Raw genomic sequence first — 57044 nt, forward strand, 5'->3', positions numbered from 1 at the left:
ACGCTGGGCTCGTTCGTGCTCGGCCTGTCGACGCTGCCGTTCATCTACAACGTGTGGAAGTCGTACAAGGTCGGTCAGCTCGTCACGGTCGACGACCCGTGGGGCCACGGCAACTCGCTCGAGTGGGCGACGTCGTCCCCGCCGCCGCTGCGCAACTTCGACAAGATGCCGCGCATCCGCTCCGAGCGCCCGGCCTTCGACGCGAAGTTCCCCGAACTGGCCGCCGGCGAGCAGTCCATCGCCGGTCCGCCGGAGGGCGGCGCCCGCCCGCTGACCCGAGAGTCCGACGGCGGGGCGACCTACTCGGAAGACACCGGCACGAACCGCTCCTGACCGCTTGACGAAAACGGCCCGTTCTCCCTCCCGGAGAGCGGGCCGTTACCGTTCCCGAAGAACTCGCTCCTTGGGCCCGGCCTTCGCATCACAGCTTCAGCCAACCGGCGCGGTCAATCCTTTGAGACCCATTCCCGCGGCCCGCCTTTGCGCCCGTCTTGCCTGTCCCGGCCCGCCCCGCTCGTCTTGCCTGCCCGGCCGCCCGGCCTGCCCGGCTCGTCCCCGTCCCGGCTCTGCCCGGCCCGGCTCGTCCCCGTCCCGGCTCTGCCCGGCCCGTCCCGGCTCTGCCCGGCCCGGCCCGTCCCGGCTCTGCCCGGCCCGGCCCGGCCCGGCCCTGCCCGGCCCGTTCCTTCCGCCACCGCCCGTTCGCCCCGCGCCGCCTCGCTCGTCCGTTCAATCCGCCCCCGCGGCGGCCCGCTGTTCCAACCAGGCCCTCCAGCGGCGGTGAGTGTGGTTTGGCGCGTTGAGAGGATCTTGGGTGGGTCAGGGGATCAGGGGGCGGTCAGGCGGCGGATCGTTGCGGTCAGGGCCTCCACGTCGACCTCGTGGCCGGTGATCAAGGCCTGGAGCGTCACGCCGTCGAAGAAGGCGACCAGGTCGCGGGTGGCGGCCGGGCCGAGGCGCGGCTCGAGCAGGTCGCGCATGCCGTCGAGCCAAGCCATTGCCAGCGGCCGTAAGGCCTTGTCGCGGCCGGCGGCTACGTAGAGTTCGCATTCGAGCTGGGCGCGCTGACGGTCGGTGAGGTATTCGGCGATAAGGGCGGCCACGACGGCCGGGACGTCCGAGGGTGCGCGGAGACGGTCGGCCCAGGCTTCGAAATCGGACCGGAGATCGGCCGCCGCCAACCGCAAGCCGGCCGTGATCAGATCATCGAGCGTGGGGAAGTAATAGGTGGTTGCCCCCAGCGGCAGCCCCGCCCGCGCGGCCACAGCCCGGTGGGTGGTCCGGCTGATCCCGACCTCCGAGATCACCTCCAGCGCGGCCGTGGCCAATGCACGGCGACGCGCCTCGGGATCACGACTCCGTTGAGGCCGCCGCCCCGCCGAGGCGCCGGCGTGGGCCGGACCGCTCAATGGGCACCACCCAGGTTCACGGTCACCACTCCGGCGATGATCAGGCTGACGCCGACGACCTTGGCTGTGGTGAGCGGCTCGCCGAGGAAGACCGCGCCGATGGCGACGATCGCGGCCGTCCCGAGAGCGGACCAGACGGCATAGACGACGCCGACCGGCAAGTCCCGCACGCAGACCGCGAGCGCGGCGAACGACACGACATATCCGGCCAGGCACGCGACAGTCGGCCAGAGCCGCGAAAACCCGTCGGTCGATTTCAGCAGACTCGTCGCCAGAACCTCCGCGGCGATGGCAACCAGCAAGAACACGTAGGCCACGGCCGTCCTCCCCAGGACTTGTACGGACGTACAAGTACGAACGTACAAGTCGCGCCGAACAGGGGAGCCGGTGACGTTGGTCACGCGTTGCTGGGATTCGGCTGGGAGCGGGCTGGGGCCAGGGCTAGGGGCCACCGGCAGGAGTCAGAACCAGAGCCAGAACCAGAGGCAGGGGCAGAAGGCAGGGGCTGGGGAGAAGGCAAGGGCAGAGACAGAGGCTCAGGGGCGGCCTGCGGGGAGAGGGCCACTGTCTGTAGTGGGGGTAGAGCCGGGGGCTTTTGAGTGGCCGCTGGGGTTGGGCTGGTGGGGGACAGCGGCTCGGTCTGTTGTGGTCAGCTCGGTCGTTGTTGACGCTGCGATGGCGGCGGCGGGGAGGGAGGGCTCGCCGACGGTGGGTTCGGGGGTGGGCAGGGCTTCTGTGCCGAAGGCGGTGGTGGTGAGGGTGGAGAGGGCCGCTGTGCCGGGGTTGGTAGCGGTGGCTTCTGCGCCGATCGAGGTGGAGGCGGCCGCTGTGCCGAGGTGGGTGGGGGCAGGCTCCGCGTCGATGGGGGTGCGGGCGGCGGCGCGGCGGCGGCGTAGCTCGGTGGGGAGGACCAGGAGGGCGATGAGGATGCCGGCGCCGCCGACGGTGACGAAGCCCCACGGCGGGGAGAACTGGTCGGCGGCGAAGCCGGCCAGCGGGCCGCCGAGGGCCACGCCGACCGTGAGGGCCGAGTTGTGCAGGCCCATCGCCTCGCCGCGGGCGGCGGCCGGGATCATGCGGCTGATCGCGTCGGCGGTGGCGGTGATCAGCGGGGCGCAGAGGGCGCCCGCCGGGATCAGCAGCAGCGCCAGCAGCCACCAGTGAGCACCGCCCAGGCTGACCAGCATCGTGGCGCCGGCCAGCGGGATGAGCAGGACGACCGGCGGCAGCCTGCGGTGGGCCGAGCCGTAGGCGAACCCGCCGAGCAGCGAGTAGAACGCCCACAGCGTCATCACCAGGCCGGCCCAGCCGAGCTCGCCGTTCTCGCGCAGGACGGCCACGACCGTGACATCGGTGCCGGAGAGGACCAGGGTGGCGGCTGTCGTCACGAGCAGCACGGCGACGAAGCGCGGACTGAGCCAGCTGCGCCGGGGCACGCGCTCGCCCGCGGTGATGGGCGCCTCGTGGGCGGCCCGCACGGGCGGGTTGAGCCGCCACAGGCCCACGCCGGAGACGAGGATGCCGGCGCCGATCGCGAGCATCGCCCAGCGGCCGCCGGCCGTCGTGGCGATCAGGACGCCGAGCGCGGGGCCGGCCATGAACGAGATCTCGGTGGAGATCGAGTCGAGGGCGAACGCGGGCAGGCGCTGGGCCTCGGGGGTCAGGGCGCTGATCGATTGACGGGCCACCGAGAACGCCGGCAGGGCCAGGAAACCGCCGAGCAGGGCCATGGCGAGCAGCACCGGGAACGACACGGCCTGCGCCGCCGTCCAGAAGATCACCTCGGCGACGGTGGTGAGGACGAGCACCAGGCGAAGCCCGCGCCGGTCGATCAGGCGGCCCATCACCGGAGCGCCGACCGAACCGCCGATCGTGAACGCCGCGCCGATCAGGCCGGCGGCGCCGTAGCCGCGGCCCAGGTCGTTGACGACGTGCAGGGTGAGCACGACGGCACCACCCGCGATCGGGATGCGGGCCAGCGTCGCCACCAGCAGCAGCGAGGTGATGCCGGGCAGCGCTAGGGTCTCGCGGTAAGGCTTGAGCAGCATGTCGTTCCTGACCTCCGGGGCCCATCCTGCCCTGGGGGTCCGACAAAAACTACGTCGAGACGACCGGCTCTCCTGTGGTCTCGATCGCTGCCGACGCAAGTTCTTCGAGCGCGGCGGCCGTCGTCGCGGCGGACACGCCCGCCGTGAGCTCGAGCAGCACGGTGGTGGCGAAGCCTTCGGCCTTCGCGTCCAGCGCGGTGGCCCGTACGCAATGGTCTGTCGCGATGCCGACCAGCTCGACCTCGGTCACGTCGCGGGCGCGAAGCCAGGCGGCCAGGGTCTCACCGTCGTCGGTGTGGCCCTCGAAACCCGAGTATGCCGCCTTGTGCTCGCCCTTGTGGAAGACCGCCTCGATGCGTGCGGTGGCCAGCTCGGGGTGGAAGTCGGCGCCGGTCGAGCCGACGACGCAGTGGGCCGGCCAGCTGTCGCGGTAGTCGGGGTGGTCGCTGAAGTGGGCACCCGGATCGATGTGCCAGTCCTTGGTGGCGACGACGTGGTCCCACCGGGCGCCGGCCTTGTCGAGCACCAGCGAGATGCCCGCGGCGACGGCGGCGCCCCCGGTGACCGCCAGGGAACCGCCCTCGCAGAAGTCGTTCTGTACGTCGACGATGATCAGCGCTCTGGTCACGCAACAACACCCACGATCGTGACGGGGATGGCCGGGTCGCCGGCCGACAGCTTGAGACCCTCCCAGGGTATCGAGATCAGGCACTGGCGCAGGTGTTCCCGCGACTCCTGCAGCGTCGGCGTGTCGACGGGCTTGCCGCCGACGATGAACGACCGCTGGAGCAGACGGTCGTTGGCGGCGTGATCGGGCACGCCCTGGGAGACGATGATCTCTTCGGTCGCCGTGCCCGTGGGCTTGTGACGGCGTACGGCCGTCTTGCGCCCGCCGACTGTCGCCTTGTTCTCCGAGCGCTTGACGACCGGGCGCCCCTCGACTTCGACGAGCTTGTAGACCAGGCCCGCCGTCGGCGCGCCCGAGCCGGTGACCACGGCTGTGCCCGCGCCGTACATGTCGACCGGCTCGGCGGCGAGGGTGGCGATCGCGTACTCGTCCATGTCGCCGGAGACGACGATCTTGGTCTCGGTGGCGCCGAGCGAGTCGAGCAGCTCGCGCGAGTGTTGCGCCAGCACCGACAGGTCGCCCGAGTCGATGCGGACGGCGCGCAGGTCGGGCCCGGCCACCGCGATCGCGTTGCGGATGCCCTGGCCGATGTCGTAGGTGTCGACCAGCAGCGTCGTGTTCTTGCCCAGCGCGGCCACCTGGGAGGCGAACGCGGCCGGTTCGTCGTCGTGCAGCAGCGTGAACGCGTGCGCCGAGGTGCCGGTCGTCGGGATGCCGTAGCGGGCGCCCGCCGCGAGGTTCGAGGTGGACGCGAAGCCGGCGAGGTAGGCGGCCCGGGCGGCGGCGATCGCGGAGTCCTCATGGGTGCGCCGCGAGCCCATCTCGATGATCGGCCGGCCGCGGGCCGCGGTGACCATGCGGGCCGCGCCCGCCGCCACCGCGCAGTCGTGGTTGAGCACCGAGAGGATCAGTGTCTCGAGCACGACGCACTCGGCGAAGGTGCCGCTGACCGTCATGATCGGGGAGCCCGGGAAGAAGAGCTCACCCTCGGCGTACCCGTCGATGTCGCCGGTGAACCGGTAATCGGCCAGCCAGGAGGCGGTCGTCTCGTCGACGATGCCCGCGTCACGCAGGAATTTGATCTCGGCTTCGCCGAAGCGGAAGTCGCGGATCAGGTCGATCAGACGGCCCGGCCCGGCCACCACGCCGTAGCGCCGGCCGCCGGGCAGACGCCGGGCGAAGACCTCGAAAACGCAGCGCCGGTCGGCCGTGCCGTCCCGCAGGGCGGCGCTGACCATCGTCAGCTCGTACTGATCGGTCATCAGCGCGGGGGCGAAGGTGTGCACGCAACCACCCTATTGCGCCGGGCGGCCCCTTACGAACCGCGTCCTGACCTGCGGATCGGCGTTCCGGTTCACCGATGCGGCAAAACCGGTGGCAACATGGGGGGCATGGCGCTGCCACAGGTCGCTCCCTACGAGAGCCCACAAATCGAGGAGGCCCCCGCTGACGACCGGCCGTGGGTGACGATCGTCTGGGATGATCCGGTCAACCTCATGTCGTACGTGACCTGGGTCTTTCAGAAGATTTTCGGATTTTCGAAGGAGAAGGCCGAGGCGCTGATGCTCGATGTGCACAACAAGGGCAAGGCGGTGGTGAGCTCCGGCGCGCGCGAGCGTATGGAGATGGACGCCAACCAGCTGCACGGATACGGTCTCTGGGCGACCGTGGACCGGGACTGAAGAACACCGGTGGGAGAGGGCAGATGTTCCGACGCAACGGCAGCCAGTGCGTGGCCATGTTCGCGGTCGACGAGGTGCGCGTGCTGCGCAAGGTCGCCGGCGAGGTGGTCGGCCTGCTGACCGATGGCATGGATCACACTGATCCGGTCGTCAGCCGCCTCTTCCCCGACATCTATCCCGATCGGCCCGACGACTCGGCCGAGTTCCGCCTCTACACCGAGGGGGAGCTGAAAACCGGCAAGATCGATCAAGCCGGCGCGATCCTGGCGGCGCTGCCCGACGAGGGTGAGGGCGAGGTGCGGCTCGACGGCGAGGCGGCCGAGGCCTGGCTGCGCGCCATCAACGACGCGCGGCTCGCGATGGGCACCCGGCTTGACATCGAGGCCGACACCGACCTGAGCGCCGAGCTCGACGCGGCCGTGCTGCACGATCCCGGCTCGAGCCGGGTCTTCCAGCTCAGCGTGTACGCCTACCTGGGGTATCTGCAGGAATCCCTGCTCAACGCGCTGCCCGATATCGAGTGAGAGCGGCCACACGCGGACGCGGCGGATTCTCACGGTAATGTGAACGACGTGCTGACCATCGACAGCGCGATCGTCGACGCGATCGTCGCCCACGCCCGCCGGGACCACCCCGACGAGGCCTGTGGCGTCGTCGCGGGCCCGATCGGCAGTGACCTGCCGGCCCGGCTCATCCCGATGGACAACGCGGCCCGTTCGATGACGTTCTACGAGTTCGACTCCATGGAGCAGCTGCGGGTGTGGCGCGAGATGGACGACAACGACGAAGAGCCGGTGGTCATTTACCACTCGCACACGGCCACCGAGGCTTACCCGTCGCGCACCGACATCTCGTTCGCGGGGGAGCCCGGGGCCCACTATCTGCTCGTGTCCACGCGCGAGAGCGACTCGGAAGAGATTCGATCGTTCCGCATAGTGGACGGCGTAGTGACCGAGGAAGAGATCAACATCGTGGATGCGACGGTGGACGCGTGATGGCGAGCGCTGTGCAGTCGTACATGTTCGGGCAGAGCCCCGTGTCGGTCTTCTACGAGTGTCGCTGAGGACATTCAAAAAAGACCCTGCCCTCAGTTCGACCTTCCTTCTTTGGAGCATTCACCGCCATGGCTATCGAAGTTCGCATCCCCACCATCCTGCGCAGCTACACCGGCGGCGCCAAGATCGTCGAGGGTGCCGGCGACTCGCTGAGCGCGCTGATCGACGACCTGGACGCCAAGCACAATGGCCTCAAGGGGCGGCTGATCACCCCCGAGGGCGGCCTGCATCGGTTCGTCAACATCTACGTCAACGACGAGGACGTCCGCTTCCTCGGCGCGCTCGACGCCAAGCTCAGCGACGGTGACTCGATCACCATCCTGCCGGCTGTGGCCGGCGGTGCCCTGGGCTTCGCGGCGGCCGCCGCGCTACTCGGGCGTCACCCGTCCAACCGCCTCGCCACCGCCTCCAACTCGACTGAGGGCTAGCCATATGGCTCGCTTCGAGAGCCTTCTGGATGCCTGCGGGGGCACGCCGCTCGTCGGTCTGCCCCGGCTCTCGCCGACGGTGCCCGAAGGGGCACCGCCGGTGCGGCTCTGGGCGAAACTGGAAGACCGCAACCCGACCGGCAGCATCAAGGACCGCGCCGCGCTCTTCATGGTGCGCGAGGCCGAGGAGTCGGGCCACCTGCGCGCGGGTGACACGATCCTCGAGCCGACCAGCGGCAACACCGGCATCGCCCTGGCCATGGTGGCCAAGCTGCGCGGTTACCGCCTGGTCTGCGTGATGCCCGAGAACGTGTCGGCCGAGCGGGTTCAGATGCTGCGCATGTACGGCGCCGAGATCCTCTTCTCGCCGGCCGCGGGCGGGTCCAATCAGGCCGTCGCCACGGCCAAGCAGATCGCCGCCGAGCACCCCGACTGGAAGATGCTCTACCAGTACGGCAACCCGGCGAACGCCCGCGCGCACTATGAGACCACCGGTCCTGAGCTGCTGCACGACCTGCCCACGATCACCCATTTCGTGGCCGGCCTGGGCACCACCGGCACGCTGATGGGCACCGGCCGCTTCCTCAAGGAGAAGGTCGAGGGCATCCGCATCATCGCGGCCGAGCCGCGCTACGGCGAGATCGTCTACGGCCTGCGCAACATCGACGAGGGCTATGTGCCCGAGCTGTACGACGCGTCGGTGCTCGACCGGCGTTTCTCGGTGGGCACCCGCGACGCCGTGCTGCGCACCCGCCAGCTGGTCGAGGTCGAGGGCATTTTCGCGGGCTTCTCCAGCGGCGCGATCCTGCACGCCGCGCTCGCCGTGGCGCACGAGGCGGTCAAGGCCGGTCAACCAGCCGATGTCGCCTTCGTGATCGCCGACGGCGGCTGGAAATACCTTTCGACGGGCGCCTACGGCGGCACCCTGAACGATGCCGAGGAAGCCCTCGAGGGTCAGCTCTGGGCCTAATAAGTGGCCGCTATCAGAATGTCGACTGTGAGCGGCCCGAGTGCGCAGACAAGCAGCAGCCACGGTAGAACCGGGCGGTGGATCGACAGGAACGCGCCGACCGTAAGAACGACGCTCAGCAATCCGAATAGAGCGAGCGCCGGCACGTACCAGAAGGGCGCTCCGCCGACCACGGTGACGAACGCGCGCAGGCCCACGCCGACCGCGCCGAAACCCAGCAGTGCCGCGCCGCCGGCCATCGTGAGCAGGCGCGCGGTGCTCGGGGCGGGATCATCGGGGGCCGGGAAACGGAAGAGCGTCTCGTGGTCGTCGAGCCCGTTCCGCGCCGGTGTACTCTCCCAGCCACCGAACGGCATGATCTCCGCCGCCTCGGTGTGCGTGGTGCGGGTCCTCTCGACCGTGGTCACGCTGCCTCCGTCTGTTCCGTCCTCAGAAGTCCTCACTTTGTGCAACGCAAACGACTCACCGGACGTAACGGGAATTGCGCTAATGGCCGAGGTCACGAGCGGTGTGATGTACGTTGTCGATTTGGCGACAAATCGATCAGACGTTTACATCGCGCGCAGGTCCCGGCGTACGCTTCGCTCCGTGATTGACTGGTCTGCAGACTTCAGCACGGACCGGTCGGGCGGGGCGTGTTCGACCCAGCGTGAGCCAGAGGGACCCGCATGCGACTGACCGTTCTCGGCTGCGCCGGCAGTTTTCCCGGCCCCGAGTCGGCTTGTTCCGCCTATCTCGTCGAGGCTGAGGGCTTCCGGCTGCTGATCGACTTCGGCTCGGGTTCGCTGTCCGCGTTGCAGCGCTACTCCGACATGAACAAGATCGACGCCATCATCCTGACCCATCTGCACTGCGACCACATGCTGGACGCCTGCACCTACATCGTGGTTCGTCGATACGACCCGTCCGGCCCGCTCGCCCCGGTGCCGGTCTACGCGCCGCTCGGGGCGGCCGAGCGCATTTCCTCGGCCTACAGCCAGGACAGCGAGACCATCGACGACGTCTACTCGTTCTACGGCCTGCAGCCGGGCACGTTCCCGATCGGTCCCTTCTCGATCACCGTCGATCGGGTCAACCATCCGATCGAGACCTATGGCGTACGCATTGAGCACGCTGGGCGAGTGATCGCCTACTCCTCGGACACGGCGCCGTGCGAACCGCTGTTGCGGCTGGCCGCCGGAGCCGACCTGTTCCTGTGTGAGGCTAGTTACCTCGATGGCGCCGACAACCCGCCTGGCCTGCACCTTACCGGCGGCGAAGCGGGCGAGGCAGCGACCAAGGCCGATGTCGGGAAGCTCTTGCTGACCCATCTCGTGCCCGCGTGGGTCTCGGAGGCCTCTATTGTGGATGCCGCCGTGGCCGCGTTTGCGGGACCGGTTGAGGTCGTGCGCCCGGGTGCCCGTTACGATCTCTAGGCCCGGGGCCGGGGCGATGAGTTCGGCCCGAGCGCGAGAGCACCAGCGGATCGTGATCTTGGAGTTGTTGCATGCGCATCGTTCGCCTGGCCAACTTTGTGACGACCCATACGGGTGGCCTGCGGACCGCGCTCCGGAACCTCGGCGAGGGCTATCAGCGCGCCGGCCACGAAGCGGTGCTGATCGTTCCCGGGCGTGAGCGCTCCGACAAGAGGACCTCGCAGGGCCGCGTCATCACCCTGCCGGCCGCCCAGTTGCCGCGCACCGGTGGTTATCGCGTCATGGCTGGTCGCCGCGAACTCACCAAGCTCCTCGACGACCTGGAGCCCGACCGCCTCGAGGTCTCCGACCGCACCACCCTGCGCTGGACCGGCAACTGGGCCCGCCAGCGTGGCGTCGGCTCGGTGATGGTCTCGCACGAGAGCCTGGCCGGCCTGCTCGGTGTCTGGGGCATGCCCAAGCGCGACTCGCTGGCCGACAAGTTCAACCTGCGCACGGCCGAGTATTTCGACCAGATCATCTGCACCACCTCCTTCGCCGCCGCCGAGTTCCGCCGGCTGGGCGTGCCCAACCTGACCGAGGTGCCGCTCGGCGTCGACCTCGACGCGTTCCACCCCCGCCACGCCGACCCGGGGGTGCGCAACCGCTATGCCCGGCCCGGCGAACTGCTCGTCGTGTTCTGCAGCAGGCTTTCCGGCGTGAAGCGCCCTGAGCTCGCCGTGGACACGATAGCGGCGCTGCGCAACGACAAGGTGCCCGCCGTTCTCGCCGTGGCCGGAGACGGCGTACGGCGGGCCGCGCTGGCCTATCGCGCAGCCCGGCTGCCCGTCCGCTTCGCCGGGCACATCTCCGACCGTGCCGCCGTGGCCGCCCTGCTCGCCAGCGCTGACGTGGTGCTCGCCCCCGGCCCGGTCGAGACATTCGGCCTGGCCGCCCTCGAAGCGCTCGCCTGCGGAACCCCGGTCGTCGTCAACGAGTCGAGCGCCCTGCCCGAGGTGGTGGGCGACGCCGGCGTGGCCGTCCGCGGCGTCCCCGAGGCCTTCGCCGCCGGCGTTCGAGACCTGATGGAGCGTCCCGAGGTCGAGCGCCGCGAGGCCGCGCGGGCCCGTGCCGAGCATTTCGGCTGGCCGCAGGCGGTCGACGGATTCCTGCGAGCGCACGGCGCACTGCCCGAGGCCGCGCTGGCCGCCCGGCAGCAGCGATCCGCTCCCGCGGCCAAGCTGCGCCCGGCCGTTCCGCGCCCGGCGCTGCCGTCGGACGCCCCGACCGGCTGGTTCGGCTGAGACCAACCACGCGGCGGGGGTGTCCGCGGCGCGGTTATCCACAGAGCGCGGTCATCCCGGAAGCGCGGTTATCCACAGGTGGTGGGGCCTGCGCGGCGGTTCCGCCCGGCGCCTAATAAGGTTCAGGCATGGCACGCCCCGACGGCCGCTCGGCCGACCAGTTGCGACCGGTCACCCTCACCCGCCACTGGAGCATCCACCCCGAAGGGTCGGTGCTCGTCGAGTTCGGCAACACGCGAGTGCTCTGCACTGCAAGCGTGACCGAGGGCGTGCCCCGCTGGCGCAAGGGCTCCGGCCTCGGCTGGGTCACCGCCGAATACGCCATGCTCCCGCGGGCCACCAACACCCGGGGCGACCGTGAGAGCGTCAAGGGCAAGGTCGGCGGCCGCACCCAGGAGATCTCCCGCCTGATCGGCCGCAGCCTGCGCGCCTGCATCGACCTCAAGGCCCTCGGTGAGAACTCGGTCGTTCTCGACTGCGACGTGCTGCAGGCCGACGGTGGCACCCGCACGGCCGCGATCACCGGCGCCTACGTGGCGCTGCACGACGCGGTGGGCTGGCTGGCCGAGCGCAAGTCCCTGGCCGGCAAGGTCGACAAGGTCATGCACCGGTCGATCCAGGCGGTCAGCGTCGGCATCATCGAGGGCGAGCCCCGCCTCGACCTCAACTACGTCGAAGACGTCGCCGCCGAGGTCGACATGAACGTGGTGTGCACCGGCGAGGGTGACTTCGTCGAGGTGCAGGGCACGGGTGAGAACGGCGTCTTCCGCCGCGACCAGATGGATTCCCTGCTCGACCTGGCTCTGGCCGGGTGCGCCGACCTCGCCGCCGCCCAGGCGAAGGCGCTGGCCGCGTGAGCGCGAGGCTGCTGCTCGCCACTGCGAACAAGAAGAAGCTGGTCGAGCTCCAGCGCATTCTCGACGTGTCGCTCGGGGCCAACCGCATCGCGCTGGTCGGCCTGGCCGAGTTCGAGGGCTACCCCGACGTGCCCGAGACGGGCCTGACCTTCGGCGAAAACGCGCTGATCAAGGCCCGCGAGGGTGCCAAGCGCACGGGCCTGCCGACCGTGGCCGACGACTCGGGCCTCGCCGTCGACGCGCTCAACGGCATGCCGGGCGTGTTCAGCGCGCGCTGGTCCGGCGCTCACGGCAACGACGACGCCAACCTCGACCTGGTGCTGGCCCAGATCTCCGACGTGGCCGACGGACAGCGCGGCGGTGCGTTCGTCTGTGCCGCGGCGCTCGTGCTGCCCAACGGTCGCGAGCACCTGGTCGAGGGCCGGCAGGCGGGCCGCATCCTGCGCGCGCGGCGAGGCGACGGGGGCTTCGGCTACGACCCGATCTTCCTCGGCGACGGTCAGTCCCGCACCAACGCCGAGCTGTCCCCGGCCGAGAAAGACGCGATCAGTCACCGGGGCAAGGCCTTCCGTGAGCTCTCGAAGGTCATCGCGCGCGAGGTGACCGGTTAGGCTTGAACAGTCGACATGGGGGTATGGCACACCGAAATCGTCTGGGGGAACTCTCATGCAGCTTCGGTTCGCCGCGCTTCTCGCGGCCACAGTGCTGGTCGGGCTGTCCGTGGTCTTCGCGAGCGGGCCGGTGACCTCCGGCAGCGCCGTCCCTGACACCGCGACGTACGTCGTTCTTCAAGCCCCGGCCGACGACTGCCCCTGGGCGTCGAGCTCCGCCGCCTGATCCCGCTGATCCGAAGCCGGCCCCGTCGTGACCGACGGGGCCTTTTTCATATCCGCGCGACCCTGCCTTGGCATTATTTGCCGCACGGACTACCGTCTGATGAAACTTAGTACCGTGTTGGACGGAGGACGACGATGTCCGCAACCGCGATACAGCCGCCACGAGCGGACGCCCGGCGTCGCGCGATCGTGGCCGGGTCGGTCGGCAACTTCATCGAGTGGTACGAGTTCGGGGTTTACGGCTTCTTCGCCACGATCATCGCCGCCCGGTTCTTCAGCACCGGTGACCAGTCGTCGTTCGAGTCGCTGATCGCCACGTACGCGTCGTTCGCCATCGGTTTCTTCTTCCGCCCGGTCGGCGCCTGGCTCTTCGGCCGTCTCGGCGACCGCATCGGACGCAAGCCCGTCCTGGTCGCCGTGCTCGCCACCATGTCCGGCGCGACGGCTCTGATCGGCCTGCTCCCGACGTACGCCTCGATCGGGCTGGCCGCGCCGATCATCCTGACCCTGGTCCGCATCGTGCAAGGCCTGTCCGCCGGTGGCGAGTTCGGCGGGGCGGTGTCCGTGATGACCGAGTTCGCCCCGCCTGGCCGTCGCGGGCTCTACGGCGCGTGGCAGTCGTTCACCGTCGCCGTCGGCCTGCTCGCCGGGGCCGGCACCTCCGCGATCCTCGCCTCTCTGATGAGCGAGAGCGCGCTCGAGTCGTGGGGCTGGCGGATCGCCTTCCTGCTCGCGGCGCCGCTCGGCGTGATCGCCCTGATCCTGCGCTCGCGGCTCGAGGAGACCCCGGCGTTCCAAGCCGCCGCGCCCGCCGAGGTCGCCAAGGCGAGCGTGGGCGAGACGGCCCGGGCCATCGCGCTGGGCGTCGCGCGGCTGATGGGCTGGTCGGCCGCCGGTTACACGTTCCTGGTCGTCATCCCGTCCTACCTGCAGAGCAGCCTGCACGCGACGTTCCACCAGGCGCTGGTCGCGACCGTCGTCGCCAACGCCGGCTTCGCCCTGGCGATCCTGCCCGCCGGGTGGCTCTCCGACCGCGTCGGCCGCCGCTGGGTGATGCTCTCCGGCGTCGTGCTCATCACGATCCTGGCGCTGCCCCTGCTCAACGTGCTGCAGGACGAGTCGGCCGGGCTCGGGGCCAAGTCGGCCGCCGTCTTCGCCGCGGGCTTCGTGGTGGGGCTCATCGCCGGTCCCGGTCCCGCGATGCTGGCCGAGATGTTCCCGACGAACGTGCGCTACACCGGGCTGGGCCTGGCCTATTCGCTGTCGAACGCGGTCTTCTCCGGCTCGGCGGGCCTGATCATCACGTCGCTGATCAAGAGCACCGGCAACATCGACGTCCCGGCCTACTACGTCATGGCCACCTGCGTCGTCAGCGCCGTGGCGATCGCGACGCTGCGCACCGACAACCGCGGCAAGGAGCTGTCATGACCACGATCGTCGGCCTCATGTCCGGCACCTCGCACGACGCGATCGACGCCGCCGCCGTCGAGGCGACCGCGAACGGCGACGAACTGGTGCTCCGCTTCCTCGGGATGGTCAGCACCTCGTACCCGAAGGAACTGGATGATCTGCTCGTCGGTGCGCTGCCGCCCGCGAGTACGACCTTCGCCGACGTGTGCCGCCTCGACACCGGGATCGGCCAGGCCTTCGCCGGAGCGGCCGCCCGCGCGATCGACGAGCTCTGCGGCGGGCACGCCGACCTGATCGTCTCGCACGGCCAGACCGTCTATCACTGGGTCGAGGGCAACATCGTGCGGGGCACGCTCCAGATCGGTCAGCCCGCCTGGATCGCCGAACATACCGGCACCACCGTCGTCGCCGATCTGCGCTCTCGTGACGTGGCCGCCGGGGGCCAGGGCGCGCCGCTGGTCAGCGCGTTCGACGTGATGTGGCTGCGCGGTCTGGGCGCCTCACGGGCGGCGGCGGTCAACCTCGGCGGCATCGCCAACGCCACGATCGTCACCCCCGATCGCGACCCGATCGCCTTCGACACCGGACCGGCCAACGCACTGATCGACGCGTTCGTCACCGCGCGCACGGACGGCCGGTCCACGTTCGACACCAACGGCACCCGCGCCCTGCTCGGTCACGAGAACGAGGCGCTGCTCGCCCGCCTGCTCGACGAGCCGTACTATCGCCTGCCCGCTCCCAAGACCACGGGCAAAGAGCTTTTCCACGGCGAGTACGTCGACAAGCAACTCGCCGGTTTCGAAGAGCTCTCGACCGAGGACGTCGTCGCCACACTCACCCGCCTGACCGCCCGCACGGTCGCCGAGGCGATCGGCGACCGCGCCACCGACGTCATCCTCTCCGGCGGCGGCACCCGCAACCCCGCCCTGGTCGCGATGATCGCCGAGGAGCTGCCCGCCGCCCGCGTCCGCGTCTCCGACGAGCTGGGCCTGCCCTCCGCGGCCAAGGAATCCATCGCGTTCGCGGTGCTCGGGCTGCTGACCGTCGAGGGCTACCCCGGCTCGGTGCCGTCGTGCACCGGCGCCCGCGGCCCGCGCGTGCTCGGCACGGTCGTCCCGGGACTGGCTCCGGTGCCGTCTACGCTGCCCGCAGCCCCTGCCCGGCTGCGAATCGAGGCATCGTGACCACCCCGCACGACCTGCGCGCCCGCCTCCGTGCGGTGCTGCCGACGCTGAGCCCGGCCGGCCGGCAGATCGTCGCCGAGCTCGAACGCGACCCGGCCGCGGCGGCCCAGCTCACCGTCCACCAGCTCGCCGGCCGCGTCGACACAAGCCCATCCAGCGTCGTACGGGTGGCACGCGCGCTCGGCTATGAGGGCTACCCGCAACTGCGGCTCGCGCTGGCCGCTCTGCCCGTGGAACCTTCGCTGTGGGTCGACGCCGATGTCGACATGACCGACGACGCGGGGACCGTCATCCGCAAGCTGGCCGACTTCGAGGCCCGCCAGCTTCAGGAGACCGCCGAGCTGCTCGACGCCGGCCAGCTCGAGGCCGCGGCCCGCGCGATCACCGCGGCCCGCCGCGTGGTCGTCTACGGCGTCGGTGGTTCGGGCATCGCCGCTCGCGACCTGGCCGGCAAGCTCGGCCGCCTCGGTGTGCTCGCCCAGAGCCACCACGACATCGACACGGCCCTGCCCGACGCCGCCCTCGCCCGCCCCGACGACGTGGCCATCGGCATCTCACACGGTGGCGAGAGCGCGGGCACGCTGGCCCCGCTGCGCCTGGCCGCCGAGCGGGGCGCGGTGACCGTCGCCGTCACCGGCATGCCGCGCTCCCCGCTGGCCGAGACGTCGACCCACGTTCTGCTCACGGCCGGGCGCGAGTTCGGTTTCCGGCCCGCCGCGATGGCCAGCCGCACCGGGCAACTCCTCGCCGGGGACGCCCTGTTCGCCCGGGTCGCCCAACTTCTGCCGGGCGCCCGCGACGCGCTCCGGCGCACGTACGACAGCCTGCGCGAAGGACGCTGACATGCTCGAGAACCTCGGCACCCTGACGACCGAGGCCCGCAACCCGCGGACCCTCGACCTGGACACGCTCCCGGCCCTGCGGATCGTCGAGGTCATGAACGACGAGGACGCCAAGGTCGCCTCGGCCGTCCGCGAAGCGCTGCCGCGGATCGCCGCGGCCGTCGAGCTGATCACCGCGGCGCGCCGGGCCGGTGGCCGGCTCGTCTACCTGGGAGCAGGCACCAGCGGGCGGCTCGGGCTGCTCGACGCGGTGGAGATCCCGCCGACCTTCGGCACCGAGCCGGGCGAGGTGCTGGGGTTGATCGCCGGCGGAGAACGTGCCTTTACGCGGGCGGTCGAAGGCGCGGAGGACGACCCCGAGCTGGCCGTCCGGGAACTCGCGGCGGCCGGGATCGGGGAGCGTGACGTGGTGGTCGGGCTGGCCGCGAGCGGGCGGACCCCGTACGTGATGGGGGGTCTGCGCCATGCCCGGCTCGTCGGTGCGGCGACCGTCGCGGTCTCCTGCAACCGGGACGCGGCGATCAGCGCCCTGGCCGACGTGGCGATCGAGGTCGTGACCGGCCCCGAGGTGCTGACCGGCTCGACGCGGCTCAAGGCCGGCACGGCGACGAAGCTGGTCTGCAACATGCTGACCACGGCGAGCATGGTGCGCACGGGCAAGGTCTATTCGAACCTGATGGTCGACGTACGCCCCACCAACGCCAAGCTGGTCAACCGGGCCCAGCGCATCGTCGCCGAGGCCGCCGACGTCGACCTCGACACGGCCGCGCGGGCGCTCACCGAGGCCAACGGCAACGCGAAGACCGCCATCGTCTCCCTGCTGCTCGACACCTCCGCCGCCGGCGCCCGAGACCTGCTGGAAGCCACGAACGGAAATGTTCGCGCCGCCGTCTCCCACTGAAGCCTGGTATAGTCGCGTGCATAGACAGGGGCTCCCGCCAACATCGTTGGCCGGGGCCCCTTTGCTATCTGGGTTTCGATCGTCACCGACGCGGTTCCAGAAGATCGACAACGGTCAGGCCGGTTTCGCCTCCGACCAATGCCAGGGACACCTCCGCGCGTGCCGCGAGGTCGAGGGGAGTAAGCCCTTCGTTCAGCATGGCATGAGTCATCCGGTCGAACCCGGCGCCGATCAGGGGAGCGGCGATGCGTAGGGCGGCGTTCAACGCGACACCCTGGGTCGAGCCGCCGTGCAGGACGATATTGCGCGTTCGGTAGAGCCTCCGCATGGCGATCCGGAAGGCGGTGACCGCGGCGCCAAGTTCGTTTCGAGGGTTGGAGACCAAGCTCCGCATCCGGTGCACCGCTGCCATGTCAGCGTTGCGCCAAAACCCGTCGATCGGTTCCACCATTTCTCCGGCGGCTAGTGCCGCTGCCACCGCGGCCGCACGATGCTGGTTCGAGGTGCATGATTCCAACACGGTGGCGAGGGCGTCGGGGACCGCAGGTCGATGGCGGTGGGCGAGCTTGGTCAGTTCCGCACGGGGCCACGAGCAGGCGACGATGCCGGCCAGACGGTCGGCGGCGACAGCCTTGCCCGAACGCTCCGTCTCGGCGGGGTCGTCCGGATGGGACAGGAGCGACTCGACGGCAGCCCATGCGCCCGCGACCGCCGGGGCAACCGAACCACGATTCACCGGTGCGGCCAACTCCAAGGCGTCGTCAAACAGGGTGCTCCGCCCGTCGAACTCATAGAGATGTCCGCCATTCACCAGCGACAACACGTCGGCGCTTCGGGCCGGAGTTACGAACGGAATCGGGTCGGGATGCCCATCCACCCAGAGGTGAGACCCAGGCCGAATCCCGATCTGGTTTCCGGACATGAAGGAGGACCGGGCGACCATGCGTTCGACGAGTTCGCGGACCTGGCCGGCGGCATGGAAGGGATCTCGCGCGGTCACTTTGAGAAGAAACCCATCGTTAGCGCGTATGCCGATGACCGAGTGGTTCCGTTGCCTGAGCCAACTCACGATTTCGCGACCCGAGACCCAGGCCTGATGCCTTTGCGCCTCCTCCTGCCGGGGTGCGACGTCCAGGGTCGCGAGAACGGTGAATTCCCGGGGGTCGGTCGAGTCGAGCGTCAAGGCGCCCTCGAGGACGTCTCGGGCGCTCGCCTGGTTGCGGTTGAGTCGTCCGATCCATTTCGCTAGATGGCTCGGGTCGTAGCCCAGGTCGAGCAGGTGCGCCGCGACCACGCGGGCGAGCCGTTCCGGTTTCGGACGCTGATCCTGCGGAAGGTCGGCCGCAGCCATCCAGCGCTTCAGGTAGCCGCCTCGGGCATGCTCGATCACCTCCCGCAGTCGACGGTGTGCTGGGCTGGGATCGGGTAGCGGCTTGCTGAGCAGCGAGGTCAACTCGGCACGGAGGTCCCTGCTGCCGAGCCCGACATCGGGACCGATGATCTTCATCAACTGGTGTCGTTGCCAGTCGACGGCGGCTTGAGACAGCACGCGGTGCCGAGCCCACGAACTAGCCTCCAGCAGCTCCTCCAGGCCGAGCAGGGATCCGATGTCCCACAACCGTCGTGGCCAGGAGATTCCACCAAGAGTGAAGAAGTCGATCATTCGAGCGCGAACGTGGCTGTCATAGGCATTTGATGCGCTGAGGGGGTTCACCCGTGCACAGTAGACAAGGGTCAAGCCCCGTTGCCAGTGACAAAGTGTGCCATTCGTGGAGGCTCTAGCGCGCTGAAAGATTTCATGCATAGTCTGATCGCGTGAATGACAGAGTGGTCAGGGTGGGCGATCGGGTGCTGGACCTGTTCGCCGGGGCGCGGCTGACGCCGACCCAGCGCCGGATCGCTCACTGTCTGGTCGAGCACGCCCAGAAAGCCGCCTACCTGTCGGCGGCCGAGGTCGCCGACCTGGCCGGGGTCAGCCAGCCGTCGGTCACGCGGTTCGCGATCGCGCTGGGGTACGAGGGCTATCCCGCGCTGCGGCGGGTGTTGCGGGAGCTGACCGCCGCCGGCGACGGCACCCACGTGGGCGATCACAACGCGATGCAGCTCGCCGTGGCGGCCGAGGCCGAGCATCTCGGGCGGCTCCGGGATCAGCTGACGCGGCTCGACGACGTCTGCCGGGCCGCCGATCTGCTCGTCAACAGCCGGCCGCTGCCGGTGCTCGGGCTGCGGTCGGCCGCCCCGCTGGCCGGATATTTCGGATACTTCGCAGGGAAGATCCACCCCGATGTCCGGGTGCTCGACGCGGGCGGCACCAACCTGCTCGACCGGCTCGATCAGGCGCGCACGGCCGGGGCCGGTGCGATGCTGGCGATGGTGCTGCCGCGCTATCCGCGGGAGTCGCTCGAAGCCTTGCGAGAGGCCAAGGCCCTCGGGTACGCGGTGGTCGCCATCACCGATTCGGCGGTCAGCCCGGTCGCCGAGCTGGCCGACGTCGTGCTGCCCGCCGCGGTCGGCACCCGGCTGGTGTTCGACCTGCACACCGGCCCGATGGCGATGGCCATGGTGCTGCTGCAGGCGATGTGCGACGCCGACCCCGAACCGGTGCAGCGCCGGTTGGAGGAGTTCGAGGCCACGGCCTCCCGCCGGCACATTTTTCAGCTGTGAGACTGTGAGGAAGGGCGACGATGTCGGAGATCCGGGCGCCACGCGGCGCGGCGTACACCGCTAAGGGCTGGCCGCAGGAGGCCGCCAAGCGGATGTTGATGAACAACCTCGACCCGGACGTGGCCGAGCGCCCCGAAGACCTGGTGGTCTACGGCGGCACCGGGCGGGCCGCACGCGACTGGCCGTCGTTCCACGCGATCGTGCGCGAGCTCGACGAGCTGGCCGGCGACGAGACCCTGCTGGTGCAGTCGGGGCGGCCGGTCGGGGTCTTCCGTACGCATGAGTGGGCTCCCCGGGTGCTGATCGCGAACTCGAACCTGGTCGGCGACTGGGCGACCTGGCCCGAGTTCCGCCGCCTCGAGAACCTCGGCCTGACCATGTACGGCCAGATGACCGCCGGTTCGTGGATCTACATCGGCACGCAGGGCATCCTCCAGGGCACGTACGAGACGTTCGCCGCGGTCGCCGCCAAGCGGTTCAACGGCACCCTCGCCGGCACGCTGACCCTCACCGGTGGCTGCGGCGGCATGGGTGGCGCCCAGCCGCTGGCCGTGACCATGAACGGCGGCGTCTGCCTGATCGTCGACGTCGACCCGAGCCGTCTGCGCCGCCGTGTCGAGACCCGCTACCTCGACGAGATCGCCGATGACCTCGACGACGCGCTGGCCCGGGCCGAGCAGGCCAAGAGGGAGAAGCGGGCCGTCTCGATCGGGGTCGTCGGCAACGCCGCCCTGGTCTTCGGCGAGATCCTCACCCGCGGCGTCGAGGTCGACATCGTCACCGACCAGACCAGCGCCCACGATCCGCTGTCGTACGTGCCGGTCGGCGTCGAGCTCGAGGACGCCGCCGAATATGCCCGCACCAAGCCCGAGGAGTTCACCGACCGGGCCCGCGGCAGCATGGCCAAGCAGGTCGCCGCGATGGTCGGCTTCCAGGACGCGGGCGCCGAGGTGTTCGACTACGGCAACTCGATCCGCGGCGAGGCGAAACTGGCGGGCTACGAGCGCGCCTTCGCGTTCCCCGGCTTCGTCCCGGCGTACATCAGGCCTCTGTTCGCCGAGGGCAAGGGTCCGTTCCGGTGGGCCGCGCTCTCGGGCGACCCGGCCGACATCGCCGCGACCGACAAGGCGGTGCTCGACCTTTTCCCCGAGAACGAGTCGCTGGCCCGCTGGATCAAGATGGCCGAGGAGCGCGTCGCGTTCCAGGGGCTGCCCGCGCGCATCTGCTGGCTGGGCTACGGCGAGCGCGACAAGGCCGGCGTACGGTTCAACGACATGGTCGCGAGTGGCGAGCTGAAGGCGCCGCTGGTGATCGGCCGTGACCATCTCGACTCCGGTTCGGTGGCCTCGCCCTATCGCGAGACCGAGTCGATGCTCGACGGCTCCGACGCGATTGCCGACTGGCCGCTGCTGAACGCGCTGCTCAACACGGCCAGCGGGGCGAGCTGGGTGTCGATCCACCACGGCGGCGGGGTGGGCATCGGCCGCTCGATCCACGCGGGCCAGGTCTGCGTCGCCGACGGCACTCCCCTCGCGGGGCAGAAGATCGAGCGGGTGTTGACCAACGACCCGGGTACGGGCGTCATCCGCCATGTCGATGCGGGCTACGAGTCCGAGGCGGCGGCGGGTGTGCACATTCCGATGAAGCGGGAGAACCAGTGAGCGCCACCTTCTCGGAGCTGTGGTCCGCGATCGCACCGATCGGTCGCGTGGCCAACGGCTACATCCGGTACTCGTTCGAGGAACCGGAGCTGGTGCTGCGCGACTGGTTCCGCAACCAGGCCGCGCGCCGTGACATGGCGGTCACCGACGACGGCAACGGCAACCTGTTCGCCTGGTGGGGCGACCAGTGGGGCCAGGACGCGGTGCTCACCGGCTCGCACTTCGACTCGGTGCCGCACGGCGGCGGCTACGACGGGCCGCTCGGCATCGTCAGTGGCTTCCTCGCCGTCGACGAGCTGCGCCGACGCGGTCACGTGCCGCGCCGTCCGATCGCGGTCGTCGCCTTCGTCGAGGAGGAGGGCGGTCGATTCGGCGTACCGTGCCTGGGGTCTCGTCTTTTGTCCGGGGCCATCGAGCCGGAGCAGGCCGCAGCGCTCAAGGACCGTGAGGGCATCACGTACGGCGAGGCCCTCGGGGGTACGCCGGCCGGCCGGCTGCCCGGTCTGACCAGCCGCATCGGCGCACTCGTCGAACTGCACATCGAACAGGGACGCGTGCTGGACGTGCCCGTCGGGGTGGCCAGCGCGATCTGGCCGCACGGCCGCTGGCGGTTCGACTTCACCGGGCACGGCGACCACGCGGGGACGACCCGCATGGACGACCGGCGCGACCCGATGCTGACGTTCGCCTACACCGTGCTGGCCGCGAACAAGGAGGCCCGGCTGTCGGGGGCGCACGCGACGATGGCTCGGGTCGAGGTCGAGCCGAACGCCACGAACGCGATCCCGTCGCTGGTGCGGGGCTGGCTCGACGCGCGGGCGGCCGAGACGTCCACGTTGGACAACCTGGTCGAAGCCGTGGTGAAGCGGGCCCACGACCGGGCCGGTCGCGACGGCGTCGAGGTGGCGGTGACGTCCGAGTCGTTCAGCGCCGAGGTGACGTTCGAGAAGTCCCTGGCCGAGCGCATCGCCGACCTGCTCGGTGGCGTTCCGGTGCTGCCGACCGGCGCCGGGCACGACGCGGGCGTCCTGTCGACCCACGTGCCGACGGCGATGCTTTTCGTGCGTAACCCGACCGGCGTCTCGCACTCCCCGGCCGAGCACGCCGACGAGGCCGACTGCGTGGCCGGCATCGCCGCCCTGGCCAGGGTCCTGGTCGACCTCACATGACGTCCTATCTCGCCGAGTACGCCTGGACGAGCGGCCACCTCGCCCGAAACGTCCGTATCGACGTGGCCGACGGCGTGATCACCGCGGTCGAAGTCGATCACCGACGACATGATTCGCTGAATAAGTTGGAATTGTCCGGCGGGACGCCGGCCGGAACGACGATCCTGCCCGGCCTGGTGCTGCCCGGGTTCGCCAACGCGCACTCGCACGCGTTCCACCGCGCGCTGCGGGGGCGCACCCACGACGGTGGCGGCAGTTTCTGGACGTGGCGTGACCTGATGTACGACGTCGCCGGGCGCCTCGACCCCGACAGCTACCGGGAGCTGGCGCGGGCGGTCTTCGCCGAGATGGCCCTGGCCGGGATCACCGCGGTCGGCGAGTTCCACTACCTGCACCACGGCCCCGACGGCGTGCCCTACGCCGATCCGAACGCGATGGGTCACGCGCTCATCGAGGCCGCCGCCGAGGCCGGCATCCGGATCACGCTGCTCGACACGCTCTACCTGACGTCCACCGTGGACGGCAAGCCGCTCGAGGGGGTGCAGCGCCGCTTCGGCGACGGCGACCTCGACGGCTGGTCCGACCGGGTGGCCGGGCTGCGCTCGCGGGCGCACACGAAGATCGGGGCGGCGCTGCACTCGGTACGCGCGGTCCCGGCCGGGGCGATGACCACGTTCGCCGACCGCACGGCCGGCCTGCCGGTGCACGTCCACCTCTCCGAGCAGCGGGCCGAGAACGAGCAGACCCTTCAGGCGTACGGCTGCACGCCCGCGGAACTCCTGGAACGGCACGGCGTGTGGCGGGAGAACACCGCCGCCGTGCATGCCACCCACCTCACCGACCGCGACATCGAGATCCTCGGCGGTCACCACGTGTGCTTCTGCCCGACCACGGAACGCGACCTGGCCGACGGCATCGGACCGGCGCGACGACTGGCCGACGCGGGCGCGATCCTCAGCCTGGGCAGCGACAGCCACGCCGTGATCGACCCCCTCGAAGAACTGCGCGGCCTCGAGATGAACGACCGGCTGGCCAGTGAGCAGCGCGGCCGGTTCAGTCCGGCCCGGTTGATCGCGGCGGCCACGAACCACAGCGCGATCGGCTGGTTCGACGCCGGCGAGATCGCGGTCGGCCAGCGGGCCGACCTGGTCTGCGTCAGGCTCGACAGCGTCCGCACGGCGGGAGCTGACCCGGCCCAGGCGGTCCTCGCGGCCACCGCGGCCGACGTCACCCACGTGATCGCCGACGGCCGCCTGATCGTCGAGGACGGGCGGCACACGACGATCGACGTACCCCGGGCCCTCACCGAGTCGATCGCGGCGGTGACCGCATGAGCACGGTGATCGACAACATCGGCGAGCTCGTCACCAACGACGACGGCGACGGCCTGCTCGGGCTGCGCCACGACGTCGCCCTGGTGATCGAGGGCGACCACATCGCCTGGATCGGGCCGAACGCGCAGGCACCGGCGGCCGACACCAGGATCGACGCGCGGGGCGGAGCCGTGCTGCCGGGCTTCGTCGACAGCCACGCGCATCTGATCTTCGCCGGGGACCGGGCGCCCGAGTTCGCGGCGCGGATGGCCGGGGAGCCGTACACGGGTGGTGGCATCCGCACGACGGTCGCGAAAACCCGGGCGGCGAGCGACGACAACCTGCGCCGCAACGCCCGGCGCCTGGTCGACGAGGCCCGCCGCCAGGGCACGACCACGATCGAGATCAAGAGCGGGTACGGGCTGAGCGTCGACGACGAGGCCCGGTCGCTGCGGATCGCCCGCGAGCTCAGCGGCGAGACGACGTTCCTCGGCGCGCACGTGGTCCCGGCCGGGCACGACCCCGACGACTACGTCGATCTGGTTCGCGGCCCGATGCTGGACGCCTGTGCCCCGTACGCGAAATGGGTCGACGTCTTCTGCGACCGCGGCGCGTTCGACGAGGAGCAGACGCGCGCGATCCTGAAAGCCGGTAAAGCGAAGGGCCTTGACCTGCGGGTGCACGCGAACCAGCTCGTCGAGGGGCCCGGCGTGCGGCTCGCGGTAGAGCTCGACGCGGCCAGCGCCGACCACTGCACCCACCTCAGCGACGCCGACGTCACGGCCCTGGCCGGCTCGCGGACGGTCGCGACGCTGCTGCCCGGCGCCGAGTTCTCGACCCGCTCGCCCTATCCGGACGCGCGCCGCCTGATCGACGCCGGTGTCACGGTCGCCCTGGCCACCGACTGCAACCCCGGGTCGTCGTACACGTCCTCGATGCCTTTCTGTATCGCGCTTGCCGTCCGTGACATGCGGATGACCCCGGCCGAGGCCGTGCACGCCGCGACCGCCGGCGGTGCGAAGGCCCTGCGCCGCGACGACATCGGCGTGCTGCGCCCCGGCGCCCGCGCCGACCTGACGGTGCTCGACGCGCCGTCCCACATTCACCTGGCCTACCGGCCCGGCGTTCCCCTGATCAATACCGTCATAAGCGGAGAACCACGATGATCGTCACAGTTCAGCCCACCGGCGTCACCCCCGCCGAGGTGATCGCGGTCGCGCGCGGTAACGCCCGCGTCGAGATCGCCCCCGACACCGTCACCGCCATGGCCACGAGCCGGGCGATCGTCGACAACATCGAAGCTTCCGGCAAGCCCGTGTACGGGGTGTCGACCGGCTTCGGTGCCCTGGCCAACACGTCCATCGCCCCCGAACGCCGCGCCGAGCTGCAGCACGCGCTGATCCGCTCGCACGCGGCCGGGATCGGCGCGCCCATGCCGCGCGAGGTCGTGCGGGCCATGATGCTGCTGCGGCTGCGCTCGCTCGCGCTGGGCCGCTCCGGCGTGCGCCCGGTCCTCGCGCAGGGCCTGGCCGACCTGCTCAACCACGACATCACGCCGTGGGTGCCCGAGCACGGCTCGCTGGGCGCCTCGGGCGACCTGGCCCCGCTGGCCCACTGCGCGATGGTGCTGCTCGGCGAGGGCTGGGTGATCGGCAAGGACGGCGCCCGGCACTCCGCCGCCGAGGCCCTGCACAACGCCGGGCTGCAGCCGCTCGAGCTGGCCGCCAAGGAGGGCCTGGCCCTGATCAACGGCACCGACGGCATGCTCGGCATGCTGCTGCTGGCGATCGACGACGCCGCCCACCTGTTCGCGATGGCCGACGTGACCGCCGCTCTGGCGATCGAGGCGATGCTCGGCTCGGAGCGGCCGTTCCTGCCCGAGCTGCACGAGATCCGCCCGCACCCGGGCCAGTCGGCGTCGGCCGCCAACATCCTGCGGCTGCTGCAGGATTCCGAGGTCATGGACTCGCACCGCGACGACCTGGCCCACGCCGTGCAGGACGCCTATTCGATGCGCTGCGCCCCGCAGGTGGCCGGCGCGGCCCGCGACACGCTCGACTTCGTGCGGGTCACCGCCGGCCGCGAACTGGTGTCCGTCGTGGACAACCCGGTCGTGCTGCCCGACGGCCGGGTCGAGTCGACCGGCAATTTCCACGGCGCGCCGCTCGGCTTCGCCGCCGACTTCCTCGCCATCGCGGCCGCCGAGGTGGGCGCGATCGCCGAACGCCGGGTCGACCGGCTGCTCGACGTCACGCGAAGCCGCGAGCTGCCGCCGTTCCTGTCGCCGGACGCGGGCGTCAACTCGGGCCTGATGATCGCCCAGTACACGGCGGCCGGCATCGTCGCCGAGAACCGCCGCCTGGCCGCCCCGGCCTCGGTCGACTCGCTGCCCACCAGCGGCATGCAGGAGGACCACGTCTCGATGGGCTGGGCCGCCACCAAGAAGCTGCGTACGGTCCTGGACAACCTGACCAGCCTGCTCGCCGTCGAACTGCTCTCGGCCGTCCGCGGCCTGCAGTTGCGTGCGCCACTGACCCCGTCACCGGCCGGCCGCGCGGCCATCGCCGCCGTGGAACCGTCCGCCGGCCGCCCCGGACCCGACCTGTTCCTCGCCCCGGTGCTCGAGGACGTGCGGGCCGTCGTCGCGGGCCGCGAGCTGCGGACGGCCATCGAGCGGGAAATCGGGCAGCTTCAATGAGCGTCGCCGATTAGGGTCGCGCCCATGAGCGACTTCGAGGCACTGCAACGCAGATGGCAGCCGGTCTGGGAGTCGCTCGACCTTTTCGCGGCCGGCCGCCGGGGCGGGGAACGCCGCACAGTCGTCGACATGTTCGCGTACCCCTCGGGTGATCTGCACATGGGTCACGCCGAGGCGTACGCGTTCGGCGACGCGATCGCCCGCTACTGGCGGCATCGAGGCTACGACGTGCTGCATCCGATCGGGTGGGACTCGTTCGGGCTGCCGGCCGAGAACGCGGCGATCAAACGCGGTCTCCACCCGGCCGAGTGGACCTTGATGAACATCGAGACGCAGGCCGAGTCGTTCCGGCGGTTCGCGACGTCGGTCGACTGGCGGGCCCGGCTGCACACCAGCGATCCGTCCTACTACCGCTGGACGCAATGGCTGTTCCTGCGTCTGCTGTCGGCCGGGCTGGCCGAGCGCCGGCTCGCCCCGGTCAACTGGTGTCCCGCCGACCAGACGGTGCTCGCGAACGAGCAGGTCGTCGGCGGCCGATGCGAGCGCTGCGGCAGCGAGGTCGTCCAGCGTCACCTGACCCAGTGGTTCATCAAGATCACCGCGTACGCCGACCGGCTGCTGGACGACATGAACGAGCTTGAGGGTCACTGGCCGTCCTCGGTCCTCACGATGCAGCGCAACTGGATCGGCCGATCGGAGGGGGACGAGGGTCGCGGCGTCACCTACCGGCTGCGCGACTGGCTGGTCTCGCGGCAACGGTATTGGGGCTGCCCGATCCCGATCGCGCACGGTGGAGAGTGCGGCGTCGTTCCGGTTCCCGACGATCAGTTGCCCGTGACCCTGCCCGACCTGCGCGGCGCCGACCTGGCCCCGAAAGGCGTCTCGCCGCTGGCCGCCGCCCGGGACTGGGTCGAGGTCGCCTGCCCCCGCTGCGGGCGCCCGGCCCGACGGGACACCGACACCCTCGACACGTTCGTCGATTCCTCCTGGTACTTCCTCCGATACTGCTCACCCTCGTACGAGGAAGGGCCGTTTGATCCTGAGGAGGTGCGGCGATGGATGCCGGTCGACCAATACATCGGCGGCTCCGAACACGCCGTGCTGCACCTGCTCTATGCCCGGTTCTTCACGAAGGCGCTGCGTGACCTGGGGCTGATCGACTTCGGCGAGCCGTTCCGGCGGCTGCTGACGCAGGGTCAGGTCGTGCTGAACGGCGCCGCGATGAGCAAGTCCAAGGGCAATATGGTGCATCTCGGTGAACAGATCGACACGTACGGTGTCGATGCCGTGCGGCTGAGCATCGTGTTCGCCGGTCCGCCGTCCGACGACATCGACTGGGCCGACATGTCGCCGGCCGGTTCGGTGCGTTTCCTGAGCCGCGCCCTGCGCCTGGCCGACCTGCCCCCGCCCGCCGGCGATCCGGACCCTGAGCTGCGGCGTACGACCAGTCGCCTGCTCGGCCAGATCACCGACCTCATGGAGCGCCGTCGCCTCAACGTGGTGGTGGCCCGCGCGATGGAGCTGGCCAACGCGGCCCGCAAAGCCGTCGCCGACGGACGGGCCGCCGACCCCGCCACCCGCGAGGCCGTCGAGGCGCTGGCCGTGGTGCTGTCGCTGTTCACGCCCTACACGGCCGAGGAGATGTGGGAACGGCTCGGCCATGAACCGGGCATCGCCGACGCCGGCTGGCCCGCGACCGATTCGCCGTGAGCGTCGTCACAGTTCGGGATGTGGCAATCTTCGGGGAGCCGGACAGGTAGGGGTTATGAACCAGATGAACGGGCCGCCGGAAGAACGGTTCCGTGCCTTGCACAGAGCCACATTCGCCGACCTGCTGCGCTTCGTCGAACGCCGGGTCCCGCCGCACGAGGCCGAGGACATCGTCTCCACGGTCTATCTCACGGCCTGGCGGCGCTTCACCGACCTGCCTTCAGATGCTCGCCCGTGGCTGTTCGCCGTGGCCCGCAGGACGATGGCTAATCAGACCCGCGGCTGGCTGCGGCGACAGGCCCTCGACGTACGCCTGGCCGCCGTCGAGACACCCCAGGCGTCCGACGACCCGGCCGCCCGCGTCGACCTGCAGCGCGCCTGGCAGACCCTCTCCGCGGCCGACCGTGAGGTGCTGGCCCTGGTCGCCTTCGACGGTCTCACCGCCGAGCAGGCCGCGACCGTCCTCGGCTGCCGCCGCTCGACCTTCGCCATGCGCCTCACCCGCGCCCGCCAGCGGTTGCAGGCCGCCCTCGAACCCCTTTCACCGCCGGTTCTCAGGCTTCAGGAGCAGTCGTGAACGACATCATGAACGACCTCGCCCGCCTCGACCCCGCCCGTAACACCGAGCCGACTGCCGCGCAGTGGGCCCGATCCGAGAACTTCGTGGAGCGCACCATGGCCGGATCCGTCGCCACCAGCACCGCCCCCCGCCGTCGCTGGATGACCGTCGGTCTCGCCACGGTCGCGGCCGGCGTGGTCGGCGCCGTCGCCATCCCCGCGCTCGTGCCCGGCGCGGCCGAGAAGGCGGTCGCCTCGTGGACCGCCGCGCCGTCGGCCCGCACCGGCGACCAGGTAATGCCCCAGGCCAACGTGTGCGGCGCGGGCGACGTGATGGGCGGCGCCTCGACGAAAGTGAGCCCCTCCGACGTGATCCTCGCCGAGCAGCGTGGCGAAGCCACCATGATGATCCTGCGCAAGGCCAACGGGAACCTCGTCGAATGCCTGCTCGTCGGCAAGGAGATGTTCGCCTCGATGGGCCTGACCGACGGCACCCCGGTCAAGCTGCCGGCCGCCGGCGTGAACCTCGAGACGTCGAGCTCCTCGGGTGACGGCGACGACATGTGGTCCAACGTCGTCGGGCTGGCCGCCCCCGACGTGACCGCCGTCGAGGTGCGCACCGACAAGGGCCGCACCTTCCAGGCCAGCGTCCGCGGCGGCTGGTGGGGCGCCTGGTGGCCCGGCTCCGAGGGCGGCGACGCCACCGACAACTACACGGTGATCGTGCACACGGCCCAGGGCACGACCACCCACAAGCCTTCCGAGCTGCCGTAACGCTTCTCCACCGGGACGGGGCGCTTCGGCGCCCCGTCAGCCTCGGGCCGGGTTCTCGCCCTTCACCGCGTCGTAGCAGCTCGAACTGACGATGACGTCGAGATGGTCCTGTTCGGCGCCGCCGATCACCGAGGCGTTGCCGGAACCGAACCCCGCCTGCAGATGACCGGTCTCGCCATCGGGCAGCGAGCCGTCGGGGGCGATGCGCCGGTCGCCGAACTCGCGGTTCTCCCGATCCCACTGGTCACGCACAGCACGCAGCGCGGCCGCCTGCTGATCACGGGGCACGGAGAGCTTCCCCCGGACGATCATCGCCCACAGCCGCCCCGGCGACGCGATGTCACAGGCCGGCGTCTCGACCCGCAGGTCCGTCAGGGTGCTCCCGGTGAGGTCGGTGACGGACCGCACCTGCCCGAGCATCTCGGCCTCGACCGCGGCCCGGGATCTCTTCTCGCTCGGCCGCTCCCCGAAATCCTCACCACCGGCACAACCGCCGAGGGCCAGGACGGTTCCCAGCGCGACCAGCGCCGTTCCACGCATGCGGCACAAGGTAGCAACAGGCGGGAATTGCGTGTCGCTCACCGGCGGTCGCGGGCGAGAATCCCGGCATGGGAAAGACATACGAGGGCATCTCGGGGCGGCTGCGGGAGTTCATCGAGGCACAGCCGATGTTCTTCACGGCCACCTCGCCGCTTTCCGGGGACGGCACGATCAACCTCTCGCCGAAAGGGCTGACCGGCTCGTTCGCGGTGCTCGACGAGAACACAGTGGCCTATTTGGACTTCGCCGGCAGCAACGCCGAAACCGTGGCTCACCTGCGCGAGAACGGCCGGATCACGCTCATGTGGTGTGCCTTTCAAGGACCGCCCAACATCGTACGGGTCCACGGGCGCGGCGAACCGGTCTTCCGCGACGATCCGCGCTGGGCCTCGCTGCTCGCGCATTTCCCCACGATCGACACGGCGGCGCACGGGCTGCGGGCGATCATCGTGGTGCGGGCCGAACTGGTTCGCGACACCTGCGGCTACGCGGTGCCGTTCATGGCCTACGAGGGCGACCGTGACCTGCACGGCAAGCGGTTCGCCCGGGAGGACGACGAGTCGCTGTCGGCCTACTTCGAGAAGAAGGACCACGTGGCGACCAGCATCGACGGCCTCCCGGGGTTGCCGCTGCCGTTGCCGCCTATGGCGCCAGCCGCACTCGACGCAGAAGCTGGGCGTTGAGGGCCACGACGATGGTCGAGGCGCTCATCATGATCGCGCCGACGGCCGGGCTGAGGGTGAAGCCGGTCCAGGCCAGAACACCGGCGGCCAGCGGGATCGCGATGACGTTGTAGCCGGCGGCCCAGGCCAGGTTCTGGATCATCTTGCGGTAGGAGGCCCGCGACAGGCGGATCACTCCGGTGACAGCTCGCGGGTCGGAGGAGGCCAGCACCACGCCGGCCGACTCGATCGCCACGTCGGTGCCCGCGCCGATCGCCAGGCCCACGTCGGCGCGGGCCAGCGCGGGAGCATCGTTCACGCCGTCACCGACCATCGCCACGGTCAGCCCGCGGGACTGCAGGTCGGCGACGGCCTTGTCCTTGTCGGCCGGCAGCACCTCGGCGAAGACCTCGTCGAGGCCCAGGTCGGCGGCGACCGCCTCGGCGACCGGGCGGGCGTCGCCGGTGATCAGCACCAGCTTCTCGATGCCCTGGCGACGCAGCTCGTCGATCGCCTGGCGGGCCTCGGGGCGGATCTCGTCCTCCAGCGCGAAGGCACCGATCACCTCGGGACGGTCGCCGTCGAGCCGCACGAGATGCAGCACGGCGGCGCCGCGCCGGGACCACTCGGCCGCGGGCTCGGCCAGGTCGGCGCGGAAGGGCGTGTCCGAGGCGGGCGCCTCGACGTTCAGTTCGCGAAGCAGGGCAGGGCCACCCACGGCGTACGGCGTGCCGTCGACCACGGCCTGCACACCGCGGCCGGTCAGCGAGCGGAAACCGGTCGCCGAGGCGGTCAGGCCTCGCTCGCGGGCCACAGTCACCAGGGCGCGGGCCAGGGGGTGCTCGCTGTCGCTCTCGACGGCGGCGGCGATGCGCAGCACCTCGTCGTCGGTGTGACCGGCCGTGGCGGCGACGCCCGTCACCGTGTGCGCACCCTTGGTCAGGGTGCCGGTCTTGTCGAACAGGATCGCGTTCACCGTCCGCATCCGCTCCAGGGCGAGCCTGTCCTTGACGAGGATGCCGGCGCGGGCCGACAGGGCCGTCGACAGCGCGATCACCAGGGGGATGGCCAGGCCGAGGGCGTGCGGGCAGGCGATGACGAGCACAGTCACGGTTCGTACGACGGACTGGTCGAGGTCGCCCAGCGCCCACCACGTCACGAAGGTGATCAGCCCGGCGCCGGCGGCCACGTAGAACAGCCAGGCGGCGAAACGGTCGGCCAGCACCTGGGCGCGGCCGCTCGAAGCCTGGGCCTGCGCGACCAGGCGGCCGATGCCGGCCAGGGCCGTGTCCTCACCGACGGCGGTGACCTCGACGCGTACGGCCGAGTCCGTGGCCACCGTGCCGGCGACGACGCGGTCCCCGGTCGTACGGGAAACCGGTCGTGACTCTCCGGTGATCATCGACTCGTCGACCTCGGCCGAGCCCTCGACGACGCGGCCGTCGGCGGGGACGCGACCGCCCGAGCGGACGAGCACGCGGTCGCCGACCCGGAGTTTCGACACGGGCACGGATTCGGTCGAGCCGCCGGGACTGATCAGCTCGGCCTCGTCGGGGAGCAGGGCGGCCAGCGCCGACAGGGCGCCCTGGGCCTGGCCGATCGCCTTCATCTCCTGCCAGTGGCCCAGCAGCATGATCGTGACGAGGGCGGCGAGTTCCCACCAGAAGTCGAGCTCGAACAGTCCGACGCTGGTGGCGAGCGAAGCCGCGTAGGCGACGGTGATCGCCATCGCGATGAGCAGCATCATGCCGGGGGCGCGGCCGCGGATCTCGCCGAGCGCGCCGGTCAGGAACGGCCACCCGCCGTAGAGGAAGACGATCGTGCCCAGAACGGGCCCGATCCCCGCGATGCCGGGGAAGTCGAGCGAGTAGCCGAACCACTCCATGACCATGTCGCTGGTCACGACGATCGGAACGGTCAGGACGAGGCTGAGCCAGAACTTACGCCGGAAGACCTCAGGATCGTGCCCGGCGTGGCCATCGTGCCCGCCCGGCTCGTGGTGGTGTTCGTCGGTGAGCGGCTTCCGAAGCTCGCTTGTCATGGGTGACCACCTCCGTTATCGCCAACATATACCCCCAGGGGGTATAGCTCAACCCCGTGTGGTGTGAAGTACGGCAGGTGGTGTGAAGTACGGCAGGTGGTGGCAGCGGGTCGCCTCGGCGTCGCGCTGAGCTTATGATCCCGGCGTGGAAGCGACCGATGTGATCAGAGTGATGGCGGATCCGCAGCGTTTTCGAGTGCTGGCGGCAGTGGCGCTGGGCGCCACCGACCGGGAGCAGATCGGCACGATGTCTGGTGTGGACGCTCGCGGCGTGCTGGCCGCGACCAGCCGTCTCGAGTCGGCCGGACTGCTGGCGGGCGGGCCCGGCGCCTTCCGGGTTGACTTCCCGGCACTGCGCGATCTGGTGCGGCGGGAAGCCGTCCCCGCCCGCGAGGCTCTCGCCGACGGCGACGAACTTGACCGGTTCGTGCGCGACGACCGGCTGCGGAGCCTGCCGTCCAAGCGCACCCGCCGGCATGCCGTGCTGGCCCACATCGTCAAGACGTCGTTCGACGAGCAGTCGGCGTACGACGAGAAGGCGGTCAACGAGATCCTCGAGCGCTGGTGCGAGGGCAGCGGCGTCGACCACGTCGCGATGCGCCGCTACCTGATCGACCACCAGCTCATGTTCCGGGTCCGTGGCGTCTACGCGCGTACGTCCGAGACGCTCCCGGCGCCGGGCGACGCGGAAAGGTACATGGAGGCGATCGGTCTCGACTGATCCGGCCGAGGGCGGTCCCCGCGCCGGCGTGAAAGGCTTCGGGGATGCGCATCACGGCCCTGCACTCGTACCCGGTCAAGGGTTGCCGCCGCCTCGAGCACGACGCCGCCCTGGTCGAGCCGTGGGGCCTGGCCGGCGACCGGCGCTGGGCGATGGTCGACGCCGAGGGCGTGGCCTTCACTCAGCGCGAGGAACGCCGCCTCACCCAGCTCACCGTCACACTCCGCGACGGCGGCCTGCTACTGAGCGCTCCGGGCCTGCCGTCTCTCTCGGTGGACGAGCCCGTCGACGGTCCCGAGGAGATCGTGCGCGTCTTCCGCCACAAGCCTCCGGCGCCCGCCCGCGTCGCCGAGAAGGAGTGGAGCAGCCGGTTCCTCGGCCGCGACGCCCGGCTCGTCTGGCAGGCCGACCCGACCGGACGCCCGGTGCAGAACCACGCCCGGCCGGACGACCGGGTGAGCTTCGCCGACGGCTACCCGGTGCTGCTCGCCAACGAGGCCTCGCTCTCGGCGCTCAACGACTGGCTGGCCGAGGCGGGGGAGGGGCCGGTGCCGATGACCCGCTTCCGGCCCAATGTGGTCGTCGGCGGCGCCGGGCCGTGGGCCGAGGACGAGTGGCTGGGCCGGCGGCTGCACCTCGGCGGCGTGACGTTCCGGGCGGCCGAGGCGTGTTCGCGGTGCGTCGTCACCACCATCGATCAGGAGACCGGTGAGCCGGGGCGGCAGCCGCTGCGCATGCTCGGAGCCCGGCGCCGCGTCGGCAGCCGCCTGCTCTTCGCGATCTCCCTCATTCCCGACATGTCCGGCATGGTGCGTGTGGGGGACACGGTCGAGGTCGGATGAACGGACTACCCGCCGACGCCATGGAGTGAAGCAACTTTAGGACTGTCTTAGGAAGGTTGCCGCCGCGGTCGCGACCCGCGAAGGATCGCTGTCCGTGACCGGATCTCGCCTGCTCTCGCCCCGATGGCTCGCCACGGGCGGCGCCACTGTCCTCGCCGCCGTGCTGGGGGTCACCCTCGTGCTGCAGAACAGCGGCTCGGCGTGTGCTGCCCCGCCGTCCACCACGGCCAAGAAGGGGAAGGCGACGTACTTCTTCATGGAGGGCACGCTCGGCAACTGCTCCTTCCCGAGCCCACCCGCCGACGATCTCTATGTGGCCCTCGGCCAGTCCAACGAATATGCCAAGGGCGCGGCCTGCGGCACGTACATCGATGTCACCGGGCCCAAGGGCAAGACCCGCGTGAAGGTCATCGACTCGTGTCCTGAGTGTCCGGCCGGTCATCTCGACCTGAGCCTCACGGCGTTCAAGAAGATCGGCGTCCAGTCGGCCGGCATCATCCCGATCACCTACAAGGCTGTGCCCGGTGCGGCCGTTCCAGGGCCCGTTTCCGTACGGGTCAAGGAGGGCTCGTCGCAGTACTGGCTCAGCGTCCTCATCGACAACCACGCCAACCGGCTCGCCTCGGTCCAGATCGCGGGCCAGGGCGGCGGGTTCCGCAAGGCCACCCACGAGGTCTTCAACTACTGGACCGTCCCCGGCGGCGCGGGCAGCGGTCCCTACAAGATCAAGATCACCGATGTGTACGGCAACTCGGCCACCCTCACCGGCATCAAGCTCGCCGTCGGCAAGACCCAGAAGTCCGGCGTCAGGCTGGTCAAGCGCCCGCCGTCCGCCGTCAAGAAGCCGAAACCGGCCGCGCCCAAGCCCGCCGCGGTGTCGAAGTCCGCGCCCAAGCCGCCCGCCGCCACCTCGGCAGCCGCCCTCCCGCTCGTCGAGTCGACCACCGTGGCGCAGACCCCGCTGACCGCCGAGGCCCCGCTGGTCGCCGAGGCCCCGCTGACCGCCGACCTGGCCGCCGGCACCCCGGATCGCTGCTCCTGACTGGCCCCGGCTCCGCTGATCGCCGACCTCGGACGGCTGTTCCTGACAGGCCCCGGCTCCGCTGATCGCCGACCTCGGACCGCTGTTCCTGACAGGCCCCGGCCGGGCGTGCTCCCCCACCACGCCCGGCCGGCTCCGTCGATCAGTCGTTCAGGCCCAGCCACAGGTAGATCTCGTCGCGGTCGTCGCCCGGCGCGACCCGCAGCGCGCCCGGCATGCGGCCCACCTCGCGATAGCCGAGTCTCTCGTAGAACTTCTCGGTGCCGGCCCCGCCCCGCACGGTGACCTGGAACGCGTCCAGCCCCATCCGGCGCCCGACCCGCTCGGCCTCCCGCATCAGCGCGGCGCCGTACCCCCGGCCCTGGCTCTTGGGGGTCACCATCACCCGTTTGAGCACGCGCCAATGTTCCTTCAACGCGAACTGGTTGCTGGCCACGAACAGCAGCGCGACCAGGTCGCCGCTGTCGATCCCGATGACGAGCCGGTCAATGCCCGCCTCCACCGCGGCGAACGTCGCCTCGGCCACCGGAGTGACGTCTGCGGCGTTGACCGGCGCCACGAATCCGACCGCCCCACCGGCGTTGGTGACGTCGACCCACAGCGTGACGATGCTCGCGCGAAGCTCATCGGTCAGCGTGGGGTCGACAACGAACTCAATAGCCATGCGGCCATTTTGGCCGCCCGGCGCACGGCCCTGTGATCCGCGGCCCTGTGATCCGCGGCCCTGTGATCCGCGGCCCTGTGATCCGCGGCCCTGTGATCCGCGGCCCTGTGATTCTCGGGCCTGTGGTTCGAGTGCGGAAGGGGGGACTTGAACCCCCACGCCCTTTCGGGCACGGGCACCTAAAACCCGCGCGGCTGCCTATTACGCCACTCCCGCCCGGCTCGCCCCGAAGGCCGAGCACGTGTTGAGCAGAGTCTAGACGTTCCTCGCGACCCCGACCTGGTCGGAGTTCGTGCTCCGCTTAAAGGCACGGCGGCCGCCTCGCGGGTCGAGCCGCGTGACAGCCGCCGTGGTCTGCGGACCGGCCGGGTCCTTTGCCGTCAAGATCGGCCGGTGCGGCGCCGACTGTAGCGGTCAGTCGACGCCGAGGTCGCGGCGCAGCTTCGCGACGTGACCCGTGGCCTTGACGTTGTAGAGCGCCCGCTCGATCTTGCCGTCCTCGTCGATCACGAAGGTAGACCGAATGACGCCCATCACCTTCTTGCCGTAGTTGTTCTTCTCACCGAACGCCCCGTAGGCCGTCAGCACGCTCTTGTCCTCGTCGCTGACGAGCGGGAACGTGATCGCGTCGTGCTCGCGGAACTTGGCCAGCTTGGCCGGGGAGTCGGGCGAGATGCCGACGACCTCGTAACCGGCGGCCTGCAGCGAACCCAGCGAGTCGCGGAAGTCGCAGGCCTGGGTCGTGCAGCCGGGAGTCATGGCGGCCGGGTAGGCGTAGAGCACGACCTTGCGTCCGCGCAGGTCCTTGAGCGTGAGCCGGTCGCCGTTGTCGGTCGGCAGGCTGAATTCGGGCGCGAGATCGCCGGCGGAGAGTCGGACGGGTTCAGTCATGCCGAAACGATAGACCGGACACCCGCAAAGCCGCCGAAAACCTCAACCCCCGACCGGGACGGCAGGCTGCGGGGCGGTCGGGCGCGCGGGCAGGGCGGCCCTCATGCGCAGCACACCGGTCAGGGCCAGCCCGGCACCGCCGCCGATGGCCAGCGCGACGAGCGTCCGCGAGATCCAGCCCGGCCCGGCCGCGGGCACGACGGCCGCGCCGAGGACCTGCGTCTCGTTGAACCCGCCGAACAGGGCCACGACGGCCCCCGCGAGCGCCAGGAAGAACGGCGGATGCCGGTAGGCCGCGGCCACCCCGACGAGCCCGGCCAGGATCAGCGCCGGGGGCGGGGTCGCGCCGTCGAGCAGGCGGATCAACGCGTACGCCAAGGGGGCCAGGCCGACGATCAGCGCGACCGGCCGTACAGATCTGGGCCACCGGTAGGCCAGCGCCGTCACAGCCAGCCCGGCCAGCGCGGCGGCGGCCCACCACAGCCAGGCTCGCGGCGGTGGCACCCAGTCGAGTGTGCCCCGGATCTCGAACGCGCTGGTCTGCACCCGCAACGGCACCACCCAGTCGCGCAGGCGATGGCTTCGCGACGGGTCGGCCACGGCCTGCGGCGGCAGGTCAGCGCTCAGCCAGTGCGTCCGCTGGTCGTGCCACCGTACGGTCGTCGACTCTGAGATCTTGCGCCAGGCGGGCGGCGCGGTCGGGTCGGCGCTCGCCGGGACGGGCGTCTCCCCGGTGATCGTCTCGTTCAGGTACGAGGCCGGCGAGTTCACGTTCTGCCAGGTGCCGTCGGGCCGCACCTCGAGATAGGGCTCGCCCGAGTAACCCAGCACCTCGATCGCGTGGCCGCTGTCGTTGGTCAGCTCGAGCCGTGCCCCCGCCTCGACGGTGCGCACCTCGATGCCGGGCGCGCTGATCGTGGTCACCGCCGTGCGGTACGCCGTGGCGTCGGGGACGTCACCGGCGTGGGCGAACGCGGGCGTGGCCGGCGCGAGCACCGCACCGGCCACCGCCACGATCAGGGCGTACCGTCTCACCCCGCGGCCGCCGTGACCGCCTGCGTGAAGATCTCGGTGGTGGGCAGACCGCCGCCGGGGCCGGTGACCGTCTTGCCGTTGACGACGATCGTCGGCGTGCCGTTGTAGCCGCGGGACGCGAACGTCTCGGTGACCTTGGTGGCCCACGAGTCGTACGTCTTGTCGTTGACCGCCGTGGCGAAGCTGTCGCCCAGCCCGACGCCCTTGCCCAGCTCGATCAGCTTGGCGTTGTCGAGCCCGTCGCTGCCCTCTTCGGGCTGGTTGGCGAAGAGCACGCCGTGATATTCGAGGAACTTGCCGTCGACCGCCGCGGCCGCGGCCGCCCCCGCTGATCTGGTCGAATATTGGGTGCCGTTCGACGCGCGGTCGAGGATGGCCACCGGGTGATAGCGCACGGTGACCTTCTTGTCGGTCACCAGCTGCGCGATCGCCGGGCCGGTCTGGTTCTCGAACTCGTGGCAGATCGGGCACATGAAGTCTTCGTAGATGTCGACCGTGACCGGCCCCGACCCGACCGCGAAGGCCGTGCCGTCGTCGACCGCCACGCTGGGCGTGTTCACCCGCGACGCGTCGGTCTCCTTGTCCTGGTTGCTCAGCACCCCGAAGCCGACCAGGCCGGCGAGCACCAGCACCATGACGACCCCGATCGAGGTCCAGATCGTCACCTTCCGGCGGCGATCGGCGGCTTTCTGCTGCTCGACGATGCGCCGCGCGGCCGCGCGTTCGCGGCCTCTGTCGCCCTTGCTCATGAGTCTCCCAACAATGCCCTGTCGAGCGAGAACCTCGTCCGCGGCTTCCACAGCAGAATGCCGGCCAGTGCGAGGAACCCCACGTCACGCAGGATTTCCAGGCCGTACTGCGCGGTGCGGCCGCCGGTCAGCTCGCCGCCCTTGCTGAAACAGCCGCAGTCGATCTGCAGCCCGCGCGCCCACGCCGAGACGATGCCGGCGATGAAGATCACCAGCACCACCGCGGAGATGGCCGCGCTGAGCCGAGTCGCTATGCCGATCAGCAACAACAGGCCCAATGCGATCTCCAGGAACGGCTGCACGGCCCCGACCACCTTGGCGGCGTCGTAGGACATCAGGTCGTACGCGTTCACCGCGCGCGCCGAGGCGGCCAGATCGGTCACCTTGAGCCCGCCGGCGATCAGGAAGACCGCCGCCAGGCCGAGACGCGCGAGGGTGGAGATCCAGGGCCAGGCTGCCGCGAGCCGCGAAGGCCGCTGCTTCAAGTCCATGGTCACGCCCGTTAGTCGATGCAACTGTCCCGCCGGTTCCCTCTATTGTGCTGAGGTTCCGCTGGGAAAATGCTGACTAAACCGCTCTGGACTGCGAGACGGCGGTCACGAGCTCGTCGCGGGCGCGGGCGACGCGTGAGCGGATCGTGCCGACCGGCACGTCTTCGACCTCGGCGGCCTCGGCGTACGAGAGCCCCAGCACCTGGGTCAGCACGAAGGCCGTACGCCGTTCCTCGCTCAGACCGTCGAGCAGGTCGGCCGTGCTCAGTCGGTGGGCCGGGTCGGGGGAGGGCGACGAGGTCCACGCCTCGGCGGCGAGGCGGGCGTCGAGCCGGCGGCGGCGGACCACGGCGCGCAGGTGGTCGGCGCAGGTGCGGCGGGCGATGCCGAGCAGCCAGGTGCGCGCAGTCGAGCGGGCCTCGAACGCGGCGAGTGCCTTGAAGGCGCGCAGGTAGGTCTCTTGGGTGAGGTCGTCGGCCGCCCCCGGGTCGACCAGCGCGGCCGTGAAACGCCAGACCTCGGCCTGGGTGGCCCGCACGAACGCCGCTTGCGCGATCGGGTCTCCCGCGCGGGCGGCGAGGGCGAGCGAGGTGGTTTCGTCCTGGCCGTCCATGGCCCGAGATGGTACGCCTAGCGGACGTGGGAACTCTGAAGCCGGGCGTGCCGACTACCCGTTGTGGTCAGTAGGGCTTCAGATCGGGCACCATGTCGGGCATGATTGTTGAGCGGCGCCGGGTTTGTCATGGTTTGGCAGCCTTGGCCGGGTTGTTGCTGGGCCTCTTCGGAATTCTGCTCGGTCCGGCCTCGCCCGCCAGCGCGCACGCGGCCCTGGTCGCCAGCGATCCGGCCAACGGCACGATCGTGCCCGACGCGCCCAACAAGATCACGCTGAACTTCAGCGAATCGGTGGCTCTGCTCTCCGGCAAGATCCAGGTGATCGCCCCCGACGGCTCCCGCGCCGACCAGGGCGACCCCACCGCCGACGGCGGCACCGTCACGATCCCGCTGCGCTCGGGTGGCGGCCGGGGCACCTACCTGGTCAGCTATCGGGTGCTCTCGGCCGACAGCCACCCGGTCGGCGGCAGCCTCACCTATTCGGTCGGCGCCGCGTCGGCCACCCCGAACGCCACCGTCGACGACGTCAAGACCGACCCCGTCGTCCGCGCCCTGATCCCGGTCGGCAAATACCTCGGCTACGCCGGGCTGGTGCTGCTGGTCGGCCCGACCCTCGTGCTCGCGCTGCTCTGGCCGCACCGCCTGAGCCGCCGCGGCCCGGCCAAGCTCGTCTGGACCGGCGTCGGCCTGATCCTCGGCAGCACCCTGCTCGCCCTGTGGCTGCAGGCGCCCTACTCGACCGGGTCAGGGCTTTTCGACGTACGGGTGGGGGACCTGCGCGACGTGCTGGGCAGCACGTTCGGTGCCGTCATGCTGGTGCGCCTCGGCGTGATCTGCGCGACCGCCCTGCTGCTGCGGCCGTTCCTGCGCGGCAACGGCACCGACTCCAAGACCGACCTGGCCCTGCTCGGCGTGCTCGGCGTGGCCGCCCTGGCCACCTGGCCGCTGACCGGGCACCCGACCGCCTCGCCGGTGGCCGGCGTCTCGGTGGTGGTCGACGCGATCCACCTCGCCTCGATGGCGGTGTGGCTGGGCGGGCTCGTCATGCTGGTCTTCTTCCTGCTGCGCCAGGCCAGCCCGCGCGAGCTGGGGGCGATCCTGCCGATCTGGTCGCGCTGGGCGGTCACGGCGGTGGCGGCGCTGATCGTGGCGGGCGTCGTGCAGGCGCTGATCGAGGTGTCCTCGCTCGACGGGCTCTTCCTCACCACGTACGGCCAATTGATCCTGGCCAAGGTGGGGCTGGTCGCCCTCCTGCTCGTCGCCGGCTTCTTCTCGCGCCGGCTGGTGCTCTCGAAGGCCGCGGAGGAGTCGCCGACCGGCCTGCGCAAGATCGTCATCGCCGAGCTGGCGCTGACCGCGGTCGTGCTCGGCGTGACCTCGGCGCTGGTGCAGATCGCGCCGCCGCGTACGGCCGAGGCGTCCGAGACCGCGACCGTCTCGACCACGGTGACCAAGACGCTGACCAGCCCGAAGATGGCTTTGCAGATCGACATCTTCCCGGCCAAGGTCGGCAACAACAGCATTCACCTGTACGCCTACACACCCGACAACAAACCTCTCACCGTGATCGAGTGGACCGCGACGGCCGCGTTGCCCGCCAAGGGCATCGAGCCGATCCAGGTCCCGCTGCTGCGCATCACCGATTTCCACGCGGTCGGCGACATCGCGCTGCCGGCGGCCGGTGAGTGGACCTTCAAGATCACCGCCCGCACGAGCGACATCGACCAGACGACCCTGTCTACCACCGCCACGATCAACTGATGAGGCCGTCGGGGTGTCGGCGGCCCGGTTCGGCGCCGAGTGAGCGCTTATTGCCGCGCCGCGACCCACCGGCACTGACGCCCTGAGCGGCCCTCAACCCCCGCCGTGACAACCGGCGATCTCCCGGCAAGGGCCCGGTCCTCCTGTGCGGAGGGCCGGGCCCTTGTCATTTTGATCAGCGATTTAGCAGCGATTTGACCACTTTGGGGTTATTTGGATCTGTATGGTCTCCGCCAGTACCGCCGGAGCTTTTGAGGGGGAGAAGCTGATGCGGGTGTTCCGGACCATTCTCGGGATGCTGACGCTGACCATCGGCCTGCCGAGCCTGCTGGCCGGCGCCGGTCTGTGGGCGGCCATGCAGCACCGTGACCAGGCCGGCGCGTTCAGCGGCGACCTTCAGCGCCTGTCCACGCCCGGCTATGCCGTCGTGGTCGAGGACGTCGACCGCCTGCTGCGCACCGACGCACCGTTCACCCGGGTCGGTGACACCCAGCTCCGCCTGCTCGCCCGTACGCAGGAGGGCCCGGCCTTCCTCGGTCTGGCACCCTCGGGCGCGGTGCGCGACTACCTGGACGGCGTGCCGCACAGCAAGGTCAGCACGGTCGACATCGGCACGGGCGCGCTGCCCGTCGCCACGACGGCGGTGCTCGGCCAGCAGTCGCCGCGCCAGAAGCCCGGCGAGGCCCCGTTCTGGACCCGCACCGACAGTTCGGGCCAGATCGCATGGACCCCGTCCGAGGTGCGCGGGGGCCCGTACAGCCTGGTTGTCATGCGCCCCGAGGCCACCGCCGGCCTGCAGGTGAGCGCGACCGCCGAACTGCGGCCGGGCTGGCTGAGCTCGAGCGCCTGGGGCCTGCTGACCCTCGGCACGCTGCTCGTGATGGTCGGCATGATCGTGCTGGCCTGGCCGGCCCGCCGGCGCGAGATCGTCTACGTGGTCGAGCCGAGCCAGGTTCCCGAGTTGATGCGCGCCATCGGGGCGCCGATGCCGATCCTGCCCGCCACGGGCCGGCCGGTCGGCGCCCACCGGCCGCGATCGCTGGAGGACGCCCGGCCGGGCCAGGCGCCCGCGGTCATGGCCTGGCCGCCCGCTCCGGCTCTGACCGCCGGACCCGGGGTGCCGCCGGACTCCGAGGAGTACGCGGCCGCGACCGCCATCCCGGACCACCGCCCGGCGCCGGGGGAGCCGCTCGAGTTCATCGGGGCGGGCGCGGCGTCACTGCCGGTGTCCTCACCGATCTCCTCGCCGGCCGCCGAGCCGGCGCCCGCGAAGAAGGGCGAGCGCGCCGAGAAGCGCCGCGCGTCGTCGACCGGGGACGCCTCGGCGTTCCAGCCGTCGGCGGTCGAGGCGTGGGTCGCGGAGACTGCCCCGGTACGCGCCCGGGAGACCGAGGCGCAGGCCACCGCCCGCCTGGCCGAGGCGGCCCGGCGTCGTGCCGCAGCCGGCGCCGACAAGCCGGGCGCATCGTCGCCCGCCTCCCCGCGGACCAGCGTGCCGGCTATGCCCTCTTCGGTGCCGGGCCCTGTCGCTCCGGTTGCCGCTTCTGCCGCGGGTTCGGTCACCCCCGCCTCGTCGGCCACCACAGCGCCCGAGCCGGAGACCGTCTCCGCCGCGCCGCTGAAGTCGGCCGAGGCTCCGGCGGATGAAGTCCCCACCCCGGTCGACGCCGTCGCCGCCGCCTATGCGGCCGGTGCCGCCGATGCCCGCGCAGTCCGCGGCGAGGCGATGGACGACGACCGGGACCCACGGGTCGCCGCCCAGAAGGTGTCGGTGGTCACCGGCCCGGAGGCGACCGACTGGGCCGCGACGGGCATGCCCCGCCCGGATGCTTCACGGGCCGCCCGCCCGTCGCCCCAGGCCGCGCGCCCGTCCCCGCCGGCCGGTCGGCCATCGCCGAGTCGCGGTCCTTCGCGGCCCGTCGGCCGCCCGTCGCCGGCCGGCCGAAGCACCTCACTGGCCGATTCGCCCGCTGCCGGCCCCGCTGCCGGCCCCGCCACCGGATCCACCGCTGTTCCGTCGCCGACGGGCCCGACCGCGACCCCGGCAGGGTCGTCCGCGTCCCCGACTCCTCCCGGCCCGGTCGGCGCGGCGAAGCCCGCCCGCCCGTCTGTCCCCGTGGCCGACGCGGGTTCGCCCACTGTCCCGGCTGCGGCTTCCCGTTCCGGAAGCCAGGGTCCGAACCCGGCGGCCACCACCTTCCCCGGGCGACCGGCGCCCGCCGCGAACCGCCGCGGTGAGTTCGCCGACGCCGGTCTGTTCACGAGCGCGGTCGACCCCGCCGTCTGGAGGGGCGGAGGACCGGCCGGCAGTTCACCGGCATCCGCGAAGAGCGGCGAGCCGGCCACCTCATCCGCCGGTGAGGTTCGCCCGGCCGGGGACGCCGGCACCGATCAGGGACGGGCGACCATCCGGCCGGTGCCGGCCCCCGAAACCGCCGCGGCAGCGGAGCTCGCCCCGACTCCGGCAGCCGACGCGGGGGAAGAGACGAAGCCGGCGGACGAGGGCAACGCTGCGGCTGACCAGCAGAAGGAGCGCCCAGGATCGGCGACCGGCGACGACACGCGCAAGGACGAGCCCGGCGCGGGCGCGGCGAAGGCGACCACCGCGCCCGCCCCGCCCCGCCCGACCGTGCCGCGTCCGCCGTCCCCGCCGCGTCCGATCGTTCCGTCCCCGGCGCGGCCCGCGACCTCGGGGCGTCCGGCCGAGCTTCGCCCGGCAACCCCGGTCGCGAGCAGCGAGACCGGGTCCAACGGGTCGGTCGCCGCGGTGGCGTCGGCCAATCCTCACCCGGCTCGGATCTCCGGGCTGACACCCGCTGCGGCCCCTACCGACTCGGCGCACGCGCCGGGCCGTGGCGAGCGGGCCCCCGCCGACCACGTGCCCTCGACGGCCTCGCCCGCTCAGCGTCCGAAGCCGGCACCCGTCGACGCCACGGTGAAGCCCGACCCGGCCATCGCCGCCGACCTGCAGGACGGGGCCGCGCCCGAGTCCGTGCCGGCCATCACCGCCGACCTGCAGGACGGGGCCGCGCCCGAGTCCGTGCCGGTGATCGACGCCGGGGTGGAGATCGCGGCCGGCGAGGACTCGGGGACCACAACGGCCGCGTCCTCGGCGAGCCGCCGGTCCGGCCGTTCCGACGACCGGGACCTGCTTGCCCAGGCTCAGAGCCGGGTCGACGGGGGACCGGCAGCCGCGCCGCCGAGTCGCCTGTCCGGGGCCGGCGCCGGCCGCCCCGCCCCGGCCGCCTGGCGCAAGGCCGCCCAGTCGGTGGCCGCCCGCGCGGCGGCCGAGGCCGCGGGTTCCGAGCCGGCCGCCGACATGCTCGTCGACGAGTCCGATGCGCCCGAGGCCAAGCCGGTCAAGCCCAGGACGACCCGCGCCCGAGCCACCAAGGCCAAGGCTGAGGGTGACGCGACCGCCGCGGACAAGCCGGTGAAGGCGACGAAGGCCGCTCCCGCCAAGACAGCCACCGCCGCGAAGACGACGACGAAGACGACCACGGCCAGGACGACGACCCGTTCGACCGCCGCGGCCAAGTCCCGGACGGCGGCGGCCAAGCCGGCCACCGCGGCAAAGACCGCGAAGCCGGCCGCGGCGGCCAAACCGGCCACCACGCCGAAGCCGGCCACGCGGACCACCACCACGGCGACCCCGCGACCGACCCGGCAGTCCGCCGACGTCCCGTTGCGCACCAGCACCGGGGCGATCCCGGCCGCGAGCGGCACCCCCACCGCGTGGCTGGCCGCCTATCAGGCGGAAGCGGCCGAGCTGTTGTCCGGCACCACTCAGCGCCGCCGTCGCCGGGTGACCGCGCCGATCGACGCGCCCGTGGACCCGGCCCCGGCCGACCCGCCGTCGGCTCGCCGCCGGGCGGCACCGGCCGCCGATCCCGAGAACTGACCGACCGGCGAAGGCCGCCCCACGGGGCGGCCTTCGCCGCGTCCGGGCGGCCGGGGAGAAGCCGCGGAACGCCGAAAGGGCCCTCCACGCTGCCGACGCGGAGGGCCCTTTACCGGGGGAACGGAGTAACCGAAGGGGGGCTTCGTCCGTTAAGACCAGTTTAGCCGCTTGAAGCACCGTGTGGGAGGTCATCGCCCGAAAGCGGACAAAACACGTGGCTGCGAGGGTCGTGCCCGGACGGGTGGCCGGGGAGGACGAGACACCGCTGTCCCCGCGCGCGGCGTAGGCTATTCGGGTGGCTGATCATTTGGTGTGGATCGACTGTGAGATGACGGGTCTCGATCTGGGCAAGGACAGGCTCATCGAGGTCGCCGCGCTCGTCACCGACGCCGATCTGAACGTGTTGGGTGACGGCATCGACCTGGTCATCCACGCCGACGACGCGGCGCTCGACGCGATGCCGCCCGTCGTCCGCGACATGCACGCCAAGTCGGGGCTGACCGAAGAGGTCCGCCGCTCGACGATCAGCATGGCCGAGGCCGAGGAAGCCGTCCTGGCGTACGTGCAGCAGTTCGTCCCGAACCCGCGCACGGCCCCGCTCTGCGGCAACTCGATCGCCACCGACCGTGGTTTCCTGGCCCGCGACATGCCCGCGCTCGACTCGTTCCTGCACTACCGCATGATCGACGTCTCCTCGATCAAGGAGTTGTGCCGCCGCTGGTACCCGCGGGTCTACTTCGGCCAGCCGGCCAAGGGCCTCGCCCACCGCGCGCTCGCCGACATCCGCGAGAGCATCCGCGAACTCGAGTACTACCGCCGCACGATCTTCGTCCCGCTCCCCGGCCCCGACGTCGAGACCGCGAAGGCGATCGCCGCCGAGCTCTGAGAAGCCAGGCCCGGGGGCGTCACCCGACCGTGCTGCTAACCCGCTCGACGGGCCCCGTGGGCATGCCGCTATGATTGTCGGGCACCACGGGGAAGCTTTCTCGTGCGCGATGGTGGTCGTAGCTCAGCTGGTAGAGCACCGGGTTGTGGTCCCGGGGGTCGCGGGTTCAAGTCCCGTCGATCACCCCAAGAAATTGCACACAAAAGCCTGACCGCGAAAGCGGTCAGGCTTTTGTCATGGGCGGCGTCTGAGGCTGGGCGAGGTCTGACGCGGTGCTGCGTTCGACCCCGTTGTAGGGCGTCAGGCCTTCCACGGCGGCAGCCCGTTCGAGAGCGGCAGAACCAAGCTCAGGGCAGCACGCTCTGCAGGGCGCTCAGCAGCTTGTCGGTCTGGAACGGCTTGTGCAGCAGGGGCGCGTCGGGCGGGATCTCCTGGCCGCCCGGGGCCGGGCCGCTGGTGTAGCCCGACATGAAGAGCACGGGCAGGTCGGGCCGGCTCCGGCGAATTTCGGCCGCGAGCTGGGTGCCCGACATGCCGGGCATGATGACGTCGCTGACCAGCACGTCCATGTGCAGGCCGGCGCCGACCAGCCGCAGCGCCTCGGCGGGGTCGGCCGCCGCGTGCACCTCGTAGCCGGCCCGCCGCAGGATCCGGCAGACGATGTCCCGTACGCCGTCCTCGTCCTCCACGAGGAGCACCCGCCCGCCCTTGCCCGCGGCCGAGCCGGCCGGACGTTTGACCAGGGTCGATGTGGGTGCCGCGACCTCGGCCGGGGGCAGCTGGATCCGCAGGGTCGCACCCTCGTCGGGGGCCGAGTCGAGCGTGATCGTGCCACCCGCGTCGGTCACCACGCCGTACGCCGTGGCCAGTCCCAGACCCGTACCCTTGCCCCGGCCCTTGGTCGTGAAGAACGGCTCGAACGCCCGCGCCGACACCTCGGGCGTCATGCCGCAGCCGGTGTCGGTCAGCGACAGGCGCACGTGACCCGTCGCCCGCACGAGCTCGGTCGTGAGCGTCAGGCGCCCGCCCGACGGCATCGCCGCGCGTGAGTTCATCGCCGCGTTCATGATGACCTGTTCGAGCTTGCCGCGGTCCATGCTGATCGGTGGCAGGTCGAGGGACAGCTCGGTGCGCAGTTCGACGTCCTCGCCGAGCGTGCGGGACAGCAGCCGTTGCATGTCGGTGGCGACCGCGTTCAGGTCGAGCAGCTCGGGGCGGGACGGTTCGAGGCGGCTGAAGATGAGCAGTTGGCGGGTCAGTGTGCTGCCCCGGGCCGCGGCCTGCTCGATCGCTTTCGTGTCGGCGTTCAGTTCGTGGTCGGGGCCGAGCTCCTCGGTGAGCATCGCGGCGTAGCCCGAGATGACCGCTAGGATGTTGTTGAAGTCGTGGGCGATGCCCCCGGCCAGGCGGCCCAGTGAGTCGAGCCGTTCGGCCTGGCGGAGCTGCTCCTCCATGCGCACCCGCTCGGTGATGTCGCGCAGGATGCCCTCGACCGCGACCGGGCGGCCGTCGGCCCCGGCGACCGCGGACGCCCGCTGCTCGACCCAGACCGGTTCGCCGCCGCGGGACCGCCAGCGGATCGTCAGCGTGCCGGGCTGCTCCGAGCGCCACGAGCGTTCGAGCAGGGGGCGTTCGTCCGGTTCGACCAGCCGGAAGATCAGGGCCGGGTCGGCGTAGAACTCCTCGGGCCGGTGCCCGGTGATCGACGCGACGGCGGGGCTGAGGTACTCCATCGCCGGTGAGGGGCGCAGCCGGTACCGGAAGATCACGTCGTGGGCGTGGTCGGCGAGCAGTCGCAGCGCCTCCTCGGCCCGCCGGTGCTGGCGGCGTTCGGCGGCCTCGTGCAGCTCGCGTTGCACGGCGGGGGCGAGCCTGGTCAGCCGCTCCTTGAGCACGAAGTCACGGGCGCCCGCGCGCATCAGGGAGACGGCCACCTCCTCGCCGACCTGGCCCGAGACGGCGACGAACGGGATGTCGGAATCGTGTTCCCTGACCTGGGCGAGAACCTCCTCAGCCCGTACGCCGGGAAGGTTGTAATCGCAGATCACCACGTCGACCGGCCGGTCGGTGAGCGCGCGTGCCACCTGGTGGGAGGTCTCGGCGCGGGCAACCCGCACCGGCAACCCGGCCCGGGACAGGGAATGGTCGATCAGTACGGCGTCGTCGTCGTTGTCGTCCACGACGAGCACGTTGATCTGGTCGTCGGTCATCGGATCGTCCACCCGGAGGGCCCCGGCGCCAGGCTGAAGCGGATCGCGGCGCCCTCGCCGGGGGAGCCGTCGGCGGTGATCCGGCCGCCGTGCCGGGTGACGATGCGCCGTACGATCGCCAGGCCGACGCCCGTGCCCTCGAACTCGCCGGTCGCGTGCAGCCGCTGGAACGGGTCGAACATGCGCTCGGCGTGACCCATCTCGAAGCCGGCGCCGTTGTCGGACACGACGAACACGTCCACGCCGTCCTGGTCCTCGACGCCGACGGCGATCACCGCCGCGACGCGCCGGGCGGTGAACTTGAACGCGTTGCCGAGCAGGTTCTGCAGCACCAGCCGGATCAGGTGCGGGTCGCCCGGCGCGACCAGGCCCTCGGCGATCTCGAAGCGCACGCCGCGGGCCGGGTCGGACGCCACCAGCTCGGATGCCACCTCGCGGGCGAGGGCGGTCAGGTCCGTACGCTCCCGGCGCAGCTGGGACCGGGTGGCGCGGGACAGGTCGAGCAGCGCGTCGATCATCTCGGCCATTCGTTCGACGTTGGCCTGGATGCGCTCGAGGTAGCGCTGCCCCTCGGCGTCGAGGCGGCCGGAGTGCTCCTCGATCAGGATCTGGCTGAACCCCTCGAGGCTGCGCAGCGGCGCGCGCAGGTCGTGCGAGACCGAGTACGCGAAGGCGTCGAGCTCGCGGACCTGCCGTTCGAGCTCGTCGTTGAGGCGGCGAACCTCCTCGGTGCCCGCCGTGCCGGTGCTCACCGCTCGACCCTAGTGCGGCGATCCGGTGAATATGAGCGATTTGCGCTTTCTGGGCGACGGGGGGATCCGGATGGTTCGGGCCAAATATCGATCAGCGTGCCGCGCCGGGCGCGGGCGACAATCGGCAGCATCGCGGCCGGCCGCAGCTCCGAGGCCGGCGTCCCGTCGATTCGCCCGATCTGTCCACAAAGGTCGAGCCCTGGCCCACGAGTCCGCGCGCGTTCGGAAAGGCCTGATCCTGGTTCACGATTTCATTCGTGAACACAAAGGACGGTCAGGCTACACAGAACTCGTTGCCCTCCGGGTCGAGCATCACCACGTGGCCGAACCGGCCGTCGTAGTACTCGGCCCGGATCTCGGTCGCGCCCGCCGCGACCAGCTCGGCCGCCTTGGCGCGGATGAGGCTTTCCCGCTGGTCGGTGTCGCCGCCGACCCGCAGGTCGATGTGCAGCCGGTTCTTGGTCGTCTTGACCTCGGGCACCAGCAGAAAGCTGATCGCCGGCCCCCGCCCCGACGGGTCGATGATCGAGGCTCCGTCCGGTTCGTCGTAGCCGGGTTCGGCGACGTAACCGAGCGCCCCGGCCCAGAACGCGGCCAGCCGGTGCGGATCGGACGCGTCCCCGCCGAGAGTCCAGTGCGTTGCCATACTCGCAAACTAGGCGATCGCGGGCTGCTCGGCGAGCGCGGTGGCCACGGTGCGGGCGGGCAGCAGGCGGCGCAGGTCGGCGGCGCGCCCGGCCGCGGTCCAGCATTCGCGTCGCAGGCTGTCGCTCGTCCGGCGGGCCAGTGTGGCGTCGTGCCGGGCGGCCCGCTCGGCCGCGACGGCCCGTTCGTAGCGGTCGCGCAGGTGCCCGGCCGCGGCCCGGCCGATGACGAGTTCCTGCTCCAGCGGGTGCAGCCGGGGGTCCCAGCCGCCCCGGCCGGCCAGCGCGTCGGCCACCGCCGCGGCCGGGAGCCAGCCGTCGCCCGCCGCGGCGCGCACGACCCGGTGCAGGAAGCGCTCGCGGGCCGCGTATTCGGTCGGGGTCTGCGCGCTCCACGGGAGGCCGAAGCCCGCCGCCGCCCGCCGGGCCCGCAGCCGGGCGTCGGCGTCGAGCCAGGTCTGCCACGCCTCCGAGACCTCGTCGGTGGTCTGCTCCCACCGTTCCTGCCAGCGTCCGGCGGCCAGCGAGGCCCGCTCGGCCGCGACTCGCACCTCGTCGGCGAACTGCTTGGCCGCCAACGCTTCCAGCACCGCGAGCCGGCGCTTCTCGCCGAGGTGCGAGCGCAGGGCCTGCCACGGGTTGCGCATCGCCTCGGGGTTGGCCAGCAGCAGGATCGCCGGCAGCGTGAGGATCCAGAGGGTGGCCCAGATGGCGGCGGGGGCCGGGGTCGTCAGCAGTGTCTCCGCAACAACGTTCATCGCCAGGTCGTCCTGTCCGCTCGATTCGTCAAAGCGCGCGTTCCCGTCGGTGGGAGGGCGCGGGCGGCGACCACGGGCGCGGCGCGAAGGCCGTCAGGGCGTGGTCAGGCGGAGACGAAGGGCGGTGCGCGCGAGCCGGCGACCCCGGCCGTCTGCTGCGCGGTGAGAACGCGGGTGCGGTCGGCGACAGGCCCTTCCGGCGTACGGGATGGGGCGGTCTCGACGGCGTCCACCGTGGAGTCCGACGGGGTGGCTACTTCCACACCCGTGGAGGAGAGCACCTGTGTTGTCGTCTGCGGCGCGGTCAGGCCCAGCGTCAGCAGCAGGAGCAGAAAAGGCAACGACCGCAGCAGAGCGCCGCGGAGTGAGTACGTTGCCATGACACTAAAGTAGCGATTTGACAACAAAAGTACTATGCGCCACTCCGATGATCAGCTCTCGACTTCCTCCATCAGCTTCTTGCACTCGTCGTAGTCCATGCAGTTGAAAAGAATGCTGGTAACGCCGGGAAGCTTGTTCAGCCGAGCCGCGCTCTCACTGTCGCGCAGAGCCCGTGTCGCCTCAGCGCCGGTCATCCGCACCTTGAAGGACGGCGGGAGGCTGTCGGGATTGACGCTCTCGACGAACTTCGGGTCGTCGGCCCACAGTTCCTTGAACTTCCGGTACGCCTCGTCGCTGCTCTCGAAGGTCACGGTGGTGACCTCGGGCAACCCGCTGAGCTCCTGCTCGATCGCGGTCTTCTGCGGCTCGGTCACGTTGGGCGACAGGAAGACCGCGAAGCCGCCCTCCTTGTCGATGATCTTTTCGATCTTCTCCCGGTCGGAGTCCTCGAAGAGGCTGCACCCGGCCAGTCCGAGCAGGGCGATGGTGGTGACGAGGGCAGTCAGCAAACGGCGCACAACGGGGCACAGTAACCGTGTGCCGGGGTCGCGCGCGACCCCGGCACACGAGCCGTCAACCCACCCGGCAGGCCAGCGACGGCCAGGTCCAGTTGCCGCCGTGCTGAATCGTGAGGCCGAACGTGTTGCCGTTGCCGTTGGGCCGCGCGGTCATCACGGTGTTCGTGCTGTCCCAGCTCACCGACGCGTTCCAGGTCGCGATGACCCGTTGCGGCGACCGGATCGTCACCGTCACCACCCAGTTGTTCGTGCCGTTCACCGTGATCGAGCCGTTGAAGCGGTCCGACCACTTCTGGCCCTCGGTGTAGGTCGTCGTGCAACTGCCGCTCGTCGGCGGCGGGGTGGTCGGGTTCGAGCCGCCCCCGGGAGCGACCGCGCGGCCGGTGGTCGGCGAGATCATGCCGGCGCAGAGCCCGCGCTGGGCCAGCCCCGCCGCGATCTGCGGGATGGCCGCGATGGTGGTGGCGTACGTGTCGTGCATGAGGATCAGCTGGCCGTTCGTGAGCCGTGCGGCAGCCTGCACGATCTGGGCCGTGCTGGCGCCGTTCCAGTCCTGCGAGTCGACGTCCCAGGTCACGGTGCGCAGGCCCAGTGCCGAGGCGGCCGACTGCAGAGTTCCGTTCGTCTCGCCGTACGGGGGCCGGAAGATCGTCGGGGTGCCGCCACCGGCGTTGCGGATCGCCGTCTGGGTGCGGGACAGCTCGGAGGACATCTGTGCCTGGCTGAGGGTGAGCATGTGCGGGTGGGAGTAGCTGTGGTTGGCGACCCACATGCCCGCCGAAACCTGGGCGGCGACGAGCCCGGGATTGGCCGCCGCGTTCTGCCCGGTGTTGAACATCGTGGCCCGCAAACCGTTGCTGCGCAACGCGTTCAGCAGGTTGTTGGTCGAGCCCGAGTTGGGGCCGTCGTCATAGGTCAGGCCGACGTAGCCGTTGCTGCAGTCGGCCGCGGCGACGCCGGCGGAGGGGGACAGGGCCACGGCGGCACCTCCGGCGAGCAGGGCGACCGCGGTGGTCAGGAGCAGGGATCGAGGACGGATCCGTTTCACGGGGATTCACCTTCGTCGTGGTCGGGGAACGCCACGGCGGAGGGCCGGTGGAGACCGCCCGCCGCAGCCATCGACGATTGTCGTTGCCCTCCATAGTGGGAGCGCGTCCACGGGTGCGTCAACCGCTAACTTCCGATTACTTATCGGCTGCTCACGATGTTTATCGGGGTCGATCGAAGCTCGGAACTTTCGGTCAACCGACGGAAAGTAGGCCGGTGATGCCGTCGACCCGCGTGCGTCCCCGCAGCTCGCCCGAGGCGGCGTTCAACCACGACAGCTCGTTATCGCCACCGGCGTAGAGCCGCGCCCCGTCCTTGCTCAGACCCAGGCCGCGTACGGCACTCGGCAGCGCCCACTTGCCTATCAGCCCGTCGGTCTCGGGTTCCAGTACCTGCACGGTCGCCCCGTCCGCGGCGAACGTGCGGCCGTCCGGGCCGAGCGCGAGACCCGCCACCCCGCCGGTGGCCGAGATTCGGGCCGTCCGCTGGATTTTGAGCGACTCCGTGTCGGCGTACGCGATGGCACCGGAAGCCGTGTCGAGAACGGCCAGCCGTTTGTGCTGCACGGCCAGCGCGTGGCCCTCGGCCGAGCCGTGCCCGAACGGGTCCGGCAGATCCAGGCAGTACGCCCACCGCTGCGTCAGATGCAGCACGTGGACGAACGCGTGCACGTGGTTCCGGGTGCCGTTGAGCAGATTGCGGGTGTGCTGGTGCTCGGGCTGGTGCGTGTAGAGCGTGTAGAGCACCTGCCGGTCGGCCGACAGCACCGCCTGCCGTCCCCGGCCCCGCATCTGCTCCTCGGCCCCCTCGGGCACCGGGCGCTTGTCCCGGGTGAACAGCGGGTGTGTCTTGCCGTCGTTGAGGTCGAGAAGCCGTACGCGGTAGTGGTCGGGCTTGTCGGCGGGCAGCCAATCCAGCACGAAGAGGCCGCCGCCGTCGGAGGTGAAGGCGTCCGGCTCGACGCAGCCGGGCAGGTTGAACTTCTGCGTACGGCCGGGGCCGATCACCAGCAGCGGCGAGGTCTTGCGGCCCAGCGGCGGATCGGCGGCCGGGGTCTGCGCGAGCACGCAGAGATCACCTGACTCGGCCGCCACCCGGGGCACCCATCCACCCCCGATGTCCTGCCTGTGGATGGGTGCCCCGGTCGTCGCGTCCAGCCGTTGCAGGCCGCCGTCGTCGACGACGAACGCGGCGTCACCGTCGCGGCTCAGCACCGATTGCGCGCCGAGGCTTCTGACCTGGGTGCCGCTGAGCCGGATCACCCCGTTCCCGCTGCCGGCCAGCACGACGTCGGGCACTTCGGCCGCGACGGTGACAGCAGCGGCCGGACCCTCGCGGCAGGCGGCGAGGGCGAGGACGCCTCCGGAGAGGGCGAGGAACGAGCGGCGAGTGGTCATGCCCGGGTGACACCACAAATCGGCGACAGGTTCCCGGGAACCATCCCGCGCCGGCCGGTGTCAGTGCAGTGTCAGTGCGAATGTAGGGAGCCGAACTGAGCGCGGACACCGAGATCGACGACGCGACGGCGGTCAGCCGGGCGCGGGGTGGCGACCTGGGGGCGTACGAGGTCCTGGTCGCTCGCTACACCGTGCCCGCGCACCGGGCCGCCGTGCTGCTCGGCGCCGGGGACGACGCCGACGACGTGGTGCAGGAGGCGTTGGTGAAGGCGTACCGGCAGCTGTCGCGCTACCGCGGCGAGTCCGGCTTCCGCCCGTGGCTTCTCGCCATCGTGGCCAACGAGACCCGCAACCTGCACCGTTCGCGCCGACGTCGCGACGGCCTGGCCCTGCGCGCCGCCGCGGTCACCGAACCGCTGCCCGACGCCCCCGACCCGGCCGACACCGTGCTCGCCCGCGACCGGCGCGCCCACCTGGTCGCACGGATGCGGCTGCTGCCCGAGCGCGACCAGGACGTGCTGGTCTGCCGCTTCCTGCTCGACCTCAGCGAACAGGAGACGGCCGCCGCACTGGGCGTGCCCAAGGGCACCGTGAAGTCGCGCACGGCCCGGGCCCTGGGCCGGTTGCGCGAGCACCTGCGCGCGGAGGAGGTGTCCGGTGGATGACGACCTGATCTCCGAGCTGCGCGACCTGGACACCTGGCTCGACGTCCCCGAGGCGGCCGACCAGCGCGCCGCCGTCCGCGCCCGCCTGGCCGCCCCGCCGAAACAGAACCGGCTGCGCATGTGGCTCGCCGCGGCCGTCGCCGCCGTCGCGATCACCGTCGTCGCGGTCGAACCGGCCCGCGCCGCCGTGGTCGACGCGGTCGTCAGTGTCCTGCGGGTCGCGGGCATCGAGGTGCGCCAGTCCGGCCAGGCGGCGCCCCCGGCCGCGACGCCGAGCCCGCTGCCCTCGACCGGCGAGGTCACGGTCGCTCAGGCCGAGCAGCGCGCGCCCTTCCCCGTACGCTGGCCGGAAAAGCTCGGCCCGCCCGAGCGCGTCGAGATCGTCGATCCCGACGCGGCCGGGATGCCCCGGATGATCACCGCGCAATACCGGGGTGGTGCGGTGCGCTTCGACCAGATCGACGGCGAGGCCGGCTCGTTCATCAAGCAAACTCAGCAGGCCGAATGGGTCGATCTGCCCGGGAGCATGGCGGTCTGGCTGCCCGTCCGGCACGCCCTGACCTACGTCGACCGCGACGGTGTCGAACGCACCGCCACCACCCGGCTCGCGACGCCCACGCTGATCTGGGAATCGGGCCGGGTGACCTATCGGCTCGAGGGCTTCACCAGCCTCGACGAGGCCCGCGCCGTCGCCCTGTCACTCGCCTGACCGGTTCGGTTCAACCCCTGTCCACTTCGCGCCATGTCGTCTGTGCGGCAGCGCCAAAGCCTCCCGGTGAGACATCGGGCCACTTCAAAATGCGTGTCACCCCCGCACGCTAAGGAGTCGGCCTTGTCACCACACAAGCGTCTCACCGGTGCACTCGCCGGCGTCCTGATCGGAGCCGGCAGTGTCGCCGGGCTTCCCCCAGGGCCCGCCGCTGCCGCCCCGGCCGCACCAGCGCCTGCTCAGTCCGCCACCCCCCGGGCGGCGCAGGCGATCACTCTCGTCACCGGCGACGTCGTTCAGCTCGCCCCCGCGGGCGACGGCCGGGTGGCGGCGACGGTGCGGCCGGGGCCTGGACGCGAACGCATCTCGTTCACGACCACCGAGACCAAAGAGGGCGTACGGGTCGTGCCCAGCGACGCCGTGCGACTGCTGGCCGACGGTCGTCTCGACGCCGAGCTCTTCGACGTGCAGCACCTGATCGACAGCGGGTTCGGCGACACCGCCAGCCCCACTCTCCCGCTGATCGTGAAGTCGTCGCAGGGCGCCGCGACCGCCCGCTCGCTCGGCGCCCCGGCCGGCAAGGAGCTGCCCAGCATCGGCGCGGTCGCCGTGAAGGCCGACAAGGACTCGCTCGCGAGCTTCTGGCGTACGCAGGTGGGCTCGGACGGCGCACGCACCGCCGCCGCCGGCCGGATCTGGCTCGACGGCAAGGTCAAGTCGCTGCTCGACCGGAGCACGGCGCAGATCGGCGCGCCCGACGCCTGGAAGGCCGGTCTCGACGGCAAGGGCGTCAAGGTGGCCGTGCTCGACACCGGCGTCGACCCCACCCACCCCGACCTGGCCGGCCGCATCGCCGACAAGCGCGACTTCAGCGGGGTCAGCGAGGACGCCGTCGACCACCACGGCCACGGCACGCACGTCGCCTCCACGGTGGCCGGCTCGGGCGCGGGCTCGAACGGCACGCGCAAGGGCGTCGCCCCCGGCGCGCAGCTCGTGATCGGCAAGGTGCTCGACGACAGCGGCTCCGGCTCCGAGTCGATGATCATCTCGGGCATGGAGTGGGCCGCCCGCTCGGGCGCCAAGATCGTCAGCATGAGCCTCGGCGGCAGCTCGACCGACGGCACCGACCCGATGAGCGTCGCGGTCGACGAGCTCACCGCCGAGACCGGCGCGCTCTTCGTGATCGCGGCCGGCAACGAGGGCGGCGACTACACCGTCGGCACCCCCGGCGTCGCCAAGACCGCCCTCACCGTCGGCGCGGTCGACCGGGACGACCACATGGCCGACTTCTCCAGCCGTGGCCCGCGCTGGGGCGACGAGGGCCTCAAGCCCGAGATCACCGCCCCCGGCGTCGGCATCGTCGCGGCCCGTGCCGCCGGCACGTCGATGGGCGGGGTGGTCGACGAGCTCTACACCTCGGCCAGCGGCACCTCGATGGCCACGCCGCACGTGGCCGGCGCCGCCGCGATCATCGCGCAGCAGCACCCGGACTGGACCGGCGAGCAGATCAAGAACGAGCTGGTCAGCACGGCCAAGACCACGGCCGACACCTCGGTCTATTCCCAGGGCGCCGGCCGGGTCGACCTGACCCGAGCCACCTCGCAGCAGGTCTTCGGCACCGGCGTCGCCG

General features: G+C 71.1%; 54 protein-coding genes, 2 tRNA genes and 3 pseudogenes (1 of these 59 running past the window's edge). 35 read left to right on the plus strand and 24 right to left on the minus strand.

Annotation, left to right across the window (positions count from 1 at the left end; genetic code table 11):
• Positions 1-333 (plus strand): annotated as a pseudogene (locus tag EER30_RS42550) (aa3-type cytochrome oxidase subunit I); the annotation flags it as partial.
• 491 nt (positions 334-824) lie between these two features.
• On the opposite strand, the gene EER30_RS42555 reads toward EER30_RS42550, so the two are convergent.
• The 5 genes and pseudogenes from EER30_RS42555 to EER30_RS42575 all read right to left on the minus strand — a co-directional run bounded on the left by EER30_RS42555 (position 825) and on the right by EER30_RS42575 (position 5368).
• On the minus strand, positions 825-1325 hold the full coding sequence (locus EER30_RS42555; protein WP_240670673.1) for a TetR/AcrR family transcriptional regulator: 501 nt from the start codon (positions 1323-1325) through the stop codon (positions 825-827).
• Between the two features lie 77 nt (positions 1326-1402).
• Complete coding sequence (locus EER30_RS42560; protein ID WP_127507856.1) at positions 1403-1723, minus strand: DMT family transporter; 321 nt, start codon at positions 1721-1723, stop codon at positions 1403-1405.
• 519 nt (positions 1724-2242) lie between these two features.
• Positions 2243-3454 (minus strand): annotated as a pseudogene (locus tag EER30_RS42565) (MFS transporter); the annotation flags it as partial.
• Between the two features lie 49 nt (positions 3455-3503).
• Positions 3504-4082, minus strand: coding sequence for an isochorismatase family protein (locus tag EER30_RS42570; protein WP_127507858.1), 579 nt, complete (start codon positions 4080-4082; stop codon positions 3504-3506).
• Complete coding sequence (locus EER30_RS42575; RefSeq protein WP_127507860.1) at positions 4079-5368, minus strand: nicotinate phosphoribosyltransferase; 1290 nt, start codon at positions 5366-5368, stop codon at positions 4079-4081. Before EER30_RS42575 ends, EER30_RS42570 begins: the two co-directional genes overlap by 4 nt.
• A gap of 105 nt (positions 5369-5473) precedes the next feature.
• Between EER30_RS42575 and clpS the strand changes: the two genes are divergently transcribed.
• The 5 genes and pseudogenes from clpS (at position 5474) to EER30_RS42600 (ending at position 8217) form a co-directional block, all read left to right on the plus strand.
• Positions 5474-5764 (plus strand): ATP-dependent Clp protease adapter ClpS, encoded by a 291-nt coding sequence (gene clpS, locus EER30_RS42580; RefSeq protein ID WP_127507862.1) that lies wholly within the window; start codon positions 5474-5476, stop codon positions 5762-5764.
• Positions 5740-6288, plus strand: a complete 549-nt coding sequence (locus tag EER30_RS42585) for a DUF2017 domain-containing protein (RefSeq protein ID WP_432417598.1) — start codon at positions 5740-5742, stop codon at positions 6286-6288. The genes clpS and EER30_RS42585 overlap by 25 nt, the downstream gene beginning before the upstream one ends.
• A gap of 48 nt (positions 6289-6336) precedes the next feature.
• Positions 6337-6827: pseudogene (locus EER30_RS42590) on the plus strand (M67 family metallopeptidase).
• Positions 6828-6887: 60 nt separating this feature from the next.
• Positions 6888-7247: a MoaD/ThiS family protein gene (locus EER30_RS42595; protein WP_127507866.1), complete on the plus strand. Its 360-nt coding sequence runs from the start codon at positions 6888-6890 to the stop codon at positions 7245-7247.
• A gap of 4 nt (positions 7248-7251) precedes the next feature.
• On the plus strand, positions 7252-8217 hold the full coding sequence (locus EER30_RS42600) for a PLP-dependent cysteine synthase family protein (protein ID WP_127507867.1): 966 nt from the start codon (positions 7252-7254) through the stop codon (positions 8215-8217).
• Here EER30_RS42600 and EER30_RS42605 read toward each other — a convergent pair.
• The gene (locus tag EER30_RS42605) at positions 8214-8624 is read right to left on the minus strand and encodes a hypothetical protein (RefSeq protein ID WP_127507869.1); all 411 of its coding nucleotides are present in this window, start codon (positions 8622-8624) and stop codon (positions 8214-8216) included. The genes EER30_RS42600 and EER30_RS42605 overlap by 4 nt on opposite strands.
• Before the next feature lie 261 nt (positions 8625-8885).
• Here EER30_RS42605 and EER30_RS42610 point away from each other — a divergent pair, with 261 nt between their 5' ends.
• From EER30_RS42610 to murQ, 9 genes are all read left to right on the plus strand, one after another.
• The gene (locus EER30_RS42610; protein ID WP_127507870.1) at positions 8886-9632 is read left to right on the plus strand and encodes an MBL fold metallo-hydrolase; all 747 of its coding nucleotides are present in this window, start codon (positions 8886-8888) and stop codon (positions 9630-9632) included.
• Positions 9633-9703: 71 nt separating this feature from the next.
• On the plus strand, positions 9704-10915 hold the full coding sequence (locus EER30_RS42615) for a glycosyltransferase (RefSeq protein WP_127507872.1): 1212 nt from the start codon (positions 9704-9706) through the stop codon (positions 10913-10915).
• A gap of 128 nt (positions 10916-11043) precedes the next feature.
• Positions 11044-11772 carry a ribonuclease PH gene (rph, locus tag EER30_RS42620; protein WP_127507873.1) on the plus strand — a complete coding sequence of 243 codons (729 nt, stop codon included), beginning with the start codon at positions 11044-11046 and terminating at the stop codon, positions 11770-11772.
• Positions 11769-12383 carry an RdgB/HAM1 family non-canonical purine NTP pyrophosphatase gene (gene rdgB, locus EER30_RS42625; RefSeq protein ID WP_127507875.1) on the plus strand — a complete coding sequence of 205 codons (615 nt, stop codon included), beginning with the start codon at positions 11769-11771 and terminating at the stop codon, positions 12381-12383. The genes rph and rdgB overlap by 4 nt, the downstream gene beginning before the upstream one ends.
• A 55-nt stretch (positions 12384-12438) precedes the next feature.
• Positions 12439-12609, plus strand: a complete 171-nt coding sequence (locus tag EER30_RS47720) for a hypothetical protein (RefSeq protein ID WP_164842710.1) — start codon at positions 12439-12441, stop codon at positions 12607-12609.
• A gap of 134 nt (positions 12610-12743) precedes the next feature.
• Positions 12744-14036 carry an MFS transporter gene (locus EER30_RS42630; RefSeq protein ID WP_127507877.1) on the plus strand — a complete coding sequence of 431 codons (1293 nt, stop codon included), beginning with the start codon at positions 12744-12746 and terminating at the stop codon, positions 14034-14036.
• Positions 14033-15202, plus strand: coding sequence for an anhydro-N-acetylmuramic acid kinase (locus tag EER30_RS42635; protein ID WP_127507879.1), 1170 nt, complete (start codon positions 14033-14035; stop codon positions 15200-15202). The genes EER30_RS42630 and EER30_RS42635 overlap by 4 nt, the downstream gene beginning before the upstream one ends.
• The gene (locus EER30_RS42640) at positions 15199-16044 is read left to right on the plus strand and encodes a MurR/RpiR family transcriptional regulator (RefSeq protein WP_205650664.1); all 846 of its coding nucleotides are present in this window, start codon (positions 15199-15201) and stop codon (positions 16042-16044) included. Before EER30_RS42635 ends, EER30_RS42640 begins: the two co-directional genes overlap by 4 nt.
• Before the next feature lies 1 nt (position 16045).
• A complete protein-coding gene (gene murQ, locus EER30_RS42645; RefSeq protein WP_127507881.1) occupies positions 16046-16945 on the plus strand; it encodes an N-acetylmuramic acid 6-phosphate etherase in 900 nt (299 codons plus the stop codon).
• An 82-nt stretch (positions 16946-17027) separates the two neighbouring features.
• On the opposite strand, the gene EER30_RS42650 is transcribed toward murQ, so the two are convergent.
• On the minus strand, positions 17028-18659 hold the full coding sequence (locus EER30_RS42650; RefSeq protein ID WP_127507883.1) for an integrase: 1632 nt from the start codon (positions 18657-18659) through the stop codon (positions 17028-17030).
• 101 nt (positions 18660-18760) lie between these two features.
• Between EER30_RS42650 and EER30_RS42655 the strand changes: the two genes are divergently transcribed.
• The 9 genes from EER30_RS42655 (at position 18761) to EER30_RS42695 (ending at position 29492) form a co-directional block, all read left to right on the plus strand.
• The gene (locus tag EER30_RS42655) at positions 18761-19609 is read left to right on the plus strand and encodes a MurR/RpiR family transcriptional regulator (protein ID WP_127507885.1); all 849 of its coding nucleotides are present in this window, start codon (positions 18761-18763) and stop codon (positions 19607-19609) included.
• 20 nt (positions 19610-19629) lie between these two features.
• Positions 19630-21270 carry a urocanate hydratase gene (gene hutU, locus EER30_RS42660; RefSeq protein WP_127507887.1) on the plus strand — a complete coding sequence of 547 codons (1641 nt, stop codon included), beginning with the start codon at positions 19630-19632 and terminating at the stop codon, positions 21268-21270.
• Positions 21267-22439, plus strand: coding sequence for an allantoate amidohydrolase (locus EER30_RS42665; RefSeq protein WP_127507889.1), 1173 nt, complete (start codon positions 21267-21269; stop codon positions 22437-22439). Before hutU ends, EER30_RS42665 begins: the two co-directional genes overlap by 4 nt.
• Positions 22436-23773, plus strand: coding sequence for a formimidoylglutamate deiminase (locus EER30_RS42670; protein WP_127507891.1), 1338 nt, complete (start codon positions 22436-22438; stop codon positions 23771-23773). Before EER30_RS42665 ends, EER30_RS42670 begins: the two co-directional genes overlap by 4 nt.
• A complete protein-coding gene (gene hutI / locus EER30_RS42675) occupies positions 23770-24918 on the plus strand; it encodes an imidazolonepropionase (protein WP_127507893.1) in 1149 nt (382 codons plus the stop codon). Before EER30_RS42670 ends, hutI begins: the two co-directional genes overlap by 4 nt.
• On the plus strand, positions 24915-26450 hold the full coding sequence (hutH, locus tag EER30_RS42680) for a histidine ammonia-lyase (protein WP_127507895.1): 1536 nt from the start codon (positions 24915-24917) through the stop codon (positions 26448-26450). The genes hutI and hutH overlap by 4 nt, the downstream gene beginning before the upstream one ends.
• A 24-nt stretch (positions 26451-26474) precedes the next feature.
• Positions 26475-28160 carry a leucine--tRNA ligase gene (locus tag EER30_RS42685; protein ID WP_127507897.1) on the plus strand — a complete coding sequence of 562 codons (1686 nt, stop codon included), beginning with the start codon at positions 26475-26477 and terminating at the stop codon, positions 28158-28160.
• Positions 28161-28257: 97 nt separating this feature from the next.
• Positions 28258-28737: an RNA polymerase sigma factor gene (locus EER30_RS42690; RefSeq protein ID WP_205650665.1), complete on the plus strand. Its 480-nt coding sequence runs from the start codon at positions 28258-28260 to the stop codon at positions 28735-28737.
• On the plus strand, positions 28734-29492 hold the full coding sequence (locus tag EER30_RS42695; RefSeq protein WP_127507899.1) for a hypothetical protein: 759 nt from the start codon (positions 28734-28736) through the stop codon (positions 29490-29492). The genes EER30_RS42690 and EER30_RS42695 overlap by 4 nt, the downstream gene beginning before the upstream one ends.
• Positions 29493-29528: 36 nt before the next feature.
• On the opposite strand, the gene EER30_RS42700 is transcribed toward EER30_RS42695, so the two are convergent.
• Positions 29529-30032 carry a hypothetical protein gene (locus tag EER30_RS42700; RefSeq protein WP_127507901.1) on the minus strand — a complete coding sequence of 168 codons (504 nt, stop codon included), beginning with the start codon at positions 30030-30032 and terminating at the stop codon, positions 29529-29531.
• 68 nt (positions 30033-30100) lie between these two features.
• On the opposite strand from EER30_RS42700, the gene EER30_RS42705 reads away from it, so the two are divergent.
• Entirely contained in the window at positions 30101-30715 is a 615-nt protein-coding gene (locus EER30_RS42705) for a pyridoxamine 5'-phosphate oxidase family protein (protein ID WP_127507902.1), read from the plus strand.
• Here EER30_RS42705 and EER30_RS42710 read toward each other — a convergent pair.
• The gene (locus tag EER30_RS42710) at positions 30675-32735 is read right to left on the minus strand and encodes a heavy metal translocating P-type ATPase (RefSeq protein WP_127507904.1); all 2061 of its coding nucleotides are present in this window, start codon (positions 32733-32735) and stop codon (positions 30675-30677) included. The two genes, EER30_RS42705 and EER30_RS42710, sit on opposite strands and share 41 nt — an antisense overlap.
• A 145-nt stretch (positions 32736-32880) precedes the next feature.
• Between EER30_RS42710 and EER30_RS42715 the strand changes: the two genes are divergently transcribed.
• The 3 genes from EER30_RS42715 (at position 32881) to EER30_RS42725 (ending at position 35340) form a co-directional block, all read left to right on the plus strand.
• Positions 32881-33456: a DUF2087 domain-containing protein gene (locus EER30_RS42715; RefSeq protein ID WP_127507906.1), complete on the plus strand. Its 576-nt coding sequence runs from the start codon at positions 32881-32883 to the stop codon at positions 33454-33456.
• Positions 33457-33500: 44 nt separating this feature from the next.
• Positions 33501-34298, plus strand: a complete 798-nt coding sequence (locus EER30_RS42720; protein WP_127507908.1) for an MOSC domain-containing protein — start codon at positions 33501-33503, stop codon at positions 34296-34298.
• A gap of 94 nt (positions 34299-34392) precedes the next feature.
• Positions 34393-35340 (plus strand): expansin EXLX1 family cellulose-binding protein, encoded by a 948-nt coding sequence (locus EER30_RS42725; RefSeq protein ID WP_127507910.1) that lies wholly within the window; start codon positions 34393-34395, stop codon positions 35338-35340.
• Positions 35341-35482: 142 nt separating this feature from the next.
• On the opposite strand, the gene EER30_RS42730 is transcribed toward EER30_RS42725, so the two are convergent.
• From EER30_RS42730 to EER30_RS42760, 7 genes are all read right to left on the minus strand, one after another.
• The gene (locus EER30_RS42730; RefSeq protein ID WP_127507912.1) at positions 35483-36004 is read right to left on the minus strand and encodes a GNAT family N-acetyltransferase; all 522 of its coding nucleotides are present in this window, start codon (positions 36002-36004) and stop codon (positions 35483-35485) included.
• 132 nt (positions 36005-36136) lie between these two features.
• Positions 36137-36220, minus strand: a tRNA-Leu gene (locus tag EER30_RS42735).
• Positions 36221-36418: 198 nt separating this feature from the next.
• On the minus strand, positions 36419-36895 hold the full coding sequence (gene bcp / locus EER30_RS42740) for a thioredoxin-dependent thiol peroxidase (protein WP_127507914.1): 477 nt from the start codon (positions 36893-36895) through the stop codon (positions 36419-36421).
• Positions 36896-36937: 42 nt separating this feature from the next.
• Complete coding sequence (locus tag EER30_RS42745; RefSeq protein WP_164842712.1) at positions 36938-37930, minus strand: hypothetical protein; 993 nt, start codon at positions 37928-37930, stop codon at positions 36938-36940.
• A complete protein-coding gene (locus EER30_RS42750; protein ID WP_127507916.1) occupies positions 37927-38679 on the minus strand; it encodes a DsbA family protein in 753 nt (250 codons plus the stop codon). Before EER30_RS42750 ends, EER30_RS42745 begins: the two co-directional genes overlap by 4 nt.
• Positions 38676-39170: a MauE/DoxX family redox-associated membrane protein gene (locus EER30_RS42755; protein WP_127507967.1), complete on the minus strand. Its 495-nt coding sequence runs from the start codon at positions 39168-39170 to the stop codon at positions 38676-38678. Before EER30_RS42755 ends, EER30_RS42750 begins: the two co-directional genes overlap by 4 nt.
• Positions 39171-39246: 76 nt before the next feature.
• A complete protein-coding gene (locus tag EER30_RS42760; protein WP_127507918.1) occupies positions 39247-39783 on the minus strand; it encodes a sigma-70 family RNA polymerase sigma factor in 537 nt (178 codons plus the stop codon).
• A gap of 92 nt (positions 39784-39875) precedes the next feature.
• On the opposite strand from EER30_RS42760, the gene EER30_RS42765 reads away from it, so the two are divergent.
• The 4 genes from EER30_RS42765 to EER30_RS42780 all read left to right on the plus strand — a co-directional run bounded on the left by EER30_RS42765 (position 39876) and on the right by EER30_RS42780 (position 46521).
• Positions 39876-41546: a copper resistance CopC/CopD family protein gene (locus EER30_RS42765; RefSeq protein WP_127507919.1), complete on the plus strand. Its 1671-nt coding sequence runs from the start codon at positions 39876-39878 to the stop codon at positions 41544-41546.
• Positions 41547-41814: 268 nt separating this feature from the next.
• Entirely contained in the window at positions 41815-45447 is a 3633-nt protein-coding gene (locus EER30_RS42770) for a hypothetical protein (RefSeq protein ID WP_127507920.1), read from the plus strand.
• A 289-nt stretch (positions 45448-45736) separates the two neighbouring features.
• Complete coding sequence (gene orn, locus EER30_RS42775) at positions 45737-46333, plus strand: oligoribonuclease (protein WP_127507921.1); 597 nt, start codon at positions 45737-45739, stop codon at positions 46331-46333.
• 112 nt (positions 46334-46445) lie between these two features.
• A tRNA-His gene (locus EER30_RS42780) sits at positions 46446-46521 on the plus strand.
• A 159-nt stretch (positions 46522-46680) separates the two neighbouring features.
• On the opposite strand, the gene EER30_RS42785 is transcribed toward EER30_RS42780, so the two are convergent.
• From EER30_RS42785 to EER30_RS42820, 8 genes are all read right to left on the minus strand, one after another.
• Positions 46681-48543: a response regulator gene (locus EER30_RS42785; protein WP_127507922.1), complete on the minus strand. Its 1863-nt coding sequence runs from the start codon at positions 48541-48543 to the stop codon at positions 46681-46683.
• Positions 48540-49295 (minus strand): sensor histidine kinase, encoded by a 756-nt coding sequence (locus tag EER30_RS42790; RefSeq protein ID WP_127507924.1) that lies wholly within the window; start codon positions 49293-49295, stop codon positions 48540-48542. The genes EER30_RS42785 and EER30_RS42790 overlap by 4 nt, the downstream gene beginning before the upstream one ends.
• Before the next feature lie 274 nt (positions 49296-49569).
• On the minus strand, positions 49570-49941 hold the full coding sequence (locus tag EER30_RS42795; protein ID WP_127507926.1) for a VOC family protein: 372 nt from the start codon (positions 49939-49941) through the stop codon (positions 49570-49572).
• Between the two features lie 9 nt (positions 49942-49950).
• Positions 49951-50697, minus strand: coding sequence for a hypothetical protein (locus EER30_RS42800; protein WP_127507928.1), 747 nt, complete (start codon positions 50695-50697; stop codon positions 49951-49953).
• Between the two features lie 104 nt (positions 50698-50801).
• Positions 50802-51077: a hypothetical protein gene (locus EER30_RS42805; protein WP_127507930.1), complete on the minus strand. Its 276-nt coding sequence runs from the start codon at positions 51075-51077 to the stop codon at positions 50802-50804.
• 51 nt (positions 51078-51128) lie between these two features.
• Entirely contained in the window at positions 51129-51596 is a 468-nt protein-coding gene (locus EER30_RS42810; protein ID WP_127507932.1) for a permease-like cell division protein FtsX, read from the minus strand.
• A gap of 55 nt (positions 51597-51651) precedes the next feature.
• Positions 51652-52644, minus strand: coding sequence for a polysaccharide deacetylase family protein (locus EER30_RS42815; protein ID WP_349290919.1), 993 nt, complete (start codon positions 52642-52644; stop codon positions 51652-51654).
• Positions 52645-52837: 193 nt separating this feature from the next.
• On the minus strand, positions 52838-54040 hold the full coding sequence (locus tag EER30_RS42820; RefSeq protein ID WP_127507934.1) for a YncE family protein: 1203 nt from the start codon (positions 54038-54040) through the stop codon (positions 52838-52840).
• A 173-nt stretch (positions 54041-54213) separates the two neighbouring features.
• Here EER30_RS42820 and EER30_RS42825 point away from each other — a divergent pair, with 173 nt between their 5' ends.
• From EER30_RS42825 to EER30_RS42835, 3 genes are all read left to right on the plus strand, one after another.
• A complete protein-coding gene (locus EER30_RS42825; protein WP_255437158.1) occupies positions 54214-54705 on the plus strand; it encodes an RNA polymerase sigma factor in 492 nt (163 codons plus the stop codon).
• Entirely contained in the window at positions 54698-55414 is a 717-nt protein-coding gene (locus EER30_RS42830; protein ID WP_127507938.1) for a hypothetical protein, read from the plus strand. Before EER30_RS42825 ends, EER30_RS42830 begins: the two co-directional genes overlap by 8 nt.
• A gap of 123 nt (positions 55415-55537) precedes the next feature.
• Positions 55538-57044, plus strand: the 5' end (the start) of a protein-coding gene (locus EER30_RS42835; protein WP_240670675.1) for a S8 family serine peptidase. It continues 2072 nt past the right edge of the window; the window shows 1507 of its 3579 coding nt (coding positions 1-1507); it begins with the start codon at positions 55538-55540; its stop codon lies beyond the right edge, outside the window.

Source organism: Actinoplanes solisilvae, assembly GCF_003999975.1.
Classification (GTDB): domain Bacteria; phylum Actinomycetota; class Actinomycetes; order Mycobacteriales; family Micromonosporaceae; genus Actinoplanes; species Actinoplanes solisilvae.

Excerpts from the sequence above, each read along its gene's own strand:
- clpS (WP_127507862.1), top strand. The coding sequence starts at position 5,474 with ATGGCGCTGCCACAGGTCGCTCCCTACGAGAGCCCACAAATCGAGGAG.
- EER30_RS42595 (WP_127507866.1), top strand. The coding sequence starts at position 6,888 with ATGGCTATCGAAGTTCGCATCCCCACCATCCTGCGCAGCTACACCGGC.
- EER30_RS42600 (WP_127507867.1), top strand. The coding sequence starts at position 7,252 with ATGGCTCGCTTCGAGAGCCTTCTGGATGCCTGCGGGGGCACGCCGCTC.
- EER30_RS42610 (WP_127507870.1), top strand. The coding sequence starts at position 8,886 with ATGCGACTGACCGTTCTCGGCTGCGCCGGCAGTTTTCCCGGCCCCGAG.
- EER30_RS42615 (WP_127507872.1), top strand. The coding sequence starts at position 9,704 with ATGCGCATCGTTCGCCTGGCCAACTTTGTGACGACCCATACGGGTGGC.
- rph (WP_127507873.1), top strand. The coding sequence starts at position 11,044 with ATGGCACGCCCCGACGGCCGCTCGGCCGACCAGTTGCGACCGGTCACC.
- EER30_RS47720 (WP_164842710.1), top strand. The coding sequence starts at position 12,439 with ATGCAGCTTCGGTTCGCCGCGCTTCTCGCGGCCACAGTGCTGGTCGGG.
- EER30_RS42630 (WP_127507877.1), top strand. The coding sequence starts at position 12,744 with ATGTCCGCAACCGCGATACAGCCGCCACGAGCGGACGCCCGGCGTCGC.
- EER30_RS42635 (WP_127507879.1), top strand. The coding sequence starts at position 14,033 with ATGACCACGATCGTCGGCCTCATGTCCGGCACCTCGCACGACGCGATC.
- murQ (WP_127507881.1), top strand. The coding sequence starts at position 16,046 with ATGCTCGAGAACCTCGGCACCCTGACGACCGAGGCCCGCAACCCGCGG.
- hutU (WP_127507887.1), top strand. The coding sequence starts at position 19,630 with ATGTCGGAGATCCGGGCGCCACGCGGCGCGGCGTACACCGCTAAGGGC.
- EER30_RS42670 (WP_127507891.1), top strand. The coding sequence starts at position 22,436 with ATGACGTCCTATCTCGCCGAGTACGCCTGGACGAGCGGCCACCTCGCC.
- hutI (WP_127507893.1), top strand. The coding sequence starts at position 23,770 with ATGAGCACGGTGATCGACAACATCGGCGAGCTCGTCACCAACGACGAC.
- hutH (WP_127507895.1), top strand. The coding sequence starts at position 24,915 with ATGATCGTCACAGTTCAGCCCACCGGCGTCACCCCCGCCGAGGTGATC.
- EER30_RS42685 (WP_127507897.1), top strand. The coding sequence starts at position 26,475 with ATGAGCGACTTCGAGGCACTGCAACGCAGATGGCAGCCGGTCTGGGAG.
- EER30_RS42700 (WP_127507901.1), bottom strand. The coding sequence starts at position 30,032 with ATGCGTGGAACGGCGCTGGTCGCGCTGGGAACCGTCCTGGCCCTCGGC.
- EER30_RS42705 (WP_127507902.1), top strand. The coding sequence starts at position 30,101 with ATGGGAAAGACATACGAGGGCATCTCGGGGCGGCTGCGGGAGTTCATC.
- EER30_RS42710 (WP_127507904.1), bottom strand. The coding sequence starts at position 32,735 with ATGACAAGCGAGCTTCGGAAGCCGCTCACCGACGAACACCACCACGAG.
- EER30_RS42720 (WP_127507908.1), top strand. The coding sequence starts at position 33,501 with ATGCGCATCACGGCCCTGCACTCGTACCCGGTCAAGGGTTGCCGCCGC.
- EER30_RS42730 (WP_127507912.1), bottom strand. The coding sequence starts at position 36,004 with ATGGCTATTGAGTTCGTTGTCGACCCCACGCTGACCGATGAGCTTCGC.
- bcp (WP_127507914.1), bottom strand. The coding sequence starts at position 36,895 with ATGACTGAACCCGTCCGACTCTCCGCCGGCGATCTCGCGCCCGAATTC.
- EER30_RS42750 (WP_127507916.1), bottom strand. The coding sequence starts at position 38,679 with ATGAGCAAGGGCGACAGAGGCCGCGAACGCGCGGCCGCGCGGCGCATC.
- EER30_RS42755 (WP_127507967.1), bottom strand. The coding sequence starts at position 39,170 with ATGGACTTGAAGCAGCGGCCTTCGCGGCTCGCGGCAGCCTGGCCCTGG.
- EER30_RS42760 (WP_127507918.1), bottom strand. The coding sequence starts at position 39,783 with ATGGACGGCCAGGACGAAACCACCTCGCTCGCCCTCGCCGCCCGCGCG.
- EER30_RS42765 (WP_127507919.1), top strand. The coding sequence starts at position 39,876 with ATGTCGGGCATGATTGTTGAGCGGCGCCGGGTTTGTCATGGTTTGGCA.
- EER30_RS42770 (WP_127507920.1), top strand. The coding sequence starts at position 41,815 with ATGCGGGTGTTCCGGACCATTCTCGGGATGCTGACGCTGACCATCGGC.
- EER30_RS42785 (WP_127507922.1), bottom strand. The coding sequence starts at position 48,543 with ATGACCGACGACCAGATCAACGTGCTCGTCGTGGACGACAACGACGAC.
- EER30_RS42795 (WP_127507926.1), bottom strand. The coding sequence starts at position 49,941 with ATGGCAACGCACTGGACTCTCGGCGGGGACGCGTCCGATCCGCACCGG.
- EER30_RS42800 (WP_127507928.1), bottom strand. The coding sequence starts at position 50,697 with ATGAACGTTGTTGCGGAGACACTGCTGACGACCCCGGCCCCCGCCGCC.
- EER30_RS42805 (WP_127507930.1), bottom strand. The coding sequence starts at position 51,077 with ATGGCAACGTACTCACTCCGCGGCGCTCTGCTGCGGTCGTTGCCTTTT.
- EER30_RS42820 (WP_127507934.1), bottom strand. The coding sequence starts at position 54,040 with ATGACCACTCGCCGCTCGTTCCTCGCCCTCTCCGGAGGCGTCCTCGCC.